The sequence below is a fragment of the Pseudomonadota bacterium genome (genome assembly GCA_016711215.1).
GTDB lineage: Bacteria > Myxococcota_A > Polyangia.
Map to the genome: position 1 here is coordinate 57,672 of JADJTL010000002.1, position 57,174 is coordinate 114,845.

A 57,174-nucleotide genomic window follows, 5' to 3' on the forward strand; every position below is an offset into this window, starting at 1 on the left:
ACGCCGCCATCGGCCAGCTCTCCGACCCAAAGCCCTACCTCGGCCTCCAGCCCGGCACCTACACCCTCGGCGCCACCCTCAGCGGCAAGCGCGCCGTCCTCATCGGCCTCGGCGCTACCCCGTCCGCCGTCACCCTACAACCGAGTCCGCATACGGCCCTCAGCGTCGGCCCCAGCGCCACGCTCCAGCTCCAAAACCTCGCCATCGTCCGGCCCGTCGGCTCCACCGCCGTCGGCGACGCCATCACCTGCACCGCCAACGCCACCCACCTCAGCGCCGTCACCCTCCTCGAGACCATCCTCTCCGGCCACGCCGGCCAGGGTATCGAGGCCAGCTACTGCGACGTCACCGTCCGCCGCAGCACCCTCCACGGCAATGACGGCGGCGGCCTCAAGCTCACCGACGGCCGCTTCATCGTCTCCGACACGCTCCTCTACGGCAACGGCAAGGTCGGCCCCACCGGCTCCACCGTCGGCGCCGTGGCCTTCGCCAACACCACCACGGCCACCTTCCTCAACAACACCGTCGTCGGTAACGCAGCCGCCGATGGCCGCAGCGCTGGCGTGCTCTGCAACAGCGCAACCACCCAGCTCGTCAACACCATCGTCGCCGGCAACTCCCTCAACGTCGCTCTCTGCACCGTCGCCGACTCCAGCCTCGTCGCTCCCGACACCGCCAGCGCCTGCACCCTGACGGCCTTCAAGCCGACGACCAGCCCCTGCCTCAACGACCAGGGTGATAACGCCGCCGTCGCCCAGAGCCGCCTCGACCACGACAACGCCCCTCGTATCAAGGGCGCCAAGGTCGACCTCGGCGCCTTCGAGCTCCAATGACCGCCCCCGCCCCCCGCGCCCTCGGCTGCGCCGCCCTCGCCCTTGCCCTTGCCGCCTGCTGGGCCGAGGACCCGACCTTCTGTAACGCCAAAGAGCCCTGCCCCCAGGGCCAGCGCTGCGACCTCCCCACCCGCACCTGCCTACCGGGGCCCGGCGATGGGGGGCTCGGCGATGGGGCGGAGGGTAGCGATGCGCGGGGGACGCAGGCGGCGGGGACGACCTGCGGCGGCGCCGGGGTCTGCGCCAGCGGCTTCTGCGTCGATGGGCGCTGCTGTCAGAGCGCCTGCGACGGCCTCTGCGAGCGCTGCGACCTCGCCGGCGCCCTCGGCACCTGCACCGCCGTCCCCGACGGTCAAAACCCCGGCGACGAGTGCTCCCCTGGCGGGGCCGCCTGCGCCGGCAGCTGCGACGGCGCGCGCCACTGCCGCTTCGACACCACCAGGCTCTGCGATGGCCGCTGCCGTAACGCCGTCGTCGGCGGCGACACCGTCGCCGAGACCTTCCGCTGCGGCGCCGACGGCCGCTGCAACACCACCACCGTCGCCACCACCAAGCTCTGTCAGTTTTCGCGCTGCACCGGCAGCGGCCTGCAGGCCGATTGCCCCGTCCGCTGCGACAGCGCCCTCGACTGCCTCAGCACCAGCCTCTGCGACCGCGCCGACGCCCACGCCAACGCCAAGGGCGTCTGCGTCGACCCCGCCATGGTCTTGCGCCTCGCCACCCCCTCCACCGACCCCAACCTCGACGCCGCCATCGGCCAGCTCTCCGACTCAAAGCCCTACCTCGGCCTCCAGCCCGGCACCTACACCCTCGGCGCCACCCTCAGCGGCAAGCGCGCCGTCCTCATCGGCCTCGGCGCTACCCCGTCCGCCGTCACCCTACAACCGAGTCCGCATACGGCCCTCAGCGTCGGCCCCAGCGCCACGCTCCAGCTCCAAAACCTCGCCATCGTCCGGCCCGTCGGCTCCACCGCCGTCGGCGACGCCATCACCTGCACCGCCAACGCCACCCACCTCAGCGCCGTCACCCTCCTCGAGACCATCCTCTCCGGCCACGCCGGCCAGGGTATCGAGGCCAGCTACTGCGACGTCACCGTCCGCCGCAGCACCCTCCACGGCAATGACGGCGGCGGCCTCAAGCTCACCGACGGCCGCTTCATCGTCTCCGACACGCTCCTCTACGGCAACGGCAAGGTCGGCCCCACCGGCTCGCCGGCCGGGGGCGCCAGCCTCAGCAGCACCACCCCCGCCACCTTCCTCAACAACACCGTCGTCGGTAACGCAGCCGCCGATGGCCTCGCCGCTGGCGTGCTCTGCAACAGCGCAACCACCCAGCTCGTCAACACCATCGTCGCCGGCAACTCCCTCAACGTCGCTCTCTGCACCGTCGCCGACTCCAGCCTCGTCGCCGAAAGCCTCGCCAGCGCCTGCACCCTGACGGCCTTCAAGCCGACGACCAGCCCCTGCCTCAACGACCAGGGTGATAACGCCGCCGTCGCCCAGAGCCGCCTCGACCACGACAACGCCCCTCGTATCAAGGGCGCCAAGGTCGACCTCGGCGCCTTCGAGCTCCAATGACCGCCCCCGCCCCCCGCGCCCTCGGCTGCGCCGCCCTCGCCCTTGCCCTTGCCGCCTGCTGGGCCGAGGACGGGGTGGATTGGACGGGCGGCGCGTGAGGAGGGTGATCGCCAGGGGCTGATGGCGCGGAGCGGCGTCGAGCCGAAGGCCAACGACAGGCGGCGATCACAACAGAGCGGCCGTGGGGGCCGCGAGCTGGGCGCCCGGGAATCGTGGAGCGCAGCGCCGGAGCGCCAGCCATCGGCTCGCCAGGACCCACCACGAGGTCGCGCAAAGCACCTCGTCTACTCGGCAATCCAGGCGCGAGCACCGCGAAAGTCACGGGCTGCTCGCTGCCCCTTCGAGGCCGCGACCCCGCGACCCGCTCCCGCGCGCCTCCTCGCTCCGCCGACCTCACGCCGAAGGCCAACGACAGGCGGCGACCACAACAGAGCGGCCGTGGGGGCCGCGAGCTGGGCGCCCGGGAATCGTGGAGCGCAGCGCCGGAGCGCCAGCCATCGGCTCGCCAGGACCCACCACGAGGTCGCGCAAAGCACCTCGTCTACTCGGCAATCCAGGCGCGAGCACCGCGAAAGTCACGGGCTGCTCGCTGCCCCCTTCGAGGCCGCGACCCCGCGACCCGCTCCCGCGCGCCTCCCTCGCTCCGCCGACCTCACGCCGAAGGCCAACGACAGGCGGCGACCACAACAGAGCGGCCGTGGGGGCCGCGAGCTGGGCGCCCGGGAATCGTGGAGGGCAGCGCCGGAGCGCCAGCCATCGGCTCGCCAGGACCCACCACGAGGTCGCGCAAAGCACCTCGTTTACTCGGCAATCCAGGCGCGAGCACCGCGAAAGTCACGGGCTGCTCACTGCCCCCTTCGAGGCCGCGACCCCGCGACCCGCTCCCGCGCGCCTCCCTCGCTCCGCCGACCTCACGCCGAGGGCCAACGACAGGCGGCGATCACAACAGAGCGGCCGTGGGGGCCGCGAGCTGGGCGCCCGGGAATCGTGGAGCGCAGCGCCGGAGCGCCAGCCATCGGCTCGCCAGGACCCACCACGAGGTCGCGCAAAGCACCTCGTCTACTCGGCAATCCAGGCGCGAGCACCGCGAAAGTCACGGGCTGCTCGCTGCCCCCTTCGAGGCCGCGACCCCGCGACCCGCTCCCGCGCGCCTCCCTCGCTCCGCCGACCTCACGGTTTCTGGCACCACAGCGCAGCAGCACCACGGAGCGGGCGGGCAGATGGAGCGAGCGAGCCCCGAACCACTGGCAACGAGGGAGGAATCGCAAGACGGACGGGGGCCGCCGAGGGCAGCGCAGGGGGCTTCTTAGACCCCTCGACTGGGGGCGGCAGACCGCGCGGCAGCCGGCAACCGCCGACTCGACCGACATTGCGACTAATAATTTCGGAAGGTTATGCGTTGTGTCAAGAACCATCGAGGCTGGCCCGTTGGTTGCTTCCACAGCCAACCACTGAGGTGCCACGCTTGCCCTGCTCCGTCCGCTCACGTCCGAAGGCCCGCCGCGCCACCCTGCTTTCTTGCGCGCTGCTCGCGCCGGCGCTCCTGGTGCCTGGCGCCCTGGGGGGCTGCGGGGCCGGCTACGAGGAGGGTGCTCAGCTTGGGCAGCTCGTGGCTGGGCTGGCCAATGGCGTGGCCGACGACGCGCATCCCGCCGTCGGCTTGATCATCGCTGGAGCCTCCGACTGCGCCCCGGGCGCGAGCGCCGGGGCCAAGCGATGCACGGGGACCTTGGTCGGCAGACACACCGTGGTCACGGCCGGCCATTGCGTCCAGGACAGCACCTTGGCCTATGCGTTTTGTCCGGTCGGTGGGGCGACCCGCGCGGTCGCCAGGGCGCTGGCGCATCCCGGCTACCTGGCGACTCAGCAGCTAGGCGTCAAAGCGACCACCGACGATATCGGCCTGCTGATCTTGCGCGACGAGGTCCTCGACATCCCCGCCGCCGTCGTCGCCAACCGCGCGCCGGTCCGCGGCGAGACCGGAACCGTCGTCGGCTGGGGCGTGATGTCGGAGCGCGGCGACAAGCCAGCCGACAGGCCTCAGAGCGGGAGCAAGGCGATCACCGCCGTCTCGGCGAAGGTCCTCGAGACCGAGCCCGCCGTCGGGTTGCCCGGCGTCTGCACGGGCGACTCGGGCGGGCCCGTGCTGGCACGTGAAGGCGACCGCGACGTCTTGCTGGGCGTGGTCTCGATCAGCGTCAGCGCCAACAACGGCCTCTGCTCCACGGGCACCGAATACTACACGCGGGCGGATGTCTACCGCGACTGGATCGCCGCCACACCCGGCGCGGACCTGCGCTCGCTGGAGGACCTAGTGAGCGCGACGACCTCGCCCGAGGAGAACACCTACCGGCTGCTCTTCGACGGCCTCGATCAGCCCACGGCCGCACCGACGACGACGACCCAGCTCGATGGGGCGCTCGGCAGCGCCGCCGCGGCGTCCCCCTCCGCTGCCTCGAGCGCCCAGCTTGGGCTAGGCGGCGAGGAGGTAGAGGGGGTCACCTGCAACGCCGCCCCCTCGGGCGCCGCCGTGGGCAGGGGTCGCGGGGCGGGCGCCCTGCCCTGGATGCTGACGCTGCTGGCCTTGGTGCTCCACGCGCGGCGACGTTCCCGGCCCCCGCGCGCCGCGTCCCGCGCGCCGGCCTGGCGGGCCCTCCTCCGCGTCCGCGGCGCCTAGGGCGTGCCCAAGGGTGTGGCGTTGGGTCCGAAGGTCAGCGTCCCATCAGGATTGAACCAACCCCGCTGGCGGTGGCTGGTCAGGGTGCCGTCGCACTCGCGATCTGCCCTCGCCTCGATCTCGACCCAGGCACGCCGACCACGACCGCCGCTGGTCAGGCGAAAGCGGTACGGGGTCGGCTCGGTCGGCGCGAAGCCGAGCGCCAGCCAGCTCGGATGGCGAAAATCCGCCGGCGACAACGCGCAAGGCTGCCGCTGGCCCGGTACCAGGCAGCAGCCCTTGGCGGGACTCCAGGGCGTCGTGACTGGCCAACGAAAGGCCTGGCCGCGGCGCACACTGCCAGTGTGCCTTCCGGTGTGCCTGCCCGTGTGCCTGCCAGCGTGAAAGGCCACCAAGGCGTCCCGCAAGCGCCGCAGCGAAGCCGCGCCCTCGTCCGCCACCGCGCGACGCTGATAGCTCAGGAACTGCGGAATCGCGACAGCCGCAGCGACGCCAGCCACCCCCAAGAGCAGGGGCGAGCCACTGACTGCCCACTCGGGCAGGCTGGCGCGGACGACGATGGCATCGCCGAGCCGCTGCGGCTGAAGCGTCAGCAGCACCTCTCGTAGCTGGCGGTAGCTGATCACGGCCGTCACGGCCTCGAAGAGGCTCGCGGACTGCCGCTTGCGCAGGTACTGCTGCTCGAGACCGGCCAGGCCCATCTTCAGGCCCATCATGAACATGCCGAGCACCCCATCGAGTCGCGATGGATCGCCCGACAGGCGCAGCACGAGCTCCCGCCCCGGACCGTAGGCGAGCGCCAAGGCCTCGACGCCGAGCGCGGCAGCCTGAGCCGCAAAGTCCTGGGCGCCAACGGAGCGCAACGCCGCCAGGAGCTGAACCCCCGGCCCGTCGAGCGCGCGCAGGCGGGGCGTCAGAGTGTCGGCGGCCCTCGCGGGTGCTCCTGGCCCGACCAGGTGGTCGACGCCGACACGCACCGCCGCGAGATGGCCCAAGAGCAGCCCAGAGGGCACGCGCGCGCTGACCCACCCTTCACCGGCCGCACGAATCGCGACCCCTCGCCGGCGTTCCACCACCTCAGCGCGCGGCCCCGCAGCCGCCGTCCCCGCGGCAGGCAACGCGGCGGCGGGAAGGCGCGCGAAGAGGGCCGCCTGCGGAACCTTGCCGGGACCCGTGGCGTACAAGACCACGTCCGTGACCTCGAAGAGATCCGCACCGAGCCGTTCGCGGAAGAGCTTCGACAGCTCGCCGCGCAGCTCAGGGGCCCTCACGCCGCTGATCAGCGTCGTCACCAGCGACTGTCGCAGAACCGCCGCTGCCAGCGCGCCGGGCGGCACGAGCTCGAGCAGCGCAGCCTCGGCGGCCCGGGCAGCAGCGGCGTCAGTCACGCGCGGGCCGCTGGCGCTGCCGGCGCGCGCGGCGCAGGCCGCACCACAGCTACCGGGCTTGGCCACCGGCTTCGGCGTGCCTGCGCAGGCGACCAGCAGCCCGGCGCCAGCGAGCATCCAGCGCGCCACGAACATCGTTCGGCCCACGACCCAAGGCTTCAGCTTCATCAGAGGTCCCTCGCCCCCTGATAACGCAGGCTGGCGATCGGGGGAAGCCGCCTAATCGCGACGCTTGGCGCCTACGGCTCAGCGAGGGTGACCAGCGCCCTTGCTGGGGGCGCCGCGGCTGCCCACCGCAGCGGCGTCGATCGCCAGGTGCAGGGCCTTGCGCCAGGCCTGATGGGCGGGGTGCGCCGCCACGTGCTGGAGCTGGAGCGCTTCAAGCTCGCAGTAGGGCAGCAGCCGCGCGCCCTGCTGGCGCAGGAAGACCACGGCGCGATAGCCCTCGGCCCGAGCGAGCCGCGCCCAGAGCGTCCGCGTGCGCCGGGGGAGGTTGCGATGTGCCAGGCGCCAATGCTGGAGCAGGCTGCGCGTGGGCAAGCAGGTGCTGCCCGCGGGGTCGAAGAAGGGCTCGGCCGCGCTCGCGCGCCACAACCACCGCGACACGCTGACGTGTAGCCTGCGCCCGCGCTCGAAGCGCACGGTGACCTGCGCCACCGCGCCGCTGCGGGCGAGGAGCTCGGCGACCGTGAGCTGCTCGCCCGCGCGAGCCGCGCTCGCCCCTAGCAGCAGCAAAGCCACCGGCACGCCGCCCAGGCGTTGCCGCCATCCCCATCCCCCCAACACGCTCATCGCTTGAGCTCCGGCGCCAGCAGCCGACGCGCCCGCAGCAGGTAGATCCGCGCGCCGTCGTAGCGCTTCCAGCATTGGTTGCGCGAATCGTAGGTCGCGCCATCGAGCAGGTCGGACCACTCGCGCGGATAGGCGCCGGCCGCGTGGGCACCCGCCGCCTGAAGCGTCCCGCGGCGTGGGTCGTGCTCCGTGATGATCTCCGCATGCGCCGTGTTGGCCCCGCGACCCGGGTAGTCGACGACCACGACATCGCCCGCCCGGAGCTGCTCGACGGCCGTGATCCGCGCGAAATACCGCCGCTGCTGCGGAAGCGCCTCGGCGTTGACGTAGTGCTGCCCGCCGCCTGGCATTCGATAGGTCGGCATCGCCCAGCCGGCCTCGGCCAGCGCATCACCGACGAACTGATTGCACTTGTTGAGTCCGCGGAGCCATTCGAGGCGCGTCTGGTCGGGGCGGCGATTATGCGAGAGGGCGGGGTGCGGGCTGGTGGGCGCCCCCGCCACCGCGTAGTCCGCGCCCAGCTGCTCGGCGCGCGCGAGGGCCGCCATGGCAATCGACCAGCGCTGAGGTCCTGGACCAGCAGAGCGCTCCGGCCGGCTCGCCGGGAGGGGCGAGGACGCAGTCAGCGTCGGAGAGGCTGAGCTCGACGGGGGCGGCCAGCGAGGCCAAGCCGTTGCAGGGGCAAGTGCGGGGGCAAGTGTAGGGGCGATACGCGACGCGCTGGATGGTTCCATTTTTAGCCCTCCCGGGGTTGCGGCGGCAACCCGCAAAGTGGGCCCTTATCGGCTCGACCAGCCTCCGGGTTGCGGCCTCACCGCGCCTCCGCGCGCGCCTCGGCAGCCCCTTGGGTCAGCAGCCCGTTGATCTATCGCTCCTATCGTTAGCGCTGCAGATCGCGCGGATCGACCATCGGCAGGCTGACCGAGCTGATCTCGCTCTGGAGCGCCAGGTCGGGGTCCTCCTCGGCACGCAGCGCCGCCTGCAAATACGACTTGGCCAGCTCGGCCTCGTCGAGAAAGCCGATCACCGTGCGCGCGCGGTCGACCACCGGGATCTCGCGCAGGCCATTGGAGACCAGCCGCTCGGTGGCCCGCCGCAGGTCATCATCTTCGTGCACGTAGACCGGCGGCTGCATGATGTCCGCGGCAACCGCCCAGGGGGCATCGTCGGGGGCACCCGAGAGCACGCGCAGCGCGTCGAGGCTGACCAGACCGACCATGCGCTGCCCCGCATCCACCACGGGGAAGACGTCCTGCCAGCTCGCCTCGCCCACGCGCTGCAGCATCTCAGCGGCCCCGGTCCGCGGCTCGAAGCTGACGAAGGGTCGCCCGCGCGTCATCAGCTCCTTGACGTGACTGCCGTGCAGCACGTCGAGCAGCAGCGCATCGCGGTAGACCGGCGACTCGTGCTGCGTCGGCGCCTGCGCCTCGTAGAGGGTCGAACGGCGTAGCGCGATGAAGGCGATGCCCTGCGCCAGCATCAGTGGCACCAGCAGGTCGTAGTTGCCAGCCAGCTCGCAGACCAGCACCAGCGCGCTGAGCGGGACGTGCGCGATGCCGCCATAGCACACCCCCATCCCGACCAGCGCGAAGGCCCCTGGATCGAGGCGTGGATCGGCAAAGAGCAGCCGTGCGGCGCGCCCCACGGCCCCGCCAAAGAGGCCCCCGATCGTCAGCGCTGGGGCGAAGTCGCCCGCGCTGCCACCCGAGCCGATCGTCAGCGCCGCGGCCAGGAGCTTGACCAGCGCCAGCGCGAAGAGCAGCTCGACCGCGCCCCAGCCGGAGGGCAACCATGAGGCGCCGCTGATCGCCACCTGCACGGCACCATAGCCGACGCCCAGCAGCCCAAGCCCCTGCCCGCCCGTGCCGAAGTGGCGGCCCACCACCACGATCAAGGGCGTGCAGAGCGCCCCCAGCGCCACACCACCGACGCCCGGGCGTACCCAGCTTGGCACCGGCAGGGCAGCGAAGAGGCGCCGCGAGCGCTTCAGCGCGGCGGCGAAGGCGGCGGCGAGCAAGGACACGCCGAGGGCGAGCACCCCATAGAGCGGTAGGTGCGCGAGCACGAGGGGGAAGCGCGGTGCGTGGGCGAAGAGCGTCGACTCGCCGAAGATCGAGATCACGACGGAGTAGCCGACCACGCTGGCGAAGATCGCCGGCACCAGCGCGTCGGACTCGAAGCCGTCGCGGTAGAGCACCTCGACCGCCAGCAGCGCGGCGCCGAGCGGCGTGCGGAAGACCGCGGCGATGCCGGCCGCGACGCCAGCCACCAACAACACCCGCCGCTCGCGCGCGGCGGCGTGGAGCAAGCGCCCGATCCACGAGCCGAGCGCGGCGCCGATGTGCATCGTCGGCCCCTCGCGTCCGCCCGCGCCGCCCGTGCCGAGCGTGCAGAGGGAGGCCAGGAGCTTGACGCCGATCACGCGGCGACGAAGCATGCCGCCCTGACGGTGGAAGGCGTCGATCATCGCATCGCCGCCACCACCGCGAGCCTCGGGCGCCAGCCGCGTCAGCAGCCCGCAGGCCAGGCCGCCGAGCGCGGGGAGCATCATCAACAGCCACGGACGAAAGGCGTGCGGCGTGCTCGGCGCGGCGGCCAGGATTTCACCGTGCGCGCGCAGCGGCGCATAGCCGGCGAGCTCCTCGAGCAGCAGCCGCTGCACCAACTCGAGCCCACCGAAGAAGGCCGCGCCGACCAGCCCCGCCGCCAACCCCACGAGCCCGGCCCGCAGCAGCGTCCGTCCGACAAAGCGCAGGTCGAGGGGGGCGGCCCCGGCGAAGATCACGGGCAGCAGCCGACGCCGCCCAGCGTCCCACCAGCCACGCGCCCGCGCGTAGAGTTTCCCGAGCTCCTGACTCATCGCGGGCTGACCCTACTCGCTCCTGATGCTCGCGCGCCAGTGGTCGCGCATTTTTTTGCCCACGGCAGGGATCCGCCGCTGCACTGCGCACCACGCGCGCCACCGCGAGCCACGCGAGCGCCGCAACACGCTCGGGCCGCCCCTTGGCTGCCTCCAGGGCATGCGCCGCGGTCACCTCCCTGCGGTGCGCTGGCAAAGCAGGGTGTCAGCATTTCAGGACCGCGGGTTGGCGTGTGCGCGCAACCGTGGTCCAATGCGCGCCCATGAAGCCAATCACACTCGACGCGACGCCCTCGCACTGCCCTTCCTACGCCATCCCGCGATCCCGCCAGAGGACGCGGGCGCGCGTGAGCCAAGGCACGCGCGCCCGCAGCCCCGCACGTCTGGCGCTCGCGGGCCTCACTGCGATCGTCGCAAGCACGCCCTCCGCCGTGCTCGGCGCCAACTCGCTGCTTCAGCACCTGCCGCAGTCCTTTCTACGGCGCGGGCCGGGCCACCTGGCGCTATGGCAGTGGCTGGCGCTGCCCGTGATATGTCTCGCGGCCTGGGGCGTGGGGTCGCTCCTCAGCCGCCTCAGCCGGCACCTGCTCTCGCGCCTCGCGGGCCGCACCGCGATGGAGTGGGACGATGCCATCGTCGCGCGGCTGGGCGGGCCGCTGACGGTGGCCTGGGCGCTGATCGTGCTCTCCCTTACGCTGCCCTGGCTGGAACTCCCCGTGCCGGCCCAGCGGATTGCCGGCCGCATCATTCGCGCGAGCCTCTTCGTCGACTTCTTCTGGGTGCTCGCGCGCGCGCTCGACGTGGCAGCGCAGCTGATCGGCTCGTCCTCCTGGGCCCAGGACCATCCGGCCTCGCGGTCACTGGTACCGCTCGGCGCGCGCCTCGGTAAGCTCGCTGTCCTGATCACCGCCGTCGTCGCGCTGATCTCGGCGGTGGGTTATCCGGTGGGCAGCCTGCTCGCGGGGCTCGGCATCGGTGGCTTGGCCGTGGCGCTCGCCGGCCAGAAGACGATCGAGAACCTCTTCGGGGCGTTCTCGATCGGCGCCGACCAGCCCTTTCGCCAAGGCGACGTCGTGCGCGTCGAGGACACCTTCGGCACGGTCGAGACCATCGGGCTGCGCTCGACCAAGATCCGTTCGCTCGATCGCACGCTGATCAGCATCCCGAACGGCAGGCTCGCCGAGATGCGCCTCGAGTCGTACTCCGCGCGCGACCGCATGCGCCTCGCCTGCACCGTCGGCCTCGTCTACGGCACCACCCCAGCGCAGCTCCGCGAGGTACTCGCCGGCGTCGAGGCCACGCTGCGCGCGCATCCCAAGATCTGGCCCGACGCGGTGGTCGTCCGGCTGAAGGAGTTCGGCGACTCGGCGCTCTGCATCGAGGTGATGGCCTGGTTCCAGACGCCCGAGTGGTCCGAGTTCCAGCTCATTCGCCAGGAGGTGCTGTTCAGCTTCATGGAGACCGTGCAGCGAGCCGGTACCTCGCTCGCCTTCCCCACGCGTACCGTGCACCTCGTGCAAGAGCCGACGCCCGCCGCGACGTCGGCCGCGACACCGGCCGCGACCCCTGCCGCGACCCCTGCACCGGTGCCTGCGCCACGCCAACAGTCCGTCGACTGATCGCCTTGTGATCGCCTACCGCGCGAGCGACAGCGCCAAGGGGCGGTGGAGTCCCCCGCCGAGCCCAGCGCGAGACGCTAGGGCAGACGCGCGACGAGTTCCTCGGTGACCTGCCACAGGCGCGACGCCAGCGCATCGTCGCCACCGTGGCGGCTCGTCCGCGCCTCGCGGCAGTCGGCGAAATAGCGCCCGCTGACGCCCGTCGCCGCCGGATGCACCGCCACATAACACTGCGTCGCCGCGCCCTGCGCAGCGGTCTTGAGGATCAGCGGCGCTGCTACCGCGAGCACGCCACGCACCAGGGGATTGAGGTGGCGGACGAGGTTGGTGCGAATCACGCCCGGGTGAATCGCGTTCGCCGTGCGCCGCGCCCGCGGGCTGCTCGCCAGGCGGCTAGCCAGCGCGCGCGCGAAGAGCAGGTTCGCCAGCTTGGACTGGCCGTAGGCGGCCCACGGGCGATAGTCGCGCGTTCCTGCGAGGTCGTCGAAGGCGATCCCACCCGGCGGCGCTCCCCGATGCGCGCGGCTGCTGACCATCACCACGCGCCCGTCGTCCGCGAGCTGATCGAGCAACCCCGTCACCAGGATGAAGTGCCCGACGTGGTTGGTAAGAAACTGCAGCTCGAGCCCATGGCGCTGCTCGAGCCGCGGCAGCGCCATGATGCCCGCGTTGGCGATCAGGGCGTCGATCGGGCGCCCGAGCGCCCGCACGGCCTCGACGCAGGCACGCACCGCCGAGGGCTCGGAGAGCTCACAGGCCAGCGTCGTGCACGCGGCGCCCGAGCTCCGCGCGTCGCTCAACGCGCCGCCCGCCTCGGCAACGGCTGCCGCGGCCTTCTCCGCCGTGCGCGCGAGGGCGATCACCGACGCTCCTCGGCCGATCAGCGCGCGCAGCGTCTCCAACCCGAGCCCGCTGTTGCTGCCCGTCAGCAGCACCGTCTTACCGCGCAGGTCGAGCCCGCCGACGACCTCGGCGGCCGTCGAGCGGGCACCGAAGGCGCCCCCCTCCTTGCCGCTCGCCACCGGCGCGCTGCGCTGCTCTGTCGAGGTCATCGTCATCCTGGTGCTGTCGGCACGTGGCCCGGCCGCAGCTCCGGGTGCTCGCGCTCGAGCTGCTGGTAATAGTCGATGATGCGACGCACGTAGCGCCGCTTCTCCTGATAGCTCCCCGGGAAGAAGCTGCGCTTGAAGCCATAGATCACGCAGCGCTTGAGCTCGTGCGGCTTGAGGACGAGGTGGCGCATCGCGCGCTCGATCTCACGCGAGACGGTCGTATTGGAGACGGTGCGGTTGTCGGTGCAGATCGTCGTCGAGAGGCGCGCCTCGGTCATCAGGCGAAAGGGATGGTGCGCCAGATTGCGCAGCCGCGGATTGGTCTGCATGTTCGAAGTTAGACAGATCTCGATCGTGATGCGCCGGTCGGCGATGTACTGGGCCAGGTCGCGCACGTAGCGCTCGCGGTCCTCGATCTCCGGATCGCTGATCGTCGCCGTGTCCATCAGGAACGTGCCGTGGCCGAGGCGGTCGGCGTGGAGGTCGGTGATCGCCTGGAAGATGCTCTCGGGGCCGTAGGCCTCACCAGCGTGCACGGTCTTCATCAGGAAGTACTTATGCGCATATTGATAGGCGGCGATGTGATCCTCGGCCGGATAGCCGACCTCAGGGCCGGCCAGGTCGAAGCCGGTGATCGGGATGCGGTACTCGTCGCGGATCCGCACCGCCGCCTGCGCCAGCTCGAGCGAGGCCAGCGCAAAGACGCGGCGCGGCTCAGAGAAGCCATGCACATTGAGCATGTTGTCGAAGTACTCGCTCTGCCCGCGACCAAAGTAGCGCATCGCGCAGACGACGATCGCGTACTCGAAGGGCGGCTCGAGGCCATCGACGACGGGACGCCGCGCGTTGAATTGTTCCTTGGCGTGCTTGAGTCCGCGATTCACTGACTTGAGCACGTTCTCCATGCTCAGGTGAGCATGCACATGGAGCTGCGGCGCGAAGCGGACCTCCACATAGCGGACGCCCTCGGCCTGATTATCGAGCGCCAGCTCGTAGGCCGCGCGCTCCAGCGCCAGCTCGCTCTGGAGCACCGCCACGGTGTAGCCGAAGCCCTGCAGATACTCTTCCAGGCTCTGGTACTCGTCCTTGAAGACCGTCTGACGCAGGCCCTCGACGCTGTCGGCCGGCAGCTCGATGCGATACTCGCGAGCCAGCTCGAGCAGCGTCTCGATGCGGACCGAACCATCGAGGTGCACATGCAGGTCGGACTTCGGGAGCTTCTCGATCACCTCGCTCGGGATCACGGCGGCTCCTGCTGCGTCGGGACGATCGCGTTGACGTGCGCGGATCGTAGCCCCATGCCCTCGCCTTGTCACGGCCGCAGCCGCAACAGGCCGCAGCCGCAACAGGCCGCAGGCGCGCCCGGCCGGCGCCGCGCCCGCTGCCGCGCCGGAACTGGCGCCAACGCGACGGATCACCGATGATGGACGGCACTGAGTCGGCAATGGCAATCCGAGGCAAATCACCCCGATCCCCCGGTTCGACCGGCCAGGGCAGCGGACGCGAGCCGTCGCCCAGCCGCTCGAGCGTCGGCCCGTTGAGCGCCGTGCCCACAGTGATTGGCGAGCTCGACGACGTCGAAGATCGAGACCACGAGGCCGAGGACGCGCCCTTCGAGGATGCGCCCGAGGAGGAGGCCTTCGCGGCGCTCGAGCGGCCCACGCCGGCCCCGGAGAACGCGCTGGACGCCTCCAGCGGGCTCGACCCTGTGACGATGTACATGCGACAGCTCAAGGCTGTCCCGCTGCTGACGCGGGAGGCCGAGGTGGAGGCTGCCCAGCGGCTGGAGGCCGCGCGCCGCGATCTGCTCGGTGCTGCCTTGGAGACGGCGGTGCTGGTCGACGAGCTGAAGCAGCTCGCCAGTCGGCTGCGCAGCGGCGGGAGCCGCCGGCGGGGGCGCGCCAAGCCCCTCGAGGCGCTCGAGGAGCCGAGCGAAGAGAGCGGCGAGCCGGCAGAGCACCGCGAACGGCTGCTGGGCATCATCGACGAGCTGGCGCCGCTCGACCACCGCCACCACGATCTGCAGCTCGAGCACGCCCGCCTGCCCCTCGACGACACGACGCGCCGACAGGCGCTCGAGGCGGCGCTGGTGGCGCTTCGCCAACAGATGCTCGACCGGATCATGACCATCGAGCTGCCCGAGGCGGTGTGGACCAACGTCACGCGGCGCATCTCGGCGCTGGTGCACCGCGTCCGGCTGGCGCGCGAGGACATCAAGCGCATCGAGGGACGCGCGCAGCTCACGGTCGCTCAGCTACGCAAGCTGCTGCGCGAGCGCCGGCGCAATCCGGCCGCGATCGGGCTGCACGCGATCGCCACGGCCGAGCTGCCCCTGCAGTCGCTGGCGACCCGCGAGTTCATGGTCGGACACGAGGTCACGGACGCCGAGCTGCAGATCTTCGCGCAGCGGCTGCGCAATGCCCAACGCCGCCTGCGGGCGGTAGAGAAGCGCGCACGACTCGATGGACCACGCCTGATCACGGTCCAGCGCCAGATGGTCGACGCCGAGCGCCGGGCGCAGCGCGCCAAGGACGGCCTGGTGCTGGCCAACCAGCGCCTGGTGGTCCATGTCGCCGGCCGCTACGCCAATCGCGGGCTCGCCTTCCTCGAGCTGGTGCAGGAGGGCAACCTGGGCCTGATGCGAGCCGTCGAGAAGTTCGACTGGCGACGCGGCTACAAGTTCTCGACCTACGGCACCTGGTGGATTCGCCACGCTATCTCGCGCGCGATCGCCAACCAGACGCGAACGATCCGCCTGCCGGTCCATATCCGCGACGCGATTCGCAAGCTGCTGCGCGAGAGCCAACGGCTCGTCCTCGAGACCGGTCGCGAGCCGACGATGGAGGAGCTGGCGGAGCGCCTGGACCTGGCCTTGCCGCGGGTCGTCGAGATCATGGAGGCCTCGCGCAAGACGCTGCGCTGGGAGCTACCTGTTGGCGAGGAGGGCGAGTCGGAGCTCGGCAGCCTGCTGGCGGATAGCGACGCGCCCTCTCCCTTCGACGAGGTCAGCGACCGCACCGAGTGGCAGCAGCTGATCGCCGGGCTCGATCGCCTGCGTGACCGCGAACGCGACGTGCTATCGCGGCGCTTCGGCCTCGGCGGCAAGGAAGCCCAGACCCTCGAGGAGGTCGGCCGCGATCTCGGCATCACCCGCGAGCGCGTGCGACAGCTCCAGGTCCGCGCCCTGCGGCGGCTGCGGTCCGCCGTGCTCGGCCATGCGCCATTGTTGGAGGGCGCAGAGGGCGAGGAGGACGGGTGAGCACGAGGGCGAGGGCGGCGCTGCGCTGCTCAGGCGACGAACGCTGATTCCCACTGCGGCTGCACCCGCGCCGTGGCGCGCTGACGGCGCTCTTCGACGAAGTGGGTCAACTCGCGCTGGGCCTTGTCGAAGGCAACGCCCACCGCACGCGCCATGCTGACCTGGCGGTGATCTTCCGGCGGCTGCCGACTGGCCACCACTTCAGCGCCGGGCAGCTCGACGGCGACGCGCACATGGTACTGCCGCCCTTTCTGTTGATGACGGTGCGGCACCTCGACCAGCACCTGAACGCCGACGATACGATCCGACAATCGGGCGAGCTTCTCCACCCGACGCTCGATCAGCTGCTCCACGCGCGGCCCGGGCCGCGTCTCGCGATAGGTCACTTGAACCGGTACGTTGGCCAATGCGCACCTCCTTGTGCCGTCCATTCCTGTTTCCACCCGCTCGCCAACCCCGCGAAGCCGATAACCCGATCGGCAGCTTGGCCGGCCAACGGCGCCATCCAGTGGCGACGCTGGTGAGCAAGAGGCGTTCCGTTTCGGTGCCGCGCCGACGGTGGCGCTCTGCAAGACCTGAAGACCCTCGATTTCAGACGCGGATCCCTCAGCGACCGGCGTCGCGGCGCTGGGCCCTCGTCGGCACTTGTCTGCCTCAGCCCGCTGCCGAGACCGACAAGCGTGTCGTTCTGCGCCACCGTAGGTTCGTCACGCACGCACACGCTGCGCCCACTGGCCCCTGGCCGGCAACGGTAGCCTGCGGATTTCACCGCGCTTCCAGCCAGTCTCTGCGCGAGAGCAGGGCCTCGTGGGGCAGCCTGCCCTGGGGTGGCCGGATGACCCGGAAACAGACTGAAGGGCCAAGAGCTCGGGCCGCAGCTCGTTTCGAAGCTCGTTTCGCAGCGGGTGCCGCAGCGGGTGCCGCAGTGGGGGCCGCAGTGGGTGCCGCAGTCGACCGCCGCCAAATCGCCGTGCTACGTTCGGCGCAAGCTCGCCGCAGAGGAGGTTCGCATGCCGAACGCATGGCCCGCGGCAGGCCCGCTTGCCGAGAGCAGCGGCAGATGAAGATCCGTCGCAGCCCGGACGCCGAGACTCGCACCCGCCGCCCGGCCGTCGCCGGTGTGCTGCGACCGCGCCAACGCGCGATATGGCGCCGGGAGCTCGTGCAGCAGGGCTGCCTGGTCGAGCTGGCGCGCGCGGCGCTTGAAGGACTCGAGCTGCAGCCGCTGCTCCACGAGGCGAGCCAGCGCTTTGCCGTCGGGCTCGGGGTGGATCTGGCGGGGATCTGGACGCTCGACGACAGCGCCCACGAGCTCGTCCTCACCGCGGCTACCGGCTGGCCCGATGCGGCGGTCGGCAGCCACCGCATTCCGCTTTCGAGCGGCTCGCACCTGGCGCTGGCGGCGGCCTGCGCCACGCCCCATGCGCTGGCGGCCGAGGACCTCGCCGCGAGCGTGGAGGCCGGCGACACCGCCCTGCTGGTCGAGCCCGGCGCGCGCAGCGCCGTGGCCGTGGTGATCCACCAGCGCGGCAAGCCCTTCGGATTGCTGGCAGCGCACAGCCGGCGGCGCCGCCGCTTCCCCGAGGCCGAGCTGCGCTTCGCCGAGACGACGGCAGAGTTGATCGGCGTCGCGCTCGGCTGGCGCCACCGGCAGGACGCCCTGCGGGATTGGCAGCGCAGCCTCCTCGGCGGCGTCGTCAGCGACCTCGTCGAGCGGCGCGCGATGGCCGCGGCGCTCGCGCGAGCGGAGGCGCGCAACCGAGCGCTGCAGCAAGCCCACGACGAGCTGGAGCGAGTCGCCGTCGCCGGTGAGCTCGCGGGCATCATGGCCCACGAGGTTCGCACCCCCCTCAACGCGCTGTCGATCAACGCCCAGCTCGCCGAACGCGCGCTGCGACGGGGGGGCGTCGACGAGACCGGTCGCGCGCTCGAGCTGCTGGGCACGCTGCGCGGCGAGATCGAGCGCATCAACGGCTTGCTGCACGAGTACCTGCAGGTCTTGCGGCGGCCGGCAGGACATCCGCCACGGCGCTTCTCGCTGCCGCAGGCGCTGCGTGACGCGCTGCGCTTCGTCGAGCCCAAGGCCCGCGATTGCCAGGTCAAGCTCGAGCTGACGCTGGCGGCGGACGTCGAGGAGCTGTTGGGGGATGAGGCGCGGCTGCGCCAGGTCTTGCTCAACATCGTGCTCAACGCGATCCAGGCGATGCCGCGCGGCGGCACAGTCGAGCTGAGCACCGCGCGCGTCGGGGATCACGCGCAGCTCATCATTCGCGACACCGGCCCGGGGATCGGCTCGGAGGCGATCAAGCGCATCTTCCAGCCCTTCGTCACCACCAAGGATCAGGGCACAGGCCTCGGCCTGGCGATCTGCAGTCGTCTGGTGCGAGAAATGGGCGGTACAATCGTCGTCGCCTCGCCGCCGGGAGAGGGGGCCTGCTTCGAGATCCGGCTGCCGCTCGACGGTCCGCCGGCAGCCGCGGGCGCCGGCCGCCAGCAACCCGACGGCATGACCGCGGAAGATTGAGCACCACCGAGGGGGCGCAGACATGGCAGAGCGAACGAGCAATCCGGGCGGCGCGCCCGAGGTCGTCGCGGCCACAGCGGAGGCGACGGTCTATGCGCGGATCCGGCGGGCGGCGGGCCAGCGCGTCGCGGAGATCATGACCACCGAGGTCGTCACCATCGACGCCGCGACCGACCTCGCGCGGGCGGACGCACTGATGCGACTGGGTCGCTTTCGGCACCTACCCGTCGTCCAGGACGGACACCTCGTCGGCCTGGTCACGCATCGCGACCTGCTGCGCACGATGGCTGACGCCTTCCGCGACTTCGCCGGCCCCGAGCGCGCCTGGCTCGGGGCGCACCGTGTGGCACAATCGCTGCGTGCCGAGCAGATCATGGCCCGCACCGTCTTGACGATCCATCCCGACGCAACGGTGTTGCAGGCGGCCCACCTTTTGCGGCACAACAAGTTCGGTTGTTTGCCGGTGCTGGCCGATGGTCGACTGCTTGGTATCGTCACCGAGGCGGATTTCCTCGGCCTGGCGATCACGGCCCTCGGCGAAGCGCCCGCGGACGAACCCACGGAGGCCTCGTATGCACGTTGAACAGCTCGTTCTGCGGCGCGTGATGCAGTGGGAGGAGCAGGCGAAGCGCGAGCCACACCTGGGCGCCGTCGCGCAGCAGCCGGTGATCACGATCTCGCGTAGCTGCGCCGCGCGCGGACGCGAGGTGGGCCAACGGGTCGCGCAACGCCTGGGGCTCAATCTCTACGATCGCGAGCTGGTCGAGCAGATCGCCGAGCATGCTCAGGTGCGCGAGAAGGTCGTTGAGTCGCTCGACGACCGGCTCCGCGATCGCATCTCGAACTGGGTCGGTGAGCAATTCGAGCGCTGTCACTTCAGCTATAGCGACTACCTGCGCAACCTCTCGCGCGTAGTGCTGACGATCGCCGAGCAGGAGCGCGCGGTGATCGTCGGCCGGGGTGCGCATTTCATGTTGCGGCCCGAACGCACGCTGCGGGTGCGCCTCGACGCCCCGCTCGAGCGACGGATCGAGCATCTAATCGCGGAACGCGGTATGAGCGAACGTGAGGCGCGCGCGGAGGTGCTGCGGGTCGACGCCGATCGCGCCGCCTTCGTGCGCCGCCACTTCGCCCAGGACGTCGCCGACAGCAACCACTACGACCTGTTGCTCAACACCGCGGCGCTGGAGGAGGACCTCTGCGCCGACCTGGTGGCGGAGGCCTTCCGGCGCCGCTTCGGCGGCTGAGGGCCCGCCCCGGAGCCTGCGCTCAGCGAACTTCTACAGCGGCGAGCGTCCAAACCGGCAAACTTCTACAGCGGCAAACTTCTTAACCGATAGGCGCTTCCCTCGGGCAAGCAGCCCTTGCAGCGGGGCGCGCGTGGCGCGCCGAGGATGGCTCATGGCTCAACCCTACGTCTTCACCATTCAAGACCTGTCCAAGATCGTGCCGCCCAAGCAGCAGATCTTGAGCAACATCTCGCTCTCCTTCCTGCCCGGCGCGAAGATCGGCGTGATCGGCCCCAACGGCTCGGGAAAGAGCACGCTGCTGCGCATCATCGCGGGCGTCGACAAGGAGTTCAATGGCGAGGCCTGGCCTGCCAAGGGCATCACGATCGGCTTCCTGCAGCAGGAGCCCCAGCTCGACTCGGCCAAGGACGTGCGCGGCAACGTCGAGGAGGCCGTCAGCGCGGTGCGCGACCTGCTCAATCGCTTTGAGCAGGTGAGCATGGCGCTCGGCGAGACCAGCGATGAGGCAGCGCTCGACAAGCTGCTGGCGGAGCAAGGGCGGCTCCAAGACGCGATCGAGGCCAGCGACGGCTGGGAGCTCGACCGCCGGCTCGAGATCGCGATGGACGCCTTGCGGCTGCCGCCGGGCGACGCCGCCGTCGACACGCTCTCGGGCGGCGAGCGCCGACGCGTGGCGCTCTGCCGCATCTTGCTCAGCCGACCTGACCTGCTGCTGCTCGATGAGCCGACCAACCACCTCGACGCCGAGTCGGTGGCCTGGCTGGTGCGTCACCTCGGCGAGTACCCGGGGACGGTGATCGCCGTCACCCACGATCGCTACTTCCTCGACGACGTCGCCGGCTGGATTCTCGAGCTCGACCGCGGACGCGGTTACCCCTTCAAGGGCAACTACACGGCCTGGCTCGAGCAGAAGGAGAAGCGGCTGGCGCAGGAGGAGAAGCAGCAGCAGGGGCGGCTGCGCGTGCTGGCACGCGAGCTGGAGTGGGTGCGGGCGAGCCCGCGCGCGCGCCAGGCCAAGAGCAAGGCGCGCCTGGCGCAATACGAGGACCTGCGGCGCGACGCCGAGAACTTCGAGGGGCGCGATCCGGCGGTGGAGATCAGCTTCCCCCCGGGCCAGCGCCTCGGCGAGGACGTGCTGGTCGTCAAGGGCCTGCGCAAGGGTTACGGCGACCGGCTGCTGCTCGACAACGTCGACCTGCGTCTGCCGCGCGGCGGCATCGTCGGGGTCGTGGGTCCGAACGGCGCCGGCAAGACGACGCTCTTCAAGCTGATCGCTGGCCTCGAGCAGCCCGACGCCGGCACGCTCAAGCTCGGCGAGACGGTGCAGCTCGCCTACGTCGACCAATCGCGTGACGCCCTCGACGGCGACAAGACCGTCTGGGAGGAGATCTCCGACGGGCAGGAGGTAATCGAGCTCGGCAAGCGCCAGATCAGCTCGCGGGCCTACGCCAGCGGCTTCAACTTCCGCGGCTCGGACCAGCAGAAGCGCGTGTGCGAGCTCTCGGGGGGCGAGCGCAACCGCGTGCACCTGGCCAAGCTGCTGCGGCGTGGCGCCAACTTCCTGCTGCTCGACGAGCCGAGCAACGACCTCGATGTCGAAACGCTGCGCGCGCTGGAGGATGCCGTGCTGCGCTTCCCCGGCTGCGTGATGGTGATCAGCCACGACCGCTGGTTTCTTGATCGCGTGGCGACCCACATACTCGCCTTCGAGGATGACGGGCAGATCGTCTTCCTGACCGGGAATTACCAGGACTACGACGCCGACCGCCATGCGCGCCTCGGCGCCGCGGCCGACCAGCCGCATCGCCTGCGCCACCGGCGCCTGACGCGTTAGCGGTCCGCGCGCTGGAGGTGGCGGCGCGCACGCAGCGCGCTCAACTCAAAGGCCCGCGCTGCCGCCGAGGGCGTCACAGCCGCCCGTGAAGCCCTTGGCGCTGAAGGGCACCGTGGCCTCACCGCTGAGGTTGCGGGACCGGGCCGCGATCGTCAGCGTATGCGCGCCGGCGCGCTTGGGGCTGCAGTAAGAGAGCGTGTAATAGCTGGCCGCCGCGCGCGCCAGCCGCTGCCCGATGGCGCGAAAGGCGCCCCCGAGCTGCTCCCCCTCCAGGGCCGTGGCGAAGCCATCGGGGCCCAGGGCGCTCAGCTCGGCGCTGTCGATCTCGTCGCCAAGGCCGATCGAGAAGAACGAGTAGCCGGGCGGCCGACGCCGCATCGTGGCGACCGCCTGGCTGGCCTGCGAGGCGGTGCTGAGCCCCGCACGATCGGTGCCGTCCGTGAAGAGCACCAGGAAGCCCGCGCTCTCGTCGGAGGTTGCCATTAGCTGCCGGCGCACATCGAGCACCTCTATCCCCTGCAGCACGGCGCCGTAGAGGTTGGTCGAGGCATCGACGACGTTATAACCGCCGAGCCGGTCCACCGCCGCCCGCAAGCTGTCCTTGCTATAGGTGAAGTCCTGCCGACGCTGGAGCGTGGTGCGACCGTCGAACGAGTAGATCGCCGCCTCGCTCTCCTCGGGCAGCTCATTGATCAGGGCCTGCGCGGCATCCTGCAGCGCGTCGATATGGCCGACGACGCTGCCGCTGAGGTCGAGCAAGAGCGCGGTGAAGAAGTCGAACTGCCGCGGCGCGGGGACGAGCCGATGGTCGCTCTCGCTCGACGAGAGCGGCTGCCCATCCTCACTGATCGTGAAGTCGAGCTCGTCGAGGCCGTCGACGGGCTCACCGGCCGTGGTCAGCACCTGGAGCTTCAACACCACCCGGCTCGGGCTCTCGGTGATCGGCTTGCCCGAGAAGCGCACCACCAGCCCACTGGCGGCGGCGCCGTCGCCCACGCCCCCGTCTACCGCCGCCGGCGGCAGCCCATGAAAGGGATTCTCGCCGCAGGCTGCCAGCACCAGCAGCGCGCCGAGCGCCGAGCGCCGGCGCGGCGCCTGGCAAGCCCAGTCGCCGGCAGGAACGCGTCGCGGGGAAAACGGAGCCAACCGCGCAACTCGGCGGGACGTCATGGCGATCTCCTCAACTGGGGCCCAAATCCGACGGCCCTGGCCCGACGCCAGGGGCGGGTGGAAGGACCAGCCAGGCCCCGCCCATGCAACTCGCGGGCCGATGCCTCGAGCGGCGCGCCGCGCTGCGCCAGCTCAGCGGCGCAGGTGGCCGTCGCCGCGCACGAGGTACTTGTAGGTCGTGAGCTCAGGCAATCCCATCGGCCCGCGAGCGTGGAGCTTGTCGGTGCTGATGCCGATCTCGGCGCCCATGCCGAACTCGCCGCCGTCGGTGAAGCGCGTCGAGGCGTTGACGTAGACCGCCGCCGAATCGACCTCCCGCAAGAAGCGCTCCTGCGCTCCTGCGTCGCGCGCGACAATCGCGTCCGAATGCTGCGAGCCATAGCGCGCGATGTGATCGATCGCCGCGTCGAGGTCGGGCAAGACGCGCACCGCGAGGATCAGCTCGAGGTATTCCTCGTGCCAGTCCTGCTCCGTCGCCGGCGTCATCGCGGGCACGAGCTGCCGCGCGGGTTCATCGCCCCGCAGCTCGACGCCGAGGCTGAGCAAGCGCGCGGCGAGCCGAGGCAAGAAGGCCGGGGCGATGTCGCGATGCACCAACAGGGTCTCCAGCGCGTTGCAGACGCCGGGACGCTGGCACTTGGCGTTCTCGACGATCGCCAGCGCCATCTCGAGGTCGGCGCTGCGATCGACGTAGACGTGGCAGACGCCCTTGTAGTGCTTGATCACCGGGACGCGCGCCTGCTCCGTCACCGCGCGGATCAGCCCCTCGCCACCGCGCGGAATCACCAGGTCGACGCGACCGACGAGCTGCACCAGCTCGCGCACCGCGTCGCGGTCGGTGGTGGCCACGAGCTGCAGCGCCCCGGCCGGCAGGCCGGCGGCCTCACCCCCGCTGACCAACGCCGCGCCGATCGCGCGATTGGAGTGCTGAGCCTCCGACCCGCCGCGCAGGATCACGGCGTTGCCGGCCTTGATGCAGAGCACCGCCGCATCGGCCGTGACGTTGGGTCGCGCCTCGTAGATGATCCCGATCACGCCGATCGGCACGCGCACCTTGTCGATCTGCAGCCCATCGGCGCGTCGCTGACGATCGAGCCGCTCGCCCACCGGATCGGGCAGCGCGATCACCTGCCGGATGCCAGCGATCATCGCGTCGATGCGCGCATCCGTCAGCGCCAGCCGATCGAGCAGCGCGCCGCTGAGCCCGCGCTCGCGGCCCGCCGCGAGGTCACGCGCGTTGGCGGCCAGCAACGCGGCCCGTTGTTCCTCGAGCGCGCGCGCCATCCCCTCCAGCATCGCGTTCTTCGCGGCGCTCGAGCAGGCGGCCAGGCGGCGCGACCCGGCAAGCGCGCGATCCCCCAACGCCACCATTTCCTCGTGCAAGCTCATGGCTACCCCGTCGCGCCTGCGGCGCTCGCGCCTCCCGCGCCCACCACCATGTTGTCGCGGTGGATCACCTCATCGGTCGGTCTCGCGCCGAGCACGCTGGCGATCTCGGCCGTGCGCCGGCCCTGGATCTGCGCCAGCTCGACGCTGGTGTATTCCACCAGCCCGCGAGCGATCGCCTGCCCGGCGAGCGTCTTGACCGTGACCATCGCGCCGGCCGCGAAGCTGCCTTCGACCGCGCGCAGGCCGATCGGCAGCAGGCTCTTACCGCGCTCGACGATCGCGCGCGCCGCGCCATCGTCGACCACCAGCGCGCCCTGCGGCCGCTGAAAGAAGGCGATCCAGCGCTTCTTGCTGGCGAGGCCGCGCTGGCGCCCGTCGACGGTCGCGGCGGGCGTCCCGATCAGCGTGCCGACATCCTCACCGCGAAACAAGCGCGCCAGCGTGTCGCCGCGCCGCCCATCGGCGATCACCGCCGACCCGCCGACGTCGACGACGGCCTGCGCGGCGGCGAGCTTCGTCGCCATACCGCCGGTCGAGAGCGGGCTCCCCTTGCCCCAGGCCAACGCCAGCGCTTGCTCGGAGACACGCGCCAGATGGGGCACCCGTCGCGTGCGCGCCGACCCGGGCGCCGAGGGCGCGCGCAGCCCGTCGGTCGAGCTGAGCAGCACCAGCAGCGAGGCATCGACCAGCATCGTCACCAGCGCGGCGAGCTGATCGTTGTCGCCGAGCTTGATCTCGTCGACCGCCACCACGTCGTTTTCGTTGACCACCGGCACGATGCCGTGGCGCAGCAGGGTCATCATCGTGTTGCGCGCATTGAGGTGGCGCTGGCGATGCCGCAGGTCGTCATGCGTGAGCAGCACCTGTCCGACCAGGCAGCCGCACTTGGCGAAGAGCCGATCGTAGCGCGCCATCAGGCGGCTCTGACCGACGGCCGCGGCCATCTGCAGCTCCGGCACGCGCTGCGGCCGACGGGGCAGGCGCAGCGCCTCGACCCCGGCGCCGATCGCCCCCGAGGACACCAAGATGACCTGGCGCCCCGCGGCCCGCAGCGCGGCGAGCTGCTCGACCAACGCCCCGATCCGCCGCTCGTCCGGCCGCCCCGAGCGCTGCACCAGCACCCGCGTCCCAACCTTGATCACCACCCGCTGCGCACGGACCAACGCCTGCCGCTGCTCACTGACGGTCGTCATCGCGCGCCGGATATACCACAGGCCCCCGCCGCCCGGGGACGGCTGGCGCAGGGGTCGCGCGAAGGCAACGGGCGAGTGCTCTGCTGCCGCCGATGGGAGCTTCCTGGCAGCGCGGGTGACCGGCGATGAGCACTGAGGTCCTGCCACCTACGGGCGCGCGAAGATCGCCGCCAACGCTTGAGCGTCGTAGCCGCACTCATAGGGGCTTGGGTCGTGAGCTTCGAGCGCCGGATCAGCCCAGTTGCGCAGCGCCAGAAAGGTCGCGTCGTCTGGGTCGGCAGTCCTCAGGGCTGCCGGCACGCCCAGGCGGTCGAGCGCCGCCGTGCTGCCTTCGCAGAGCAGGTAGAAGGCGGTACGCGCCAGCAGGAAGGCCGTCAGGCTGGACCCCGCGAGTGCCATGCACCCCGGCTCGAAAATCTGTCCGATCTCCACGATCGGCTGGGGAAACTGCGGCGCGGCGCTGGCGGGCATCCAGAGCCCGAAGGGATTCCCGCAACCGTCGCCGCCGAAGACCAAGACCTCGTCTGGAATTGGCCACTGGTATTGGCGGAGCTGCGCGGAACTGGCCTCGAGCGATAACCCGTCGGGCGCGGAGAGGGGATAGTAGGAGAGATTGCCGCCCACCAATCCGGCGCCATCGCTGAAGAGGTAGAGCGCACGGAGCTCCGCCGGCAGCGTGTAGTCGAGCGCCCTCTCGACCGCGGCGAGCGCATCCGTTGACGCCGGCGCCCTCAACTCATGGAGTGCCGGCGCAAGCTGCCACGCTTCAATCAGTCGCTTGAGGTCCATTGAGCGCGCCCTGACCTGCTAAGAGCCTCGAAGAACTGTCAGCCCAACGTGAGCACTGCGACCGCGTCAACCCTCCAGTGCGCTCGGTGCGCTCGGCGGGCCGCCAAGGAGGTCCCGCGCGCCGCCCCGTCATGGCGTCGCGCCACCTCGCACCCCACGCGCCGCGACTCGCGGATCCGTCGACCCATCAGCGCAGGACCGGCATGACGTCACGGATCAGCGCTTCGGAGGCGGTTGCGAACACCGGTTTGGCGTGCCTGGCGTGCCTGATCCTCGAGGTAGAGCGCCTCGACCTGCCTGCGCGCCCACGGGGTCCTGCGCAGGAAGGTCAGGCTGGACTTGAGGCTTGGCTCGTAGGCGAAACAGCGGATGTTGATGCGGCTGGCCAGGTCCTCCCAGCCGCGCCGCGCCACCAACGCCTCGAGCATCACCTTCAGGGTGATGCCATGCAGCGGATTCTTGGGCTGCTCGCCTTGCATCGCTATACGAGGGTCGCGCGAAAGCGCTTCTTCTTAATCCGACCCGCGTTCAAGGCCTTGGTCGCCGCGCGACCGACCTCCCGCGCGACCGCCACGAAGGTCAGTCGATCGTGCAGCTCGATCCTGCCGACCTCGGCCGCCGAGAGCCCCCCGGCTGCGCCCGTCAGCGCGCCGAGGATATCGCCTGGGCGGAGCTTATCCTTGCGTCCCCCCGCAAGCAGAATGGTCTGCATCCGGGCCGGGCCCGCGAAGGCCTCAGCGAGCACGGACAGGGCCCCTGCGCCGGACGGCGGGGCGGGAAGCGCCTCGAGCCTTCTTCCCCTCAGCGCTTCGATGGCCCTCAGCCGTTCACCATCGCTCCGGGTCGACAAGGAGATCGCCAGCCCCGGGCGGCCGGCGCGCCCCGTCCGACCGACGCGGTGGACGTAGGTCACCGCCTGCATCGGCAGCTCGAAGTTGATCACCAGGTCGAGACCCTCGACATCGAGCCCGCGGCCCGCGACGTCAGTGGCCACCAGCAGGCGCAGGCTCTGGTTGCGAAAGCGAGCCAGCACCTGGTCGCGATGGAATTGGTCGAGGTCGCCGTGAAGACCCTCCGCGGCGGCGCCGGAGCGGCGCAGCGCCTCCGTCAACGTCGCAACGGTCGCCTTGAAGTTGCAGAAGATCAGCGCCGATTCGTGGGGCTGCTGACCAAGCACCCAATACAACGCATGCAACTTGTCCGCAGGCTCGGCGCAGACCTTCAACTCGCGCAGCTCCGCCAGACCGTCTGTGGGATCGTCGACGCTCACGCGGACCGCGTCGTGCTGATGCGCTCGGCTCACCGTCTCGATCGTCGGCGGGAAGGTCGCCGAGAAGAGCGCCGTCTGCCTGGTCTTCGGGAGGGCGCGGAGGATCTGCTCCATCTCTTCCTCGAAGCCCATCTCCAGCATGCGGTCGGCCTCGTCGAGCACCACCGTACGCAGTGCAGGCGCCTCCAGCGTGCGCCGATGCAGATGGTCAACCAGGCGTCCCGGCGTGCCCACGGCGATGTGAATGCCGAGCCTCAGCGCGGCGACCTGGGGACGCAGGGGCTCGCCGCCAGCCAAGGTCAGCACCTGGAGCCCCTCGTGCTTGCGCCCGAGCTTGCGCAACTCGCGCGCTACCTGGGCGCAGAGCTCACGCGTTGGGCAGATGACCAGCGCTTGCAAGGCGCGCGGCTCGAGCCGCAGGGTCTGCAAAATGGGCAGGCCGAAGGCCAGGGTCTTGCCGCTGCCGGTCCTCGACTGGCCGATGAGGTCCCGGCCTGCCAGGAGGATCGGGATGCTGCTCAGCTGTATTGGCGTCGGCCCTTCGTAGCCGAGCTCCTTGACGACGGCGAGGAGCGCCGGCGAGAGGGCGAGCGACGAAAACTCGGCGGAGAGCAGCGGAACGCACGGCTCGGCGGCGGCGTCCATCCAGGCTAGCCTTCGAGCCTTCCGACCGTCGGCAGTCCGTCCATCGATGACTCCCTTCGCGAGGCAGAGCACTGCAGTCCGAAATCTGCGTCCGCGGAAGGCACCCAAGGCAGCATGACGCCTACGCTTCGGCTCCTGGACCTCGCGCCGCAGCGCCGCAGTCGCTCGGTCCGCCAGCTGTCAACGGGCTGCCCACGCGATCAACGGGCTGCTAACGCCGCGGAGCGGCGGGCTCGAAATCGAGCAGCTCGACCACGGTGGTAGCCTCGAGCGCGCGATCGATCCAGGCATCGAGTAGCGGGAGGTTCGTACAGTCGAGCATCCGCGCGCGCTGGTCCTCGCTGATCGCCAGCCCGCGCGCGGCCAGTATCCGCAGTAGCGCTTGCGCTTCGCCCTCGGCCTTGCCCTTGGCCTCGCCCTCGGCCTTGCCCTTGGCCTCGCCCTCGGCCTTGCCCTGCGCGAGGTAGCGCTTGGCGAAGTCACTCTGATAGGTGTAGCCGCCGCTTTGCATCAGCTCCTCCAGTTGGCAGCGCAGCGCAGCGCCCGCGGCGCGCCAGACGACGTCGCAATATAGCATGCTGCGATCGTGCTCCAGGCCGGCTGCGGCCTCGAGCGCAGCGAGCACGACGGGGAGGCCGTTGGGCCTTTCGCCGTGGGCGGGGGCCGAGAGCACGGCCAGCTCAGGGGCAGCGCGGGCGGACGCCGCGTCCGTTACGAAGGGAATGCGTTCTGGACCGAGGACGAAGGCTTCGAAGATCGACGCCCCGGGCCCGAGGGAAACCGGCCGTCGCGCCCAGCGCGCCACCACCTCGGCGCCCGTCTTCCGCTGTTGCGGCCTGGCGGGGTTCCTGGCGGCGAGCTGGCGCCCTCCGTTGCGCACTTCGCCGCTGGCGGCTGCTGCTCGGCCGCGAGCCCGACGCGGCGGGGGCCTGGCGCGGCTGGTCGCTCCTCGGCTATGTTGCGCCAGCGATGCCGACGCTGAATCCGCTGCTGAGCTCGCTGGCTGCCTATCCTGCCGAGGCGCTGCATGCCGAGAAGCGCGCGCTCGTGGCGGCGGGGCGCGAGGTCTTCGACTTCTCTGTCGGCGACCCGCTCGAGCCCACCGATCCGCGCATCGTGGCGGCCTTGCGCGACGCCGTGCCGGCGGTCAGCCAATATCCGACGATCGCCGGCGAGGACGACTTCCGCGCGGCCTGCGCCGAGTGGGTCGCCCGACGCTTCGGCGTCGCGCTCGACCCCGCACGCGAGCTGCTGCCCAGCGCGGGCTCGAAGGAGGCGATCTTTCACCTCCCGCTGGCCTTCCTCGACCCGCAGGGACCGCGGCGCCGCGTGCTCTTCGGCACGCCGGCCTACCCCGTCTATGAGCGTGGCGCACGCTTCGCGGGCGGCGAGCCCTGGGCGGTCGAGCTGCGCGCCGAGCGCGGCTATCGCCTCGATCCCTGGGCGCTGCCCGCGGCTGCCCTCGCCGAGACCGCCCTGGTGTGGATCAACTACCCGCACAATCCGACGGGCGCGACGGTCGACCGGGACTATCTGGCGCGGCTGGCGGCGTTCTGCCGGCGCCACGACATCCTGCTCTGCAGCGACGAGTGCTACGTCGACCTCTACCTCGACGGTGAACCACCGCCCTCGCTGCTCGAGGTCGCCCGCGAGGGCGTGCTGGTCTTCCACTCGCTCTCCAAGCGCTCGGGGATGACGGGCTATCGCGCCGGCTTCATCGCCGGTGATCCGCCGCTGATCGCGGCGCTGCGCCGCGCGCGCGCCAACTTTGGCGTGGCCAGCTCGACGATGGTGCAGGCCGCGGCCGCCTCGGCCTGGCGCGACGACGCCCACGTCGCCACGCGCCGCGCGATCTTTCGCCGCAAACGCGAGCTCTTCACGCGCTTCTTCGCCGAGGTCGGCCTGGTCTGCGCGCCCTGCACCGCGACCTTCTACCTCTGGTTACGCACGCCCCTCGATCGCGACCCGCGGGGCTACGCCGCTGAGCTCGCCGAGGGCGCCGGGCTCCTCGTCAGCCCCGCACCCAACCTCGGGGTGGACCAGCCCTACGTGCGCTTGGCGCTGGTGCCGACCGAAACTGACTGCGCCCGCGCCATCGCCTGTTGGCGCGCGCTGATCACCAGGAGCGCCTCCCATGACTGAGCCAAACCCCACCGACAGCGACCTCACCGCCCTCGAGCGCGCGATCACCGAGCTGGCCCTGCGACCCGAGCTGCTCGACGAGCCCGGGCGCGCCGAGCCCGTCCACGCGACGATCGCCGCGCTCGACGCCGGTCGACTGCGCGTCGCCGAGCCAGGCGAGGGCGACTGGGTCGTCAACATCTGGGTCAAGCAAGCCATCCTGCTCTACTTCCGCCTGGCGCCGATGCGGCTGATGGAGCTCGGGCCCTTCGAGTTCCACGACAAGATCCCCCTCAAGCGCGGGCTCGACCAGCTCGGCGTACGCATCGTGCCGCCGGGGACGGCGCGCTACGGCAGCTTCCTCGCGCGCGGCGTGGTGTTGATGCCGGGCTATGTCAATATCGGGGCCTACGTCGACAGCGGCACGATGGTCGACACCTGGGCCACCGTGGGCTCCTGCGCGCAGATCGGCCGCAACGTACATCTCTCGGGCGGCGTCGGCATCGGCGGCGTGCTCGAACCACCGAGCGCCCAGCCCGTGATCATCGAGGACGGCGCCTTCATCGGCTCGCGCTGCATCGTCGTCGAGGGCGTGCGGGTCGAGCAGGAGGCGGTGCTCGGCGCCAACGTCACGCTCACGGCGTCGACGCCGATCATCGACGTCAGCGGTCCCACCGAGGTCGTCTACAAGGGTCGCGTGCCCGCGCGCTCGGTCGTGATCCCGGGCATGCGGGCGCGGCAGTTCCCGGCCGGCAGCTACGCTACGCCCTGCGCCTTGATCATCGGCCAGCGCAAGGCCTCGACCGACCGCAAGACCTCCCTCAACCAGGTCCTGCGCGACTTCGCGGTGGCGGTCTGATGGCGGCGCTGGAGCTCGTCGAACGCCTGCTGACGCTCGTCCGCATCGAGAGCGTGACCGGGCACGAACGCACGCTCTGCGACTTCCTCGCTGCCGAGCTCGGGCGTAGCGGCACGCATGCGCTCACGCGCGTAGGGCGCGCCTTCGCGCTCTACCCGCGCGCACGCCGCTGCCAGCACCTCGTCGCGCTGGTGGGTCACCTCGACACCGTCCCGCCCTCGGCCGACAACCCGCCGCGCGTCGAGGAAGGCCGCGTCTGGGGTCTTGGCGCCGCGGACATGAAGAGCGGTCTGGCGCTGATGTGGCAGCTCGCGGTCGAGCCACCCGCCGGCGCCACCTACGACCTGGCCTTCCTGTTCTATGATGGTGAGGAGGGTGCCTACGAGCAGAGCGGCCTCGGCCCCCTGCTCGAGCAGCTCGACTGGCTGGCGGAGATCGACCTGGCCTTCTGCCTCGAGCCCAGCGACAACGTGCTGCAGCTCGGTTGCCTGGGCTCGCTGCAGGCCGAGGTGACCTTCGCCGGGCGCCCGGCGCATAGCGCGCGCCCCTGGCAGGGCGACAACGCGATCCATCGCGCCGGCACGCTGCTGACGCGGCTCGCCGCGCTGCAGCCCGAGTCGGTGCGCTTTGGCGATCTGATTTACCGTGAGGTCGTCTCGGCGACGCTGGCCCACGGCGGAACGGCACGCAACGTCGTGCCTGACCGCTTCACGCTCAACCTCAACTACCGCTTCGCGCCCGGGCGCTCGCTCGAGTCGGCCGAGCAACGCGTCTGCGCGCTGGTCGACGACGAGCGCGCCAGCATCGCCTTCGTCGATCGCTGCCCCTCCGGGGCGATCCCGCTCGACAACCCAGTGCTCGCCGCCTTCCGCCGCGTTTGCGAGACGCCGGCGGCGCCCAAGCAGGCCTGGACCGACGTCGCCCGCCTGACGGCGGCCGGCATCGACGCGGTCAATTGGGGCTCCGGGGAGAACGCCCAGGCGCACCAGCCGAACGAGTCGACCTCGATCGCCCTGCTCGAGGCCGGCGAGGCGCTCTTTCGCCGCTTCCTGACCACGAGCGGCGACTGAGGGGGCCCGGGCGGCGCACCGAGCGCGGCCGGCGCGCTGCGCACACACCACCCGCACCCGCTCCTCACACGGCCTAAGGCCCTAATTTGATCGCGAGCGGTCGCCGTTGGCCGGGCCGCTATGCCCGTAGGCGTATTCCCCACCGCGGCCGTAGCGGTTGCGGTAGGCGTAGCGCTGACCGCGCGCGCCGATGCCGTTGACCACGCAGCCGAGCAGCGGCACGCGCAGGTCCGCCATGCGCCGCACCGTCTGACGCAGGGCCTGCTTCGTGGTCACCGCCGAACGGGCGACGATCACCGTGCCATCGCAGACGGAGCCCAGCACCACCGCATCGGTGACCAGCAGCACCGGCGGTGAGTCGATGACGATCAGCTCGAAGTGTTCGGAGAGCGCGTCGAGCACGACGCGCAGGCGATCGCTGTGGCAGAGCTCGGCGGGATTCGGCGGCAGCGGTCCCGCCGTCAGGACGGAGAGGTTCGGTACGCCCGTCGCCTTGGCGAAGCTGAGGGGGCTGCGGTCGCTCGTCAGGGCCGCGGTGATGCCATCGTTGAGCGGCAACCCGAAGACCCTGTGCAGCATCGCACGCCGCAGGTCGAGGTCGACCAGGAGCACGCGACGCCCCTGCTGTGCGACCGTGATCGCGAGGTTGGTCGCGGTCATCGTCTTGCCCTCGGAGGGACCCGGGCTGGTGACGAGCAAGCGCCGCAGCGGCTTGTCCGGCGACGAGAAGAGCAAATTGGTGCGGATCGCCCGGTACTCCTCGGCGCTCGTCGAGCGCGGGTGGTGCGCCGCCATCAGCTCGCGCACCTCGGCCTCCGGAACGCCGGCGCCACGCTCCTGCGCCGAGATCCCGGCGATCAGTGGCAGGCCGCCGAGGAAGACCAGGCGCTCGGCCTCGACGTCCCCCTGCGCGAGCACGGAGTTATCGAGCGCCGCGAGTAGGACGACCAACCCCAGCGCGAGCAGGAGCCCGAGCAGCGCGCCGATCAGCAGGTTGGTGCGGGTGCGCGGCCGCACCGGCACGCCCAGGGCCTCGGCCGGCTCGAGCATGCGCACGTTGTTCGAGCGCAGCTTCGAGGCCAGCTCGCTCTCCGTCATGCGGGACATCAACATCGTGTAGGCGGTCAGCGCGCTGGTGGCCTCGCGCTCCAGTCGCCGGTAGGCGATCTCGCGCCGGTTGACCTCGAAGGCCGAGGTCTTCGTCTCACCGATCGCCCGCTGCAGCGCAGCCTCGGTCGCCTGGACGGTAGCGAGACGCCGCACCGCGCCGGCGACCACCGCGTCGAGTTGGCGCCGGAGGTCGGCGACCGACTGCGCCACGCGGGCCTGTTGCTCCACGACCTGCGGGTGCTGCGCCAGGTAGCGACTGCGCAGGCTGGTGGCCAACGCTCGCTCGCGCAGGGCCTGCACCTTGAGCGCGTCGATGGCGTCGCTACGAAACGCCGGGAGCTCGGGGGTGCTGAGCGGGTCGGCCGTGCTCACCGCCTTGAGCTGAGCGACCTCCGCGGCCAAGGCCATGCGCTCGCTGCGCACGTTGTTCCACTGCTGGGTCAGCGCCCCGAGCTGCGCCGAGGCGAGACTCTGGCGGTCGGTCAGCGTGATCGAGATCAGGTCGTTGTCTTTGCGGAAGCGGAAGAGCTCGGCCTCGCTCTCGTCGACCTTGTGCTTGAGCCGATCGAGCTGCTTGGCGAGCCACGCCACGGCGCCGCTGCTCGAGGCCGCCTTGTACTCGAGGTTGTGGTCGATGAAGGCCTGGACCATCGCGTTGGCGATCCGCGCCGCGATGTTCGGGTCGGTGTGCTCGGCGACGATGTCGATGATGCTCGCACCGTGACGCACGGAGCAGCGCACCGCTCCCCCGACGACCCGCGCCGCGAGCGCTGGCGTTCGCGACGCCCGCGATGGGCGCAAGGACGCGGGTCCCCAGAACGCGTCGACCCGGTGGAGGTTGAGCAGCCGCGCCGCGCGCTCGGCGACCTGCGAGCCGCAGGCGACCGTCTCCTGGGTGCGCATGTACTCGTCGGTGTCGCGATAGGCGTTGGGGGAGATATCCACCACCTCGGTCACGCGACCGAGGACCTGGGGCATCTGCTGATCAACGATCAAGGCGGCGCTGGCTCGGTAGATGCGCTGTTGCCGATAGGTCCAGAGCGCGGTGGCGGCGATGGTGAGGGCCGTCACCGCGATGATCAGCAGCTTGCGGTTCCAGAGCAGCTCGAGGTAGCCGCGCAGCGCCAGCGCCTGGCCCTCATCCTGCGGCAATAGCTCCTGCGGCGATTCGGTGCTCACGCTCTTCTACCCCCGCCTGCAGCTCTGCAGCTCTGCAGCTCCACTGCCCCTAGTCTCACCTCTATCGTCGGTGCCGGTCCAATTTGAAGGGCGCTTGCTGCGCGCGCGCTGGGCGCAGTGAGCGCGGTTGGCGTCGAGGTAGGCCTTCATCGGCGACGTAGGCAAGCGGCGACGTAGGCGCTGAGCGCTGCGAGCGCGCCGCCTTCACGACCGCGGGAGTGCTGGAGGCGAGAGCAGCGCGGCGGCGACCGCCGGATCGCGCCACACGAGCCGCTGGGAGCGACCGGGGCGAATCAGGCTGGCCAGATCGATGGCGCGCTCGGCGAGGGGGGTCAACGTCGCCAGGTGCAGCGCCGCCAGCGCCTCGAGCGGCGCGCAGGACCGAAGCTCCGCGCCCGCTCCCGCCAGCGCATCTGGGGCGAGCGGATCCGAGGGCTCGACCAGCACGAGGCGCAGGCCCGACACGGGAGCCGGACCGGCCGCGAGGCGCTCAGTGGGCACCGGCGCCAGCGGAAGCGCCAGCGTCCGACCATCGGCGGCGTGGTAGATGCACGTGCGCAGATCGCAACCGGCCAGCAGCGGCGCTGGGGTCTCGTCGAGCGCGATCGGATTGAACTGGATCGCCCGCGGCAGCCCCCAGAGCTGCGCGCCCTCGACGAAGGCGAGGTCATCGCCCAGGTAGTCCCAGCCCGCTCGCAGCAGCGCCCGCGCCAGGGTGCTCTTACCGGCCCCCGAGGCGCCGAGCAACAGGGTCGGCTCGCCCGTCGGCGCCACCAGCGCGGCCGCGTGCAGCGCCAACGCCGGCGCGCTGCGCGCGAGCAGCTCCCGATAGAAGAGGTGCTCGAGCACGGGCAGCAGATCGCCGGGGCCGGCCGCCTCGGCCACCGCCTCGCCGTTGCAGGAGACCTGCAGCAGGTCGTCGACGGTGATCGCCACGCGCTCCGTCGGTGCGAGCAGCGGGCGCGAGCAAGGCGCGAAGACGGCCCGCAGCGCCTCACGCGACGCGCGCCAGGCGCAGTCGACGTCGAAGCGCAGCCGTGAGGCGTAGAGCGTCAACAAGGGCCGACTCAAGCAGCCGGGGCCACGAAGTCGACCAGCGCGTGTTGCTCCAGCTCGCGCAGAAAGCCGAGCGCGTCGGTGGCGATCCGCTCGCGGGGCAGCGCGACGCCCTCCGCGACGATGCCGGCGATCTCGTCGAGGCTGCGGCGCCCGTCGATCAGATACCAGACGATCGCGCCGACCGCGTTGAGCACCAGCAGCCGGCGACCGGCCTCGTCGAAGATCACCGTCTCTCCGGTGGCCTCCAGCTCATGCACGACCCCCTGGAGGCGACGCGGTATCGGCGATCGCGGCGTCATGCAGCGGAGGCTCCGCCCAGGAGCGCGGCGCGCACCCGGCATTCGACGCAGGCCAGGCGATCGGCCCAGGCCGCCGCCCGCTGCCCGAGCCCCGCCAGATCGCCGTCGAGGGCAAGGGGCGCGCTCAAGATCTCGCGCAGCGATTGCCGATGGACGCTGCCCAGCGGCAACGCGCGGCTGAAGATGCACGGGTAAACAGTGCCGTCGGCGGCGACCGCGGCCTTGCCACCAAAGGGCGCGCGCGCTCTCCCGCCATGCGACGCGGCGGCGGAGAGCGGCGCGAGGTCAGCCTCGGTGCCGGCGGCAGGGCTGGCGTCGGCGTTGGCGTCGGCGGCAGCGGCAGGGGCAGGGGCAGCCTGCTGCGCCCCCGCTACCACGCGCGCCGGCTGCTCGAGGTCCGTGAGGCCGCCGCGTCCCACGCGGCGCTGAGCGCTGACGCTGATCGCCTGCGCGGGCACGCCGAGCCGGGCCAGCCACGCGCAGGTGGCGTCGACCTGCGCGCGGTTCTCCTCGAGCGCGATCACGCCGACCCGCAGCGGCAACCTCGCCGCGAGCACCCGACGGATCGCCCGCGCCGTGAGCCGCTGGCTGCCGGGTCGCTGCGTGATGCGGTCATGGACCTGCGGATCGAAGCTGTAGAAGGAGCAAGCAAAGGCGACGGGCAGGCCGCGCAGGCGCTGCAGCAAGCCGGGGGTCAAGGCCAGCCCGTTGGTGAAGATCTCCACCTGCTCGAAGCCCAGGGTCGCGGCCCAGCGCGCCGCCGGCACCAGCCACGGGCTGAGCAAGGGGTCGCCCCCTGTGAGCTGTACGCTGCGGAAGCCGAGCGCACGGGCGTCCTCCAGCACCTGGCGCAGCGTCGCGCCGTCGAGCATCGCGCGCTCGGTTGGTCCCGCACCCGCGTAGCAATGCAAGCAGGCCTCGTTGCAGCGCGCGGTCAGCTCGAGGAAGAGCAGCTCGAAGCGCGCGCCAGCCAGCAGCGCCGCGCGGCTCAGCGGCACCGGGGTCTGCCACCTCAGCGCGCTCGCCAGCGGCTCCAGCTCCGGCGCCAACACCGCGAGCGCCTGCAGGCGGTCCGGCAGCTCGGCCCACCACTGCGCCGGCGGCAGGGGCTGCGCGCCCTGATCGAGGCGCAGCTCCGCGCCGCTGAGGAGATCGTGCGCGGTCATACCGCGCGCGTCGTCGAGCAGCACCCAGCTCGGCGCGAGGAAGCGCCCGCCGCTGGCTGCCTGCGGCGACGCTGTAGTCGGAAAGTTGCCCGGCACGCCCACGACCTATTTCTGCGGTCCGCAGCGCTGAGGCACGCAGCCCACGGGCCCGCAGGAGCCCGGGGCGCAGCCCCCGTTGGGGGCGCAGATCGGGGTGCAGCGGTTCGGGCTGCAGACGTTGGGCGCGCAGGCGTTGGGCACACAGGACCAGGTCGCGGCGCCGGCGTTGCGCACGGCGATGGTCGCCGTCACCGCCGGCAGGACGTAGGCCGCGAGCTTGAGCAGCTTGCGCCGCGCGAGGTCGTAGTCGAACTCGGCGGCGGGCGACGACTCGGGCCCAGGGTCGCCAGCGCTCGGCGGCGCCGTTGAATCGCGGGTTTCACGCATCGGTGACATCCGTCGGCTGGAGCTGGATGACTTCGATAGTGGGCGCAAAGCGCGACGCCGTCCAGTCCCCGGCCCAGTGTCCTGCCCAGCGTCCCATCCCGACAGTCGCAAGGGTGCCCTGGCGCGGCGCGCCTCCACGGCGCCCTCACCCCTCGAGCGTCGAGAGGTCGCCCTCGTCCTGACCGAGCGCCCGCGCCACCAGCAGCCGACGCATGATCTTCCCGCTGCGCGTCTTGGGCAGGCTCTCGACAAAGACAATCTTCTCGGGCCGAGCGATGGGACCCATCTCGTGGCTGACGTGCTGCTTGAGCTCCTGCTCGAGCGTGGCGCCGCCGGAGAGCCCCGCGCGCAGGATTACGAAGGCCTGGATCGCGTGCCCCTTGAGCTCATGGGGCAGGCCGACGGCTGCAGCCTCGGCGACGGAAGGGTGGCTGACCAAGGCGCTCTCGATCTCGGCCGTGCCGAGCCGATAACCGCTGACTTTGATCACGTCGTCGATGCGGCCGATGATCCAGAAGTAGCCGTCCTTGTCGAGGCGAGCGGCATCGCCGGCCTTGTACCAACCCTGCGCGGCATAGTCACGCCAGTAGGTCTCGACGAAGCGGTCGGGGTCCCCGTGGATCGTGCGGGCCATCCCCGGCCATGGGTTCTTGATCACCAGCTTGCCCTCCTCGCCGGTGGGCACGTCGCGGCCCTCGTCGTCGACCACGGCGACCTCGTTGCCGAAGAAGGGCTTCGCCGCTGATCCGGGCTTGAGCGGCATTGTGGGCAGGGGGCTGATCATGAAGCCGCCAGTCTCGGTCTGCCACCAGGTGTCCATGATCGGGCAGCGGCCACGGCCGACGACCTCGTGGTACCAGCGCCAGGCCTCGGGGTTGATCGGCTCGCCCACCGAGCCCAGCAAGCGCAGCGAGTCGAGCCTATGGCGCTGTGGCCACTGGTCCCCATAGCGCATCAGGCCACGAATCGCCGTCGGCGAGGTGTAGAGGATCGTCACCCCATAGTGCTCGATCATCTTCCACCAGCGATTGGGATAGGGGTGGTCCGGCGCGCCCTCGTAGAGCATCACGGTCGCCCCGTTGATCAGCGGGCCGTAGACGATGTAGCTGTGGCCGGTGATCCAGCCGGGATCGGCGGCGCACCACCAACGATCCTCGTCCTTGATATCGAAGACGTAGCGATGCGTGGTGGCGGTGTAGACCTGGTAGCCACCGTGCGTGTGGACGAGACCCTTGGGCCGCCCGGTGGTGCCGGAGGTGTAGAGCAGAAAGAGCGGGTCCTCGGCGTCCATCACCTCGGTGCCGCAGTTGTCGAGCACCAAGGGCAGGCTCATCAGCTCGTGGTAAAAGTAGTCGCGGCCGTTCTCCATGTAGACGTCTTGGCCGGTGCGCTTGACGACGATGACGTGCTCGATCGTCGGCGAGCGCTTGATCGCCTCGTCAGCGAGGCTCTTGAGGTCGTTGATCTTGCCGCGGCGCCACCCGCCGTCGGCGGTGACGAGGACACGGCTCTTGGCGTCGGCGATGCGGCCAGCGAGGGCATCGACCGAGAACCCACCGTAGACCACGCTATGAGCCGCGCCGACCTTGGCGCAGGCCAGCATCGCGAAGACCAACTCGGGGAGCTGCGGCATGTAGATGGTCACGATGTCGCCGCGGCGCACCCCCATGCTCCGCAGCACGTTGGCGAAGCGCGTCACCTCGCGGTTCAGCGCGTGATACGAAAAGGTGCGGTAGTCGCCCGGCTCACCCTCCCAGATCAGGGCCAGCTTGTTGCGTCGCCAGGTGCTCAGGTGGCGGTCGATCGCGTTGTGCACGATGTTCGTCTTGGCGCCGACGAACCAGCGGTAGAAGGGCGCTCGGCTGGCATCGAGCACCTGTTCCCAGGGCGAGAACCAGCCCAGCCGCGCGGCCTCCTCGGCCCAGAACCCCTCGCGGTCCTCGATCGACCGACGATAGGTGCTCTCGTAGTCCTTGATGTGCGCGCCCCGCACCAGCTCGTCGGGCGGCAGCACGAGCTCGCTTCGATGATTCATCGTGCCACCTCCGGCATCACCTACGGGCCCGCGAGCGCGCGGGCGTCCGCGCGACCGCGCAGCAACGAAGTCCCAGCGGCATGCGCCCCCCCCCGGCAGCACGCCCCTCAGCAGCGCGTCAACGAGCTGCTAAGAGTGCAAGAAGGAGCAGGCCCCCGCAAGGGCGTCGGCAATGGCTCCCGCCGCCAGCGCGCCGCCGGCCGCGGCGGCCGCACGCGCCCAGAGCTGCGTGATGCCGTGCCGATACAGGGCGAAGGGTCGGGCCGTAGGCGATCAGCGGCGGCGCTTCGCCCTGTGCGACGGGGTGGCGGAAGGCTGGGGTTGCAGACGCTGCCTACGCGCTAGCTGGGCGCAGCCAGCGCGGCGAGCTCGTCGCGCACGAGGCGGTTGACCAGGCCGCCATCGACGGCGTCCTTGTGCTGCTTCAGCACCTGGCCGGTGACACGCCCCGCGGCCTGCACGCCCGTCACCCCGAGCTCGGCAATCACCCCGCGCACGAGCGCGCGCGTCGCGGCCTCGTCCAGCTTCTTGGGCAACCAGCGCCCGAGATAGTCGACCTCGAAGGCCAGCGCCTCGCTCATCGCCTGGGCGCGCGGCCCCAGCGCGGCGTACTCGTCGCGCGCCTTTTGCATCTTCTTGACGTAGGCGGCGATGACCCGCTGGTAGAACGCATCGTCGACCGGATCGCTGAAACCAGGCGCCGTCTTGACCACGGCGGCCTCGCTCTCGATCTGCCGCAACGCGGCCAGGCGCCGCTGGTCTTTTCCCCGCATCGCGTCGCGCAGCTCGGCGCGCAGCTCGTCATGGATGCTCATCGCCCTGCCCTCCTGCGCGAAGGCCACAGCGGCGCCGCGCCCGGGGGAGCTTGCGCGACCCAGGTCCACGGGTCAACGGCGGCGCGAGCAAGCAACACGGTGGCGCGAGCTGCTGCCGCACGAGCTTCGCGACCGCCGCCGAAGGGGCCCAAGACCGACACCCGAGGCGGACGCCCGGCACGACCCAGCGACGCAGCGACCCGGCCTCCGTCTGTCCGACCACGCGGCGAAAACAATGCGGTGCGCTGGTTTGACCGGTCCCCGCTCAGCGTGTCATAGACGCTGGCTCGTGGCATTTTGCGCGATCTCGAACGAGGAGCACGATCAATGAGAAACAACGCCCCTTGGAGCAGCCTGCCGGTCGGTTGGCGGATCAGCTTGAGCCTGGGCCTGGGCCTGGGCCTGAGCGCCGCGCTCACGCTCGGTCTCGGCGCGTGCAAGAAGCAGGAGGGTGCCGCCCCGTCCGCCGGGCCGAGCGCGCTCACGGGCACCGCCGCACAGGCCGCAGGTGCGCGCGGCGCGGAGGCGGGCGGCAAGGCGATCGCTGGAACGATCACCGAGACGATGGACGCCGGCGCCTACACCTACCTCAAACTGGCGACGGCGCAGGGCGAGGTCTGGGCGGCGGTGCGCAAGACGGAGGTCAGCAAGGGCCAGCAGGCCACGGTGACTCAGGCGATGCTGATGTCCGACTTCAAGAGCCCGACGCTCAAGCGCACGTTCGAGCGCATCTACTTCGGCGCTCTGGCCGGCGAGGCAGCCTCCCATGGGCACGGCGGCCGAATGGGCGGGGGCCGAATGGGTGGCGGCATGATGGGTAGCGGCCGAATGGGCGGCGAGCAGGGGCCAAAGGGCGGACCGAGCGCTGATGAACTCAAGGTGGCCCACGGTCGCGCGCGCAACGCTCCCAAGCTGGCGTTGAAGGGACCGCTATCCAAGGCCGAGGGACCTGACGCCTTCACGATCGCCGAGCTGCACGCCAAGCGCGAGGCCCTCGCCGGGAAGACCGTGCGCGTGCGGGGCCAGGTCAGCAAGTTCAACGCCGAGATCATGGACCGCAACTGGCTTCATCTGCAGGACGGCAGCGGCTCGAGCGACAAGGCAGACTTCGACCTGACCGTCACGACCAAGGACGCGACCGAGGTCGGCCAGGTGGTGGTCGTCCAGGGCATCTTGCAGAAGGACCGCGACTTCGGCGCTGGCTACGCCTACCCGCTGATCGTCGAGAGCGCGACGATCAAGACGATCAAGAAGTAGCCGCCACCCGCGGCACCGCTGCCGCCAGCGCTCGCCTGCAGGCGGGCAGCGTCGCTCACCCCGGCCCGCGCTCCCTGCGGCGCGGGAATGCGCGACAACCGACCCGGGTTGTGGGCTCGAGGTTGCTCGTCCTCTAACGATCGGAGGTTCTTCGTGCGTCATCAACGCTTGGGAGTGGTGGTCAGCGTGGCCCTCCTGGCCGCAGCTATCGGCTCCGGGATCGGGATCTACAGCAGCGCCCCGCGCGCGACGCGCTTCAGCTTCAGCGGCCACCCGGCCCTCGCCGCGACGAGCAGCGCGACGGCGCTACCCTCGATCGCCGATGTCGCCGAGCGCGTGCTTCCGAGCGTCGTCAGCATCGCCTCGACGCGCCGGGCGCAGGGGGGGCCGACGATGGACCCCTTCTTCCGCTTCTTCTTCGGCGACCGCGAACCACCCGATCAGGTGCAGCGCGGGCTGGGCTCTGGAGTGGTGGTGGACATCGACGGCCGAAAGGTCGTCATCACCAACAACCACGTCGTCGGCGGCGCCGACTCGATCGAGGTCTCGCTGGGCGACGACCGCAAGTTCACCGGCCGCTTGCTCGGCACCGACGCCAAGAGCGATCTGGCGGTGATCGAGCTCAAGGGCGCCAAGGACCTCAGACCGCTGGCGATCGGCGACAGCGCACGGCTGCGGCTGGGCGACATCGTGCTGGCGGCGGGCAGCCCCTTCGGCCTGAGCCAGACGGTGACGATGGGCATCGTCTCGGCCAAGGGGCGCGCCCGCCTCGGGATCGTCGACTATGAGGACTTCATTCAGACCGACGCCGCGATCAACCCCGGCAACTCGGGTGGCGCGCTGGTCGACACCGCGGGTCAGCTCGTGGGCATCAACACGGCGATCTTCTCGCGCAGCGGCGGATACCAGGGGATCGGCTTTGCCATCCCGACCAAGATGGCGCTGCCGATCGTGCGCAGCCTCGTCAAGACCGGCAAGGTGGTGCGCGGCTATCTTGGCGTGATGATCCAGGATGCCCAGCCCGAGATGGCTCGCGCCTTGGGCCTACCGCATACGCACGGCGCGCTGGTGGGTGACGTGGTCGCCGGTGGTCCGGCGGCACGGGCGGGACTGCGGCGCGGCGACTTCATCGTCAAGCTCGACGGCGAGCCGATCAAGCAGGCCGACCAACTGCGGAACGCGGTAGCGGCGCTGGGCCCGAAGCAGACCGTCACCCTGGAGTATCTGCGCGGCGGCAAGGGCCAAAAGGCGCGGGTGCAACTGACCGAGCTCCCGGCCGACGCTGCCGTCGCGCGCCGCGGCGTCGATGCGGCCAAGGGTGCGCCGGGCCTCTGGGTCGAGCCGCTGACGCCCACCGTCCGCGAGCGCTTCAAGCTCGGCCGCGAGCTGCGTTCGGGGGTCGTGGTGACGCGCGTCGATGAGCGCAGCGCCGCTGGCCAAGCAGGGCTACGACCTGGCGACGTGATTTTGCAGGTCAATCGAGTTAGTATCGATTCGGTGAGCGGATTCACATACCAGTACGAGCGTGCCGCGCAGCGCGTGCTGCTCTTGGTCCACCGCGAAGGCGCGACGTTCTTCCTGCTCCTGCCGAAATAGCCTCGAGATTCTGATTTGCGACCAGGGGCAACGCCCCAGAGGAGGTCAGATGCAGCTCGACACCACGTACCGCGGACTGAGCAACACCGAGTCGGCGACCGCGACTCGGATGCTGGAGAAGTTCTCGCCGCGCCTGGTCAGGTTGCTCGATGAGCCCAGCTCGCTGCGGGCTGTCGTCGAAAGCGGAGCCGAGCTCAAGGTGACGCTAACGGTCAGCCAACGACGCGGCGAGCTGACCGCGAGCACCAGTGATCGCGAGCTCGCGACCGCGGTCTCCGACGCCTGCGACAAGCTGCGCGCGCAGCTCGTGCGTCAGCGCCACCGGCGCGAGGCCGAGCGCCATCGCGCCACCGGCGGCACTGAGTAGCCCGGCGGCGGGGGCCGCCCGCGCAGCGGCGGGCGGCGAATTCATGGTCACCCACGCTCGATCGGTGCAGTCCCCATCGGCAGCAGGCTGGGCCGCCTGCCTGCTGCTCCTCGGCGCCTGCATCGGAGCTTCGACCCCGACCCCCGGCGGCCTCGGCCAACGTTGCAGCGCCAGCAGGCCCTGCGCGAGCCCACTGCAGTGCCGCGACAAGCTCTGCGTGGCCGGGCAGCTCGGTCAGGATGGTTCGCTGGTCTTCGACGATGGCGGGCTGCGAGCGGAGGCTCGCACGCTCGACGGTGCGGCTGCCCGCTGCGACGGCACGCGCTGCCCGATTCGGGTGACGATCGTCGCCGACGGCGCCGGGCGCCGCTGGTCCGATGGCACACTGGCGGCGTCGTGCAGCGGCTATCGCCGCCCGGCCGCACCCTACCGCTACGAGGGCGCGATCGGCGACGGCCTCTACACCGTGCAGCCTGCCGGCCAAAGCGCGTTACCGGTGCACTGCGACATGCAGACGGCTGGCGGCGGCTGGACCCTGGTGCAGCGCACGGTCTGGTCCTGGGCGGCCTCGCAGAGCCTGCTGACCGGCTTCGCCGCATTTTGGGAGCAGACGATCGGCGAGGTCGGTGCGCTCGGCAGCGCCTGGCGCGCCGCGGGCAAGCTGTGGTTGAGCTGGAACGTCGAGCATGAGCTGCTACTGGGCTACACCGCGCGCAAGGCGGCCACCGGCAACGCCTGCGCCACGCTCTTCTATCGCGGCACAGGCGCCCTGCTGGCCGGCGATCCGGCGCAGGCCACGCTGACCCTGAGCGGGCTCCAGGGCCTCCCCGGCTTCGATAGCTCGGTCTTCTCGCTCTCGACGACCGACTCGGGGCCCTCGGCGAGCGGCTGTGTCAACGCCGCCAGCGCCGTGCCGTGGTTCTACACGGCCTGCTGCTCGACCTGCCCGACGTACCTGGGCGGGTATTGGAACGACGAGCCCCATCCGATGGTCGGTTTCATCGGCACCACGGCGGACCTCAATGGCCACACCACGAACGAGGCCTGCGGCGCCGACGCGCCGACCAAGAGCGTCGAGCTCGGCGACGTGAACAACCCGCTCGGTCACGCCTTCTTTGGCCTCAATCGCCTCGAGCTCTACCTGCGCTGAGGGGCGCTCGCCGACGCGCCCCCAGCCCTTACACCCGCAGCTCCGGGAGCCGGCTCCCGAGCAGCGTGGCGAGCGGCGCCAGCTCCGGCAAGCGGGCCAACGCCTGGCCGACGTAGCCGAGCGAGCGCGGGATATAGGGCAGGAAGCTCGGGTTGCCGCGCACGCGCTCGATGAAGACGAAGCGACCGGCGTCCTTGAGCTTGCGTTGCACCGTTTGCAGCCAGAACATCCGCTGCAGCTCGTCGTGCGAGACGGCGGGCGTCGCCCGCGCGTGATAGTGCGCGAGCAGCTCCTCGACCAAGGGCAGGCCGAGATCGACGTACGAATCGCGCAGCAGTCCGACCAGGTCGTAGACCAGCGGCCCGATCAGCGCATCTTGGAAGTCGATCAGCCGCAGGCGCGGCTCGCCACCCGCGCCCCTCTGGACCATCAGGTTGCGGCTCTGGTAGTCGCGATGGACCCAGACCGTTGGCAGCGCGAGCAGCAGCTCGACCAGGTGATCGAATTGCCCATCGAGCGCGCGGCGCTCGGCCGCGCCCAGGCGCAGACCGCGCTGCGCCTCGAGCAGCCACTCGCGGAAATGCTCGAGCTCCCAGCGCAGCAGGGCCCCATCAAAGCGCCGCTGGAAGCAAACGCAGTCCTGTGGCGCGCCAGCCGCGTAGCGCTGCAGCGCCAAGAGCAGGTCGATCGCCTGGCGATAGAGGCTGCCGCGCGCGGCGTCGTCGGCCGTCGCCACCAGCGCACCGAGCGTCACATCGCCCAGATCCTCGAGCAGCAGCAGGCCGGCCTCACGCAGGTAGGCGTGGATCGTCGGCACCGGCAGGCCGCCGGCGGCGAGAAAGCGCTGCAGCTCGTAGAAGGGCAGCTCCCGCGGGCGTTCTGCGCCGCTGACCTCGTCGGAGCGCAGCGGATCGGCGGGCAGCTCCATCACGATCAGCGTGCGTGGCGGCGTCTCCTCGCTGCTGAGCCGATGATAGATCCGCGTCGAGGCATCGCCGACCAGCCGGGTCAGGGTGAAGGCCTGCGCGCCCCATAGCGCTGCCAGCGGCGCGGCGAGCGCGTCGCGCAGCGACTCGGGGCTCTTGGGCTGCGCGCTTGAGGCCATCGGCCGCGGGATTATACAGTCGCCGGCATGGCCGACTCAACGCCGCCAACGCTGCTGCGCGCGATTCGCGCCGAGGCCGAGCGACTGAAGCGCCCGCTGCCGGACGCCCAGCTCGAACGCCTCGGGCAGCTGCACCAGCTCCTGGCCCGCTGGGCTCAACGGATCCGGTTGACGGGGAGCGCCGACGCCGAGGAGCTGGTGCGCCGCCACCTCGCCGATGCGCTGATGTTGGCCGCCGCCCTGCCAGCGCTGGCGACGCCGCGCTGCGTCGACGTCGGCAGCGGCGGCGGGCTCCCCGCGCTGCCGCTGGCGATCCTGCGCCCCGAGCTGGCGATCACGATGATCGAGCCGCAGCGCCGCAAGTGCGCGTTTCTGCGCACGGCGATCCATGCGCTCGCGCTCGAGCGCTGTCAGGTCCTGGAGCAGCGCCTGGAGCAGGTCTCGCTGGCCAAGGTCACGGTCGCCTGGTCGCTGGCGACCTTCGCGCCCGAGGTCTGGCTGCGGCGCGCCCTGCCGCTGCTGACGGCGGACGGCCTGGCGGTGGCCTTCGTCGTGCGACCCGAGCTATTGGGCCCGCCACCGGCGGGCTTGGTGCCCTACGCGACCAAGCGATACGCGCTGGCGGACGGGACGCCGCGCGCGCTGCTGCTGCTCCGGCGCTGCGAGGATGCCGATGCACGAGCCTGAGGGCCTGACCCACTTTCGCTCGCTGCATCAGGACGCGCGCCTCGAGGCGTCGGTGCTCGAGCGGCGGGCGCCCGCGCTCTTGGCCTGGCGCCGGCTCTTGCACCAACTTGCGCTGATCGGCCAACGACCCGAGCGCTATGGCGGCCTCGGCTTCGGCAACCTCAGCCTGCGGCTGGCTCCCCTGCAAGCGGCGGTCGGGGCGCGCGCCTTTCTGATCACGGGCACGCAGACCGGCGAACCCGAGCGCCTGCCCGCCGATCGACTCTGCGTCGTCACGCGCTACGCCCTGGCGCGGAACACGATCTACAGCCGCGGCCCCGTGCGCCCCTCCTCCGAGGCGCTGACGCATGGCGCGATCTACGACCTCTCACCGCGCATCGCGGCGGTGCTTCACGTCCACGCGCCGGTGATCTGGCGCCAGACGAGAGCGCTGAGGCTGCCGCAGACCCCCACCGACGTCGGCTACGGCACGGTCGAGATGGCCCGGGCGGTGCAGCGTCTCTACGACGAAGGCGGGCGCGGTCGACCTCGGGTCTGGAGCATGGCGGGACACGAGGACGGCGTGCTCGCCTGGGGATGCGACCTGAACCAGGCCGGGGCCGCGCTGCTGCGGCAGCTCGCACGCGCCTATGCGCTGGCAGCCGAGCGCTGACGCCGCAGCGCGCGAGGCGTTAGCGAGCCCGCCCTGCCCTCGCGGGCGGTCAGGCCGGAGACGCGACCTGCGCCGCGCTCAGAGCTTCGACTGCTCGTACTTGTCGAGCCCGAGGCGCCGAATCAAATCGAGCTGGGTCTCGATCCAATCGATATGCTTCTCCTCGTCGTCGAGGATGCGGCGAAAGAGGTCGCGGCTGACGTAGTCGCCGACCTGCTCACAGTCGGCGATCGCCCGCTTCAGGTCGCCCACGGCCTTATGCTCGAGCATCAAGTCGCCCTCGAGCGCGCCCTTGCTGTCGGCGCCGATGTGGAGCTTACCGAGCAGCTCCATATGCGGCTTGCCCTCGAGCAGGAGGATGCGCTCGATCAGCCAATCGGCGTGATGCATCTCCTCGATCGACTCCTTCTGCAGCTGAGCGCCGAGCTGAAGCAGACCCCAGTTGTTGAGCATGCGCGAATGCAGGAAGTACTGATTGATCGCCGTCAGCTCGTTGCGCAAGGCGGTATTGAGATGCTCGATGACGCCGCTGTCGCCCTTCATGTTGGTACCTCTCCTTCGTTGAGTCCTTCGTCGAGTCCTTCGTTGAGTCCTTCGTTGAGTCCTTCGTTGAGCGGGCACGCTAGCACAGGCGCGCAGCGAGGAGGGCAGCGACGCTCGGCGAGCGAGTCAAGGGCGAGAGGCGAAGGTCGGCCAATGAGCGATCGGCCAATGAGCTGCGGGCCACGCGCTGCAAACCACGCGCTGCGAGGCGGCGTGCCGCCCTAGCCGAAGCGCAGGAGCACCGCCCAGATTGCGGCGCCCACCAGCAGCACGCCGACGGCGACCTGCATCACCAGCCACCGGCGCTCGAGGCGCGAGCGCGCGGCCCGGCCCGTCAGTGAGGTGCTGGAGGGGAGAAAGTCGTCGCCGTTGAAAGTGTAACCGTTGAAGGTGTCACCGGGCGCGCCCGGCGACCAGGTGCCCGATTCGCAGAAGGGGTCGATCGCCAGCGCGGAGAGACCTGAGGGCTCGGTTCGCGTGCGTAGGCGGTTGACGAGGGTATCGACGGCGGTGCGTACCGCCGCGCTGAGGTCCTCGAACTGCAGCCCCATGCCGGTCGGACGGCCCGCGTCCTGCGCGGCCTGGACCCAGGCGACGCGGCAGGGCACCGCGAGCGGCTCGCGCGGCGTGAAGAGCAGCCGACAGGTCACGCGCTCGCCGACCGCATGCGGCGCACAGCCGGCGACAAAGAGCCCGCCGACGCTGAGGTTGAGCGCCGTCGCGGGCAAGGCTGGCGCGCCGGCGCTCCAGTTGAGCGCCACCGGCTCGCTGAGCAGCACGCGGAGCTGCCGACGCCGTTCGTTTCCAGTTTCGAGCATCGTGGGGAAGAGCAGTGTCATGCGCGGCGCATACCGAGGCAACTGCTTTCTCGGCGATCGCCTGCCGGCGCAGCAGGCCGCGTCCTGCGCCGCCGCCGGCAGCAGAGCGCCAGCAGGCCGAGCAGCGCGAGCGGGACGGTCCGTGAGGTCGCGTGCGTTCCACCCGCCGCCAGCGCGCAGCCGGCGCCATCCGACTGTGGCCCCGCGATCCCGCCCTCGACGGCCACGCTGGCCTGCGCGCGGTTGCCGACGGCGTCCTCGGCCACGATCACCAGGGTGTGGGCGCCCGCCGTGAGCTGCACCGGGAAGTCGTAGGGCGCCTGGGCGATCCGCCCGGCGACCTGGCCGTCGAGCAGGAGCACCGCCTCGCGCACCGCCACGTTGTCGCGGACCCGCGCGCGCACGATGACGCTGCTGCCGACAGCCACGCCCGGCGCGGGCGTGAGAATCGTGACCTCGGGCGGCAGCGCATCGCCCGTCACGCCGTTGGCCTGCAGCGCCAGGTCGCCAGCGGCGACCGCGCCGATCCACCGCAGCTGACTATCGACCCGCATCGCTCGCCCGTCGTCGGTGCGAGGGTCGCCGTCGCCGGCGTTGACGAGCTGCGCGTTGACGCCGATCACCACCTCCTGGCCCTGCACCGTCGCCAGCACTGGGCCTCCAGAGTCGCCCAAGCTCAGGTTGCCGCGACCCGCCGCCGTGCCCACGATGGAGATCACCGTCGGCTGCACGGCCGCGATGGCGTTGGTCGTGATGCGCTTGATGCCCCCGTCGTCCATCGTGGTGCCGGTCTGGCCATAGCCCACGAGCGTGATCGTCTGGCCAACCGTTGGCGCTCGAGCACCGACCATCAGGGGCGTCACGCCGGGTGCCTGCGGGAGCCAGAGCATGGCGAGATCGATCGTTCGGTAATCGCTGGCCTCGTAGTCTGGGTGGACCATGACGTTGTCGACCGCGAAGCGGCGCACGGGATTCGCGGCACCGCCGCTCGAAACCGTCGTCGTGCTCGCTGCCGGGAGCGTGAGTTCGAAGGCGAGCTGCGCCGCATCGGCGACGCAGTGGGCCGCGGTCAGCACCGTATGAGCGCCGACCACGCTGCCGGTGCACTGCTCGCGCTTCCCATCGCGTGTCAGGATCACCAACCTACCGACGGCGGGATGCCCGCTGTAGGGCGTGCCGTTGCTCAGCGCCTGCGCCACTTCGCCCAGCTCGGCGAGGTCGAAGGCCGCCGCGCCCCCGCCCCCGCAGGCCAGCAGCGCGACCGCCAACAAGGCAAGCAGCAGGCCAAGGGCGTTGCGGGCGGCGACGCGCCCAGCGCGAACCTCTGGGAGCTGGGGGGGAAGGGCGCGCGGCGCGGAGCGTGTCTGTTCGAGCTTCATGGGCTGCGGGGACAGCAAGCCGAGTGCCAGCCTTCGGCGGCGCCCTCGCGGGCCAAGTTGGCGACGTCCTGGCAGCACAATCCGGCGCCGAGGCCCCGCACCGCCCGCGCGCCGGCAAGCGCCCTCTGGCTAGCCGGCCACCGCGCTAGCCAGTGACCCGCCAGGCAGTGACCCGCCAGGCAGTGACCCGCCAGCGGACCGATCAGTGAAGGACCGGGCCTGGATCGAGGGTGGCGATCGGCGAAGCAGGTTGGTTTGCCGCGGGAGGGGTCGCATTGGCGCGCGGAAGCGGTGAGTTCGCGATAGCGTCGGGGCGCGGGGTCGCGGCCCTCGAAGGGAGCAGCGAGCAGCCCGTGACTTCCGCGGTGCTCGCGCCTTCATAGTGGAATAAACGGTGTGCCTGGCGCGACCTTGCGGAGGGTGATGGCGCGATGGAAGCGGGGCGCCTCGGCGCTGCGCTCCACGATTCCCGGGCGCCCCGCTCGCAGCCCCCAGGGCCCCTCTCTTGTGGCCGCCGCCTACCGCCCCAGTGGAGAAGACCAGTGGAGAAGACCAGTGGAGAAGACCAGTGGAGAAGACCAGTGGAGAAGACCAGTGGAGAAGACCAGTGGAGAAGACCAGTGGAGAAGACCAGTGGAGAAGACCAGTGGAGAAGACCAGTGGAGAAGACCAGTGGAGAAGACCAGTGGAGAAGACCAGTGGAGAAGACCAGTGGAGAAGACCATGCGGGGCGACTGCGCGGTTGGTGACCCGCCAGCCAGTGACCCGCTAGCCGGTGACGAGGTTGAGGAGGCGGCCCGGGACCAGGACGGCCTTGGCGACCGTGAGGCCCTGCAGGTGTTTGGCGATGCGGGGGTCGGCCTCTGCGGCCGCGCGCACGGCAGCGGCATCGGCAGCAAGGGGCACGCGCACCCGTCCGCGCGTCTTGCCGCTGATTTGCACGACGATCTCGACCTCGTCGACGACCAGCAGCGCCGGGTCGTGGCGCGGCCAGGGGACGTAGGCCAGCGAGCGCTGGTGGCCGAGGAGCTGCCAGAGCTCCTCCGCCAGGTGCGGCGCGAAGGGCGCCAGCATCAGCACCAGCGGCTCGGCGACCTCGCGCGGCAGCGTAGGGCGGCCGACCAAGGCGTTGTTGAGCTCGATCAGCGCGGCCAGCGCTGTATTGAAGCGCAGCCGGTCGAGGTCATCGGTGACGCGCTTGATCGTCTGGTGCAGCAGCCGTCGCAGCTCCGGGTCGGCAGCCGTCTCGACGATGCAAGTGCCGTCCGGCGCGTCGCCCTCGCCGCAGACGTTGCGCCAAACCCGGTGGAGAAAGCGATGGACGCCGATGATGTCCCGCGTGTTCCACGGCTTGGAGACCTCCAGCGGCCCGAGGTACATCTCGTAGAGTCGCAGCGTGTCGCAGCCGTATTCGGTGAACATCTCGTCGGGCGTGACGGCGTTCTTGAGCGACTTGCCCATCTTGCCGTACTCGCGCCGCACCGGCTGGCCGCGATAGTAGAAGCTCCCCTCGCGCTCCTCGACCTCGGCGGCCGGCACGTAGACCCCGCGCTCGTCGGTGAAGGCGGCAGCGAGGATGTAGCCCTGGTTGAAGAGCCGGCCGAAGGGCTCGGGCGTCGAGACGTGACCCAGGTCGAAGAGCAGCTTATGCCAGAAGCGCGCGTAGAGCAGATGCAGCACCGCATGCTCGGCGCCGCCGACATATAGATCGACCCCCCCGGCGAGCGCCGGCGTGGTCAGCGAGGCCCCACTCGGCGCTGCCCCGCCAGGCGATGCCGCCGCGACGGTCGTCCCGGCTCCCCCCGCGGCCGCGGCAGGCGGGCTCATCCAGTAACGCTCGGCTTCGACCGAGGCCAGCGCCTGATCGTTTCGCGGGTCGAGGAAGCGCAGGTAGTACCAACACGAACCCGCCCACTGCGGCATCGTGTTCAACTCGCGCTCATAGCGCACGCCCTCGCGCAGCACCGTGCGCCAGGACTCCGGCGCGCGCCCCAGCGAGGGCTGCGGCGGCCGCGACGAATCCTCGTCGACGACGGGACGGAAGTCGTCCATCGGCGGCAGGGCGACCGGAAGCTCAGCCTCGGGCACAGGCACGGTCTCGCCGCCCGGACCATGGAGCACGGGGAAGGGCTCGCCCCAATAGCGCTGGCGCGAGAAGAGCCAGTCGCGCAGCTTGTACTGCACCTGCGCGCGACCGCACCCGCGCTGCTCGAGCCAGGAGGTGATCGCGCGCTTGGCCTCAGCGGTCGGCAGCCCGTCGAGCACGAGCTCGCCCTGCCGCGAATTGACGCTCTCGCCCTCGCCCGTGTAGGCGGCGCGATAGGCGCTGACCTGCGCCAGATAGTCCTCGCGCGAAGGCGCGCTGCGGCCAGCCAACGCCCCCTGCTCCGCGATCCACGCCGCCGACGGCAGCACGACGGGTCGCAGCGGCAGGCCCCAGGCGCGCGCAAAGTCGCCATCGCGCTGGTCGTGAGCGGGCACCGCCATGATCGCCCCCGTGCCGTAGCCCATCAGCACGTAGTCGGCGATCCAGATCGGCAGGCGCTCGCCATTGACCGGATTGATCGCGTCGGCGCCCGTCGCGACGCCCGTCTTGGTCTTGCTCTCGGCTTGGCGCTCGAGGTCGCTGCGCCGTGCCGTAGCCACACAGTAGGCCTCGACCGCGGCGCGCTGGCCCGCGGTGACGAGCTGCTGCACCAACGGATGCTCCGGGGCGAGCACGAGGTAGGTCGCACCGAAGAGGGTGTCGGGGCGCGTCGTAAAGACTCGGATCGGCTCGCCGACCAGCGCCTCCGGCGCGCCCGCGGCCGGCGCGATCGCGAAGTCCACCAGGGCGCCCGCACTGCGACCGATCCAATTGCGCTGCATCAGCTTGATCGGCTCGGGCCAATCGACCCGCTCGAGGTCGGCGATCAGGCGCTCGGCATAGGCCGTAATGCGCAGCATCCATTGCTTGAGCGGTCGCTTGAGCACGGGGTGATTGCCGCGCTCGGAGCGGCCCTCGGCCGTCACCTCCTCGTTCGCCAACACGGTGCCGAGTGCCGGACACCAGTTGACGGCGACCTCGGCGAGATACGCCAGCCGCTGCTGGTCGAGGGCGCGGCGCTGCTCGGCCGCGCTCAGCGCGCTCCAGCCCCGCGCCGTCGCACCCGCGGCGGGCGTCGACGCGACGATCCGTAGGTCGTCGTCGAGGACCCGATCCCCCCGCGCCAGGCGCTGCTCGAGCTCGGCGATCGGCCGCGCCGCCCCCGCCTCGACGTCGAAGTAGCTGCCGTAGAGCTGGAGGAAGATCCACTGCGTCCAGCGGTAGTAGCCGCGGTCGGTGGTGGCGAGCTCGCGCTCCCAGTCATAGCTCAGGCCGAAGGCGCGCAGCTGGCGCCGCATGTTCTCGATGTTGCGCTCGGTGGTCTCGCGCGGATGCACGCCGTGCTCGATCGCGTACTGCTCGGCCGGCAGACCGAAGGCGTCGAAGCCCATCGGATGCAGGACGTTGCTGCCGGTCATCCGCTTGTAGCGCGCGACAATGTCGGTGGCGATGTAGCCGAGCGGGTGGCCGACGTGCAGCCCCGCGCCCGAGGGGTAGGGGAACATGTCGAGCACGTAAAACTTCGGCCTCTGCGGGTCGAAGTCCGGATCGCCCGGGTTGGGCGTCCGAAAGGTGCGCTGCTCGGCCCACTGCCGCTGCCACTTCGCTTCGATACCGATGAAATCGTAAGGCCTGGCCATGGCGCGCGTTGTAGCCCCGCGCGAGCGAGGGGTCAACGGCCGGCGCCACGACCGGCGCTACGACCGGCGGGGCGGACCGACGCTATTGGGCCTGCGCCTTGATCGGATAGAGCGTCTCGCCCGGCTGCTTGCCGTCGATGATCAGCGTCTTGACGCGGGCACCGGCCTGGTGCGCCGGAAGATAGGAGATGAAGTCCGTGTTGCGCTCGACGATGCCCTCGATCAACTGCGCCGAGTTGATGCTGCGTGGCGGCGTGCCGAGCCCGCGGATGCGCCGGTCGACCCAGTAGGCCGCGACGCGCTCGGGCGACATCTTCAACACCGCCTGGTCGACAGCGACCCGCGTGGCCGAGTTGGCCTCCCAGTTGAGGATGCGAATGGGGTTGCCGTTCGGCCAGCGATCCTTCTGCCGCAGCAGGATCGCGCGCAGCTCGGTCAGCGAGATGCGCGTGAGCGGATTGTCGGGATGGACGATCACGGCGATCGCCCCGCCCTCGGCGGTCGCGGCGGCGTTGCGCGCCCCGGCAAGAGCGGCCAGCGCGAGGGTCAGCGCCAGCAGCGCCGGCGTGCGGGAGCGAAGGAGGCCGCCGATCGCGCCGCCGTCTGCCTCCCGGCGCATCAGAACGCCACCGCGATCTGCGTCGAGAAGCGATGCACGTCGTCGGAGCCGAAGAGCAGGATCGGCTCACCGCGCTTGTTCGGCCAATGGACCCACTCCTGCGCGACCTTGACCACGACCGCGCCAGAGACGCGCCAGTTGAGCCCGTAGGTCAGGTCGATCAAGTTGTCGAAGGGGATGGTGTCGTCGATGTCGAGCCAGGTCGCCGAGACGAAGGGCCGTAGCCGCAGGCGGCGCAGCGGCAGCTCGTAGCTGAGGATGGCGATCGCTGCCCAGCTGGCGAGATCGGGTCTGAACTGCCCGGGAAAGGCCTGCGCGAGCACATCTTGATCGGCGGGGATGAAGCTCTCCGAGCCGCGCGGCACCCAGGCCGGGCGGTGGTCGTCATCGTACTTGCGCCAGTTGGCCAGCACCTCGCCCTGGAGCCCGAAGGGCCCCACCTCCAGCGAGAGGTCGGCGCCGACGGCGGCCTCGCGATAGCGAACGGTCGTCTCCTTGACGACATCCCGGGGCGGCACGAAGACGCGCTTGATCTCGCTGTAGTCGCCCCAGTACCACGACACGCCGGCCTGCCAGTTCCAGTCGCCCCTGCCACCGGCGACGAGGCGCCCGCCCAGGGCCTTGTCGGCGTCGGGGTCCTTGAGGTTGCTGGCGTCGCCGCGGCCGTTGCTCAGGGTCAGCGCGTACTCGAAACGCACGTCACGCAGGAAGGTGGAGCCGTGCAGCTTGAGGCCGAGCTGCCGCTCGGGGAAGAGCTGCAACACGTAGACGGGCGGAGAGGTGGCGAGCAGGCGGGTCGGGGAGCCGTGGTCGATGTTCCAGATGCCATAGGGCGTGAGGAACAAGCCAGCCGTGAGCTGCAGCCATTCGAGCCGGTTCCAGCTCAACCAGGCGCGCTCGATCTCGATCGCGCCGTAGTCGAACGACTCGCCGAAGCTGCCGGCGTCGTTGGTCGTGACCTCGACCTTGCGGTAGCGCTCGCCCAGGCGCGGGATCTCGTAGGCCCGCGTATCACCGACGGGGTTCAGCAGGAAGCGGACCTCGGCGAGCATGCGCCAGTCCGGCAGGGGCTTGAAGTCGAAGTAGAGGTTGAGGTTGCCGAAGATGAAGGAGGGCTCCTGGTCGAGCAGGTCACCGGCAAGCACCCGCTGCGGCACCCACCACTTCTGAAAGGAGAGGTCGAAGAAGCCGTAGATCGCCAGCATGCGCTGCGCCTCGAGCTGCAGCGAGAGCGAGGTCGCGGCCTCTTCAGCGATCGCGAGCTGTTGCTGGACCTCGTCGCGCCGGCGATCATCGTCGTCCTGCCGCGCGCTCAGCGCGCGGACCTCACGGCTGAGACGCCGCAACGCCTGAGCGTCGGCGCTCTCGCTCGTGGCCCTCGCACCTGGCGCCTCGTCGCTCGCGCTCGCGGCCCCTTTACCCGGCGCCTCGGCGCTCCCCTGGGCCCGCGCGGCGGGCGCGCCTGCGAGCGCGAGCAGCAGCCACATGAGGCCGACCGGCGACCTCATCGGCGACCTCATTGACTGAGCCGGCTGCAGAAGAGCGGAAATTGGGGCATGAACTGCCGCAGGTCCTTGCAGAGGTAGCCGGGGGGGCAGTCATTGGGCGAGAGCTGGCAGTCCCGCAGCGAGCAATAGCCGGCGCTCTGCCCGAGCTGAACCACGCAGTAGTCGGCGTCGCCCGCGCACGGGCTGGCCGCGTCGCAGGCCTCGCCGAGGCCGCTGATCAGCTTCCCGCCGTCGGCGTCGGCGGCGCCACCAGCGCCGGCGTCCGTCTGCGCGCCGGCCTCCACCGCGCCGCCGGCGTCAACTGCGTTACCGCCCGCGTCCGCGGCCGCGGCTCGGCACATCCCCTCGAAGAGCACCTGGCCCGCGCTGCAGCGGTTGCCCAGGCATCCTCCGAGCCCGAGGAGCAGGGCAATCAGCGCCAGCGCCAGCCCCGCTCCACGCCAGTCGCTGCTCTGCTGGGAGCGCATTGCCACACCTCCACGGTGGCCATGATCGCCGAGCGATCTGGTGCGCGCAAAAAACGCGACCAAGGCGCGGGGCATTGTGGGACAATGGCCGGCGCATGACTGCTCCGGTCTCCAGAGTCCTCGTCGTCGACGACAACGAGGAGATTCATCACGATCTACGCAAGATCCTCTGCCGGGAGAACTCGGCGGTGGATCAGCTCGAGGTCGAGGTCTTCGGCGGCAGCGTGCCGCAGTACGAGGCCCTGGCGATCGATTGCGCGTTTCAGGGCCGCGAGGCCTACGACCTTGCGCAGGAGGCGCTCCGAGCCGGGCGGCCCTACGCGCTGGCGATCGTCGATGTCCGGATGATGCCCGGCTGGGACGGCGTCGAGACGATCGAGCGGCTCTGGCAGGTCGACCCCTACCTGCAGGTGCTGATCTGTACCGCCTACACCGATCACTCCTGGGAGGAGATCGTCGGCCGCCTCGGCGAGCGCGATAGCCTGTTGATCCTCCGCAAGCCCTTCGACGCGATCGAGGTGCTGCAGGCGGTGCATGCGCTGGTCAAGAAGTGGCAGCTTCATCAGCAGGTGCGGCAGCGCATCGATGAGCTCGAGCGCTCGGTGCAGCACCGGACGCGCGAGCTCGAGCAGGCCAACGCCCAGCTCAAGCGCGAGATCGCCGACCGCGTGCTGGCCGAGGATCAGCTCAAGCACCTGGCCACGCATGACTCCTTGACGACCCTCCCCAACCGCGTGCTGCTGCGCGATCGCGTCGCGCAATGCCTGGCGCGGGCCAAGCGCAGCGATCTCTCCGTCGCGGTGCTCTTGCTCGATCTCGACCGCTTCAAGGAGATCAACGATCGCCTCGGCCATCGCGCCGGTGACCACGTGCTGCAGGTCGTGGCGACCCGCCTGGCGCGGGCCATCCGCGAATGCGACACGGTAGCGCGCATGGGCGGCGACGAGTTTGTGGTGATTCTCGGCGACCTGGAGCGCAGCGAGGAGGCCCACGCCGCGACCGAGAGAATTCTCGCCGCGGTCGCCGAGCCGCTGACCGAC

Annotated in this window: 48 protein-coding genes (2 of these 48 running past the window's edge); 19 read left to right on the forward strand and 29 right to left on the reverse strand. The window is 70.8% G+C overall.

Annotation, left to right across the window (positions count from 1 at the left end):
- The 3 genes from IPL40_05390 to IPL40_05400 form a co-directional block, all read left to right on the forward strand.
- A protein-coding gene (locus IPL40_05390; GenBank protein MBK8480591.1) for a right-handed parallel beta-helix repeat-containing protein crosses the window boundary here: on the forward strand, window positions 1–833 show its 3' portion. Its footprint begins 145 nt before the window's first position; 833 of the gene's 978 nt are visible here — the last part of the coding sequence; its start codon lies off the left edge, out of view; the stop codon is at window positions 831–833.
- On the forward strand, window positions 830–2,410 hold the full coding sequence (locus tag IPL40_05395; protein MBK8480592.1) for a right-handed parallel beta-helix repeat-containing protein: 1,581 nt from the start codon (window positions 830–832) through the stop codon (window positions 2,408–2,410). Before IPL40_05390 ends, IPL40_05395 begins: the two co-directional genes overlap by 4 nt.
- A 1,465-nt stretch (window positions 2,411–3,875) precedes the next feature.
- Window positions 3,876–5,087, forward strand: coding sequence for a trypsin-like serine protease (locus IPL40_05400; GenBank protein MBK8480593.1), 1,212 nt, complete (start codon window positions 3,876–3,878; stop codon window positions 5,085–5,087).
- On the opposite strand, the gene IPL40_05405 is transcribed toward IPL40_05400, so the two are convergent.
- The 4 genes from IPL40_05405 to IPL40_05420 all read right to left on the reverse strand — a co-directional run bounded on the left by IPL40_05405 (window position 5,084) and on the right by IPL40_05420 (window position 10,127).
- The gene (locus IPL40_05405; GenBank protein ID MBK8480594.1) at window positions 5,084–6,643 is read right to left on the reverse strand and encodes a hypothetical protein; all 1,560 of its coding nucleotides are present in this window, start codon (window positions 6,641–6,643) and stop codon (window positions 5,084–5,086) included. The genes IPL40_05400 and IPL40_05405 overlap by 4 nt on opposite strands.
- 78 nt (window positions 6,644–6,721) lie before the next feature.
- Window positions 6,722–7,267 carry a hypothetical protein gene (locus IPL40_05410; protein ID MBK8480595.1) on the reverse strand — a complete coding sequence of 182 codons (546 nt, stop codon included), beginning with the start codon at window positions 7,265–7,267 and terminating at the stop codon, window positions 6,722–6,724.
- On the reverse strand, window positions 7,264–7,815 hold the full coding sequence (locus tag IPL40_05415) for a hypothetical protein (protein ID MBK8480596.1): 552 nt from the start codon (window positions 7,813–7,815) through the stop codon (window positions 7,264–7,266). Before IPL40_05415 ends, IPL40_05410 begins: the two co-directional genes overlap by 4 nt.
- A 332-nt stretch (window positions 7,816–8,147) precedes the next feature.
- The gene (locus IPL40_05420; protein MBK8480597.1) at window positions 8,148–10,127 is read right to left on the reverse strand and encodes a chloride channel protein; all 1,980 of its coding nucleotides are present in this window, start codon (window positions 10,125–10,127) and stop codon (window positions 8,148–8,150) included.
- Window positions 10,128–10,390: 263 nt separating this feature from the next.
- Here IPL40_05420 and IPL40_05425 point away from each other — a divergent pair, with 263 nt between their 5' ends.
- A complete protein-coding gene (locus IPL40_05425; GenBank protein ID MBK8480598.1) occupies window positions 10,391–11,746 on the forward strand; it encodes a mechanosensitive ion channel family protein in 1,356 nt (451 codons plus the stop codon).
- Between the two features lie 77 nt (window positions 11,747–11,823).
- Here IPL40_05425 and IPL40_05430 read toward each other — a convergent pair whose 3' ends face one another.
- The gene (locus IPL40_05430; protein ID MBK8480599.1) at window positions 11,824–12,798 is read right to left on the reverse strand and encodes an SDR family NAD(P)-dependent oxidoreductase; all 975 of its coding nucleotides are present in this window, start codon (window positions 12,796–12,798) and stop codon (window positions 11,824–11,826) included.
- 2 nt (window positions 12,799–12,800) lie between these two features.
- The gene (locus tag IPL40_05435) at window positions 12,801–14,039 is read right to left on the reverse strand and encodes an adenosine deaminase family protein (GenBank protein MBK8480600.1); all 1,239 of its coding nucleotides are present in this window, start codon (window positions 14,037–14,039) and stop codon (window positions 12,801–12,803) included.
- Between the two features lie 305 nt (window positions 14,040–14,344).
- On the opposite strand from IPL40_05435, the gene IPL40_05440 reads away from it, so the two are divergent.
- A complete protein-coding gene (locus IPL40_05440) occupies window positions 14,345–16,057 on the forward strand; it encodes a sigma-70 family RNA polymerase sigma factor (GenBank protein MBK8480601.1) in 1,713 nt (570 codons plus the stop codon).
- A gap of 29 nt (window positions 16,058–16,086) precedes the next feature.
- Here the strand turns inward: IPL40_05440 and IPL40_05445 are convergent, their stop codons facing one another.
- On the reverse strand, window positions 16,087–16,464 hold the full coding sequence (locus tag IPL40_05445) for a ribosome-associated translation inhibitor RaiA (protein MBK8480602.1): 378 nt from the start codon (window positions 16,462–16,464) through the stop codon (window positions 16,087–16,089).
- Window positions 16,465–17,117: 653 nt separating this feature from the next.
- Between IPL40_05445 and IPL40_05450 the strand changes: the two genes are divergently transcribed.
- The 4 genes from IPL40_05450 to ettA all read left to right on the forward strand — a co-directional run bounded on the left by IPL40_05450 (window position 17,118) and on the right by ettA (window position 21,665).
- Window positions 17,118–18,581 carry a GAF domain-containing protein gene (locus tag IPL40_05450; protein MBK8480603.1) on the forward strand — a complete coding sequence of 488 codons (1,464 nt, stop codon included), beginning with the start codon at window positions 17,118–17,120 and terminating at the stop codon, window positions 18,579–18,581.
- Window positions 18,582–18,603: 22 nt separating this feature from the next.
- Window positions 18,604–19,164, forward strand: coding sequence for a CBS domain-containing protein (locus IPL40_05455; GenBank protein MBK8480604.1), 561 nt, complete (start codon window positions 18,604–18,606; stop codon window positions 19,162–19,164).
- Window positions 19,154–19,828: a cytidylate kinase-like family protein gene (locus IPL40_05460; protein MBK8480605.1), complete on the forward strand. Its 675-nt coding sequence runs from the start codon at window positions 19,154–19,156 to the stop codon at window positions 19,826–19,828. The genes IPL40_05455 and IPL40_05460 overlap by 11 nt, the downstream gene beginning before the upstream one ends.
- A 154-nt stretch (window positions 19,829–19,982) precedes the next feature.
- Window positions 19,983–21,665: an energy-dependent translational throttle protein EttA gene (gene ettA, locus IPL40_05465; GenBank protein MBK8480606.1), complete on the forward strand. Its 1,683-nt coding sequence runs from the start codon at window positions 19,983–19,985 to the stop codon at window positions 21,663–21,665.
- Window positions 21,666–21,710: 45 nt separating this feature from the next.
- Here the strand turns inward: ettA and IPL40_05470 are convergent, their stop codons facing one another.
- From IPL40_05470 to IPL40_05500, 7 genes are all read right to left on the reverse strand, one after another.
- Window positions 21,711–22,835: a VWA domain-containing protein gene (locus IPL40_05470; protein MBK8480607.1), complete on the reverse strand. Its 1,125-nt coding sequence runs from the start codon at window positions 22,833–22,835 to the stop codon at window positions 21,711–21,713.
- A gap of 132 nt (window positions 22,836–22,967) precedes the next feature.
- Window positions 22,968–24,224 carry a glutamate-5-semialdehyde dehydrogenase gene (locus IPL40_05475; GenBank protein MBK8480608.1) on the reverse strand — a complete coding sequence of 419 codons (1,257 nt, stop codon included), beginning with the start codon at window positions 24,222–24,224 and terminating at the stop codon, window positions 22,968–22,970.
- A 2-nt stretch (window positions 24,225–24,226) separates the two neighbouring features.
- A complete protein-coding gene (proB, locus tag IPL40_05480) occupies window positions 24,227–25,417 on the reverse strand; it encodes a glutamate 5-kinase (GenBank protein MBK8480609.1) in 1,191 nt (396 codons plus the stop codon).
- Window positions 25,418–25,564: 147 nt separating this feature from the next.
- On the reverse strand, window positions 25,565–26,206 hold the full coding sequence (locus tag IPL40_05485; protein ID MBK8480610.1) for an SMI1/KNR4 family protein: 642 nt from the start codon (window positions 26,204–26,206) through the stop codon (window positions 25,565–25,567).
- Between the two features lie 209 nt (window positions 26,207–26,415).
- Window positions 26,416–26,685, reverse strand: a complete 270-nt coding sequence (locus tag IPL40_05490; GenBank protein MBK8480611.1) for a DUF2132 domain-containing protein — start codon at window positions 26,683–26,685, stop codon at window positions 26,416–26,418.
- 2 nt (window positions 26,686–26,687) lie between these two features.
- Window positions 26,688–28,121: an ATP-dependent RNA helicase DbpA gene (gene dbpA / locus IPL40_05495; protein MBK8480612.1), complete on the reverse strand. Its 1,434-nt coding sequence runs from the start codon at window positions 28,119–28,121 to the stop codon at window positions 26,688–26,690.
- A 211-nt stretch (window positions 28,122–28,332) separates the two neighbouring features.
- Complete coding sequence (locus IPL40_05500) at window positions 28,333–29,001, reverse strand: hypothetical protein (GenBank protein ID MBK8480613.1); 669 nt, start codon at window positions 28,999–29,001, stop codon at window positions 28,333–28,335.
- A gap of 98 nt (window positions 29,002–29,099) precedes the next feature.
- Here IPL40_05500 and dapC point away from each other — a divergent pair, with 98 nt between their 5' ends.
- The 3 genes from dapC to dapE are packed head-to-tail and all read left to right on the forward strand — an operon-like array spanning window position 29,100 to window position 32,171.
- Window positions 29,100–30,263 (forward strand): succinyldiaminopimelate transaminase, encoded by a 1,164-nt coding sequence (gene dapC / locus IPL40_05505; GenBank protein MBK8480614.1) that lies wholly within the window; start codon window positions 29,100–29,102, stop codon window positions 30,261–30,263.
- On the forward strand, window positions 30,256–31,101 hold the full coding sequence (locus IPL40_05510; GenBank protein ID MBK8480615.1) for a 2,3,4,5-tetrahydropyridine-2,6-dicarboxylate N-succinyltransferase: 846 nt from the start codon (window positions 30,256–30,258) through the stop codon (window positions 31,099–31,101). Before dapC ends, IPL40_05510 begins: the two co-directional genes overlap by 8 nt.
- Window positions 31,101–32,171 carry a succinyl-diaminopimelate desuccinylase gene (gene dapE, locus IPL40_05515; GenBank protein ID MBK8480616.1) on the forward strand — a complete coding sequence of 357 codons (1,071 nt, stop codon included), beginning with the start codon at window positions 31,101–31,103 and terminating at the stop codon, window positions 32,169–32,171. The genes IPL40_05510 and dapE overlap by 1 nt, the downstream gene beginning before the upstream one ends.
- Before the next feature lie 81 nt (window positions 32,172–32,252).
- Here the strand turns inward: dapE and IPL40_05520 are convergent, their stop codons facing one another.
- The 7 genes from IPL40_05520 to IPL40_05550 form a co-directional block, all read right to left on the reverse strand.
- Window positions 32,253–34,460, reverse strand: a complete 2,208-nt coding sequence (locus tag IPL40_05520; GenBank protein MBK8480617.1) for a polysaccharide biosynthesis tyrosine autokinase — start codon at window positions 34,458–34,460, stop codon at window positions 32,253–32,255.
- 204 nt (window positions 34,461–34,664) lie between these two features.
- Window positions 34,665–35,519 (reverse strand): hypothetical protein, encoded by an 855-nt coding sequence (locus IPL40_05525; GenBank protein ID MBK8480618.1) that lies wholly within the window; start codon window positions 35,517–35,519, stop codon window positions 34,665–34,667.
- A gap of 8 nt (window positions 35,520–35,527) precedes the next feature.
- Window positions 35,528–35,818 carry a PqqD family protein gene (locus tag IPL40_05530; GenBank protein MBK8480619.1) on the reverse strand — a complete coding sequence of 97 codons (291 nt, stop codon included), beginning with the start codon at window positions 35,816–35,818 and terminating at the stop codon, window positions 35,528–35,530.
- Complete coding sequence (locus tag IPL40_05535; GenBank protein MBK8480620.1) at window positions 35,815–37,086, reverse strand: radical SAM protein; 1,272 nt, start codon at window positions 37,084–37,086, stop codon at window positions 35,815–35,817. Before IPL40_05535 ends, IPL40_05530 begins: the two co-directional genes overlap by 4 nt.
- Before the next feature lie 3 nt (window positions 37,087–37,089).
- Window positions 37,090–37,410, reverse strand: a complete 321-nt coding sequence (locus tag IPL40_05540; protein MBK8480621.1) for a hypothetical protein — start codon at window positions 37,408–37,410, stop codon at window positions 37,090–37,092.
- Between the two features lie 145 nt (window positions 37,411–37,555).
- Window positions 37,556–39,445: an acetate--CoA ligase gene (acs, locus tag IPL40_05545; protein ID MBK8480622.1), complete on the reverse strand. Its 1,890-nt coding sequence runs from the start codon at window positions 39,443–39,445 to the stop codon at window positions 37,556–37,558.
- Window positions 39,446–39,786: 341 nt separating this feature from the next.
- Window positions 39,787–40,260 (reverse strand): GatB/YqeY domain-containing protein, encoded by a 474-nt coding sequence (locus IPL40_05550; protein ID MBK8480623.1) that lies wholly within the window; start codon window positions 40,258–40,260, stop codon window positions 39,787–39,789.
- 390 nt (window positions 40,261–40,650) lie between these two features.
- Here IPL40_05550 and IPL40_05555 point away from each other — a divergent pair, with 390 nt between their 5' ends.
- The 4 genes from IPL40_05555 (at window position 40,651) to IPL40_05570 (ending at window position 44,630) form a co-directional block, all read left to right on the forward strand.
- Window positions 40,651–41,517, forward strand: a complete 867-nt coding sequence (locus tag IPL40_05555) for a nucleotide-binding protein (GenBank protein MBK8480624.1) — start codon at window positions 40,651–40,653, stop codon at window positions 41,515–41,517.
- A gap of 153 nt (window positions 41,518–41,670) precedes the next feature.
- The gene (locus tag IPL40_05560) at window positions 41,671–43,113 is read left to right on the forward strand and encodes a DegQ family serine endoprotease (protein ID MBK8480625.1); all 1,443 of its coding nucleotides are present in this window, start codon (window positions 41,671–41,673) and stop codon (window positions 43,111–43,113) included.
- Between the two features lie 49 nt (window positions 43,114–43,162).
- The gene (locus tag IPL40_05565; protein MBK8480626.1) at window positions 43,163–43,480 is read left to right on the forward strand and encodes a hypothetical protein; all 318 of its coding nucleotides are present in this window, start codon (window positions 43,163–43,165) and stop codon (window positions 43,478–43,480) included.
- Between the two features lie 43 nt (window positions 43,481–43,523).
- Window positions 43,524–44,630, forward strand: coding sequence for a hypothetical protein (locus IPL40_05570; GenBank protein ID MBK8480627.1), 1,107 nt, complete (start codon window positions 43,524–43,526; stop codon window positions 44,628–44,630).
- 28 nt (window positions 44,631–44,658) lie between these two features.
- Here IPL40_05570 and IPL40_05575 read toward each other — a convergent pair whose 3' ends face one another.
- Window positions 44,659–45,735: a phosphotransferase gene (locus tag IPL40_05575; protein MBK8480628.1), complete on the reverse strand. Its 1,077-nt coding sequence runs from the start codon at window positions 45,733–45,735 to the stop codon at window positions 44,659–44,661.
- A 27-nt stretch (window positions 45,736–45,762) separates the two neighbouring features.
- Here IPL40_05575 and IPL40_05580 point away from each other — a divergent pair, with 27 nt between their 5' ends.
- Both IPL40_05580 and IPL40_05585 read left to right on the forward strand, forming a co-directional pair.
- Window positions 45,763–46,422 (forward strand): class I SAM-dependent methyltransferase, encoded by a 660-nt coding sequence (locus tag IPL40_05580; protein ID MBK8480629.1) that lies wholly within the window; start codon window positions 45,763–45,765, stop codon window positions 46,420–46,422.
- The gene (locus IPL40_05585; protein ID MBK8480630.1) at window positions 46,409–47,074 is read left to right on the forward strand and encodes a class II aldolase/adducin family protein; all 666 of its coding nucleotides are present in this window, start codon (window positions 46,409–46,411) and stop codon (window positions 47,072–47,074) included. Before IPL40_05580 ends, IPL40_05585 begins: the two co-directional genes overlap by 14 nt.
- 78 nt (window positions 47,075–47,152) lie before the next feature.
- Here the strand turns inward: IPL40_05585 and bfr are convergent, their stop codons facing one another.
- The 7 genes from bfr to IPL40_05620 form a co-directional block, all read right to left on the reverse strand.
- Window positions 47,153–47,617: a bacterioferritin gene (gene bfr / locus IPL40_05590; protein MBK8480631.1), complete on the reverse strand. Its 465-nt coding sequence runs from the start codon at window positions 47,615–47,617 to the stop codon at window positions 47,153–47,155.
- A 221-nt stretch (window positions 47,618–47,838) separates the two neighbouring features.
- Entirely contained in the window at window positions 47,839–48,456 is a 618-nt protein-coding gene (locus tag IPL40_05595) for a PilZ domain-containing protein (protein ID MBK8480632.1), read from the reverse strand.
- Window positions 48,453–49,814: a trypsin-like serine protease gene (locus tag IPL40_05600; protein ID MBK8480633.1), complete on the reverse strand. Its 1,362-nt coding sequence runs from the start codon at window positions 49,812–49,814 to the stop codon at window positions 48,453–48,455. The genes IPL40_05595 and IPL40_05600 overlap by 4 nt, the downstream gene beginning before the upstream one ends.
- Window positions 49,815–50,582: 768 nt before the next feature.
- Window positions 50,583–53,540, reverse strand: coding sequence for a leucine--tRNA ligase (locus IPL40_05605; protein ID MBK8480634.1), 2,958 nt, complete (start codon window positions 53,538–53,540; stop codon window positions 50,583–50,585).
- 82 nt (window positions 53,541–53,622) lie between these two features.
- Complete coding sequence (locus tag IPL40_05610) at window positions 53,623–54,159, reverse strand: hypothetical protein (protein MBK8480635.1); 537 nt, start codon at window positions 54,157–54,159, stop codon at window positions 53,623–53,625.
- Window positions 54,159–55,667, reverse strand: coding sequence for a hypothetical protein (locus IPL40_05615; GenBank protein ID MBK8480636.1), 1,509 nt, complete (start codon window positions 55,665–55,667; stop codon window positions 54,159–54,161). Before IPL40_05615 ends, IPL40_05610 begins: the two co-directional genes overlap by 1 nt.
- Window positions 55,668–55,675: 8 nt before the next feature.
- Window positions 55,676–56,134, reverse strand: coding sequence for a hypothetical protein (locus tag IPL40_05620; GenBank protein ID MBK8480637.1), 459 nt, complete (start codon window positions 56,132–56,134; stop codon window positions 55,676–55,678).
- A gap of 95 nt (window positions 56,135–56,229) precedes the next feature.
- On the opposite strand from IPL40_05620, the gene IPL40_05625 reads away from it, so the two are divergent.
- Window positions 56,230–57,174, forward strand: partial view of an EAL domain-containing protein gene (locus IPL40_05625; GenBank protein ID MBK8480638.1) — the beginning only. It continues 1,035 nt past the right edge of the window; the window shows 945 of its 1,980 coding nt (coding positions 1–945); its start codon is at window positions 56,230–56,232; its stop codon lies off the right edge, out of view.

What these genes read in the sequence shown, in the direction of transcription:
- IPL40_05395 (MBK8480592.1), top strand. Translation starts at nt 830, where the DNA reads ATGACCGCCCCCGCCCCCCGCGCCCTCGGCTGCGCCGCCCTCGCCCTT.
- IPL40_05405 (MBK8480594.1), bottom strand. Translation starts at nt 6,643, where the DNA reads ATGAAGCTGAAGCCTTGGGTCGTGGGCCGAACGATGTTCGTGGCGCGC.
- IPL40_05410 (MBK8480595.1), bottom strand. Translation starts at nt 7,267, where the DNA reads ATGAGCGTGTTGGGGGGATGGGGATGGCGGCAACGCCTGGGCGGCGTG.
- IPL40_05415 (MBK8480596.1), bottom strand. Translation starts at nt 7,815, where the DNA reads ATGGCGGCCCTCGCGCGCGCCGAGCAGCTGGGCGCGGACTACGCGGTG.
- IPL40_05420 (MBK8480597.1), bottom strand. Translation starts at nt 10,127, where the DNA reads ATGAGTCAGGAGCTCGGGAAACTCTACGCGCGGGCGCGTGGCTGGTGG.
- IPL40_05425 (MBK8480598.1), top strand. Translation starts at nt 10,391, where the DNA reads ATGAAGCCAATCACACTCGACGCGACGCCCTCGCACTGCCCTTCCTAC.
- IPL40_05430 (MBK8480599.1), bottom strand. Translation starts at nt 12,798, where the DNA reads ATGACCTCGACAGAGCAGCGCAGCGCGCCGGTGGCGAGCGGCAAGGAG.
- IPL40_05450 (MBK8480603.1), top strand. Translation starts at nt 17,118, where the DNA reads ATGAAGATCCGTCGCAGCCCGGACGCCGAGACTCGCACCCGCCGCCCG.
- IPL40_05455 (MBK8480604.1), top strand. Translation starts at nt 18,604, where the DNA reads ATGGCAGAGCGAACGAGCAATCCGGGCGGCGCGCCCGAGGTCGTCGCG.
- IPL40_05460 (MBK8480605.1), top strand. Translation starts at nt 19,154, where the DNA reads ATGCACGTTGAACAGCTCGTTCTGCGGCGCGTGATGCAGTGGGAGGAG.
- ettA (MBK8480606.1), top strand. Translation starts at nt 19,983, where the DNA reads ATGGCTCAACCCTACGTCTTCACCATTCAAGACCTGTCCAAGATCGTG.
- IPL40_05470 (MBK8480607.1), bottom strand. Translation starts at nt 22,835, where the DNA reads ATGACGTCCCGCCGAGTTGCGCGGTTGGCTCCGTTTTCCCCGCGACGC.
- IPL40_05475 (MBK8480608.1), bottom strand. Translation starts at nt 24,224, where the DNA reads ATGAGCTTGCACGAGGAAATGGTGGCGTTGGGGGATCGCGCGCTTGCC.
- proB (MBK8480609.1), bottom strand. Translation starts at nt 25,417, where the DNA reads ATGACGACCGTCAGTGAGCAGCGGCAGGCGTTGGTCCGTGCGCAGCGG.
- IPL40_05485 (MBK8480610.1), bottom strand. Translation starts at nt 26,206, where the DNA reads ATGGACCTCAAGCGACTGATTGAAGCGTGGCAGCTTGCGCCGGCACTC.
- IPL40_05490 (MBK8480611.1), bottom strand. Translation starts at nt 26,685, where the DNA reads ATGCAAGGCGAGCAGCCCAAGAATCCGCTGCATGGCATCACCCTGAAG.
- dbpA (MBK8480612.1), bottom strand. Translation starts at nt 28,121, where the DNA reads ATGGACGCCGCCGCCGAGCCGTGCGTTCCGCTGCTCTCCGCCGAGTTT.
- IPL40_05510 (MBK8480615.1), top strand. Translation starts at nt 30,256, where the DNA reads ATGACTGAGCCAAACCCCACCGACAGCGACCTCACCGCCCTCGAGCGC.
- dapE (MBK8480616.1), top strand. Translation starts at nt 31,101, where the DNA reads ATGGCGGCGCTGGAGCTCGTCGAACGCCTGCTGACGCTCGTCCGCATC.
- IPL40_05530 (MBK8480619.1), bottom strand. Translation starts at nt 35,818, where the DNA reads ATGACGCCGCGATCGCCGATACCGCGTCGCCTCCAGGGGGTCGTGCAT.
- IPL40_05540 (MBK8480621.1), bottom strand. Translation starts at nt 37,410, where the DNA reads ATGCGTGAAACCCGCGATTCAACGGCGCCGCCGAGCGCTGGCGACCCT.
- acs (MBK8480622.1), bottom strand. Translation starts at nt 39,445, where the DNA reads ATGAATCATCGAAGCGAGCTCGTGCTGCCGCCCGACGAGCTGGTGCGG.
- IPL40_05550 (MBK8480623.1), bottom strand. Translation starts at nt 40,260, where the DNA reads ATGAGCATCCATGACGAGCTGCGCGCCGAGCTGCGCGACGCGATGCGG.
- IPL40_05565 (MBK8480626.1), top strand. Translation starts at nt 43,163, where the DNA reads ATGCAGCTCGACACCACGTACCGCGGACTGAGCAACACCGAGTCGGCG.
- IPL40_05570 (MBK8480627.1), top strand. Translation starts at nt 43,524, where the DNA reads ATGGTCACCCACGCTCGATCGGTGCAGTCCCCATCGGCAGCAGGCTGG.
- IPL40_05575 (MBK8480628.1), bottom strand. Translation starts at nt 45,735, where the DNA reads ATGGCCTCAAGCGCGCAGCCCAAGAGCCCCGAGTCGCTGCGCGACGCG.
- IPL40_05580 (MBK8480629.1), top strand. Translation starts at nt 45,763, where the DNA reads ATGGCCGACTCAACGCCGCCAACGCTGCTGCGCGCGATTCGCGCCGAG.
- IPL40_05585 (MBK8480630.1), top strand. Translation starts at nt 46,409, where the DNA reads ATGCACGAGCCTGAGGGCCTGACCCACTTTCGCTCGCTGCATCAGGAC.
- bfr (MBK8480631.1), bottom strand. Translation starts at nt 47,617, where the DNA reads ATGAAGGGCGACAGCGGCGTCATCGAGCATCTCAATACCGCCTTGCGC.
- IPL40_05595 (MBK8480632.1), bottom strand. Translation starts at nt 48,456, where the DNA reads ATGACACTGCTCTTCCCCACGATGCTCGAAACTGGAAACGAACGGCGT.
- IPL40_05600 (MBK8480633.1), bottom strand. Translation starts at nt 49,814, where the DNA reads ATGAAGCTCGAACAGACACGCTCCGCGCCGCGCGCCCTTCCCCCCCAG.
- IPL40_05605 (MBK8480634.1), bottom strand. Translation starts at nt 53,540, where the DNA reads ATGGCCAGGCCTTACGATTTCATCGGTATCGAAGCGAAGTGGCAGCGG.
- IPL40_05610 (MBK8480635.1), bottom strand. Translation starts at nt 54,159, where the DNA reads ATGCGCCGGGAGGCAGACGGCGGCGCGATCGGCGGCCTCCTTCGCTCC.
- IPL40_05615 (MBK8480636.1), bottom strand. Translation starts at nt 55,667, where the DNA reads ATGAGGTCGCCGGTCGGCCTCATGTGGCTGCTGCTCGCGCTCGCAGGC.
- IPL40_05620 (MBK8480637.1), bottom strand. Translation starts at nt 56,134, where the DNA reads ATGCGCTCCCAGCAGAGCAGCGACTGGCGTGGAGCGGGGCTGGCGCTG.